The 53,359-nt window shown below is 60.8% G+C and carries 63 protein-coding genes, 3 tRNA genes, 1 other RNA gene and 1 pseudogene (1 of these 68 cut by a window edge); 23 read left to right on the plus strand and 45 right to left on the minus strand.

All coding sequences use genetic code 11. The features are described 5' to 3' along the window. Positions 1-252: 252 nt before the first annotated feature. Together C7K55_RS00010 and C7K55_RS00015 are read right to left on the minus strand one after the other, a co-directional pair. Positions 253-447 carry a hypothetical protein gene (locus C7K55_RS00010; protein WP_106501383.1) on the minus strand — a complete coding sequence of 65 codons (195 nt, stop codon included), beginning with the start codon at positions 445-447 and terminating at the stop codon, positions 253-255. Positions 448-643: 196 nt separating this feature from the next. Further along, positions 644-991: a hypothetical protein gene (locus tag C7K55_RS00015; RefSeq protein WP_106501384.1), complete on the minus strand. Its 348-nt coding sequence runs from the start codon at positions 989-991 to the stop codon at positions 644-646. 387 nt (positions 992-1,378) lie between these two features. On the opposite strand from C7K55_RS00015, the gene C7K55_RS00020 reads away from it, so the two are divergent. Continuing rightward, positions 1,379-1,630, plus strand: coding sequence for a helix-turn-helix domain-containing protein (locus tag C7K55_RS00020; protein WP_106501385.1), 252 nt, complete (start codon positions 1,379-1,381; stop codon positions 1,628-1,630). Positions 1,631-1,639: 9 nt separating this feature from the next. On the opposite strand, the gene C7K55_RS00025 is transcribed toward C7K55_RS00020, so the two are convergent. The 7 genes from C7K55_RS00025 to C7K55_RS00035 all read right to left on the minus strand — a co-directional run bounded on the left by C7K55_RS00025 (position 1,640) and on the right by C7K55_RS00035 (position 7,643). Continuing rightward, positions 1,640-2,710 (minus strand): type I restriction endonuclease, encoded by a 1,071-nt coding sequence (locus tag C7K55_RS00025; RefSeq protein WP_106501386.1) that lies wholly within the window; start codon positions 2,708-2,710, stop codon positions 1,640-1,642. A gap of 239 nt (positions 2,711-2,949) precedes the next feature. Further along, positions 2,950-3,468, minus strand: a complete 519-nt coding sequence (locus C7K55_RS13195; protein WP_127431945.1) for a hypothetical protein — start codon at positions 3,466-3,468, stop codon at positions 2,950-2,952. A gap of 179 nt (positions 3,469-3,647) precedes the next feature. After that, positions 3,648-4,085 (minus strand): hypothetical protein, encoded by a 438-nt coding sequence (locus C7K55_RS13200; protein ID WP_127431946.1) that lies wholly within the window; start codon positions 4,083-4,085, stop codon positions 3,648-3,650. A 42-nt stretch (positions 4,086-4,127) separates the two neighbouring features. Next, positions 4,128-4,817, minus strand: a complete 690-nt coding sequence (locus C7K55_RS13205) for a hypothetical protein (protein WP_127431947.1) — start codon at positions 4,815-4,817, stop codon at positions 4,128-4,130. Positions 4,818-5,945: 1,128 nt separating this feature from the next. Beyond that, the gene (locus tag C7K55_RS13840; RefSeq protein WP_206603447.1) at positions 5,946-6,179 is read right to left on the minus strand and encodes a hypothetical protein; all 234 of its coding nucleotides are present in this window, start codon (positions 6,177-6,179) and stop codon (positions 5,946-5,948) included. A 915-nt stretch (positions 6,180-7,094) separates the two neighbouring features. Continuing rightward, positions 7,095-7,229: a hypothetical protein gene (locus C7K55_RS14110; RefSeq protein WP_277621536.1), complete on the minus strand. Its 135-nt coding sequence runs from the start codon at positions 7,227-7,229 to the stop codon at positions 7,095-7,097. 30 nt (positions 7,230-7,259) lie between these two features. Beyond that, positions 7,260-7,643 carry a hypothetical protein gene (locus C7K55_RS00035; RefSeq protein WP_127431948.1) on the minus strand — a complete coding sequence of 128 codons (384 nt, stop codon included), beginning with the start codon at positions 7,641-7,643 and terminating at the stop codon, positions 7,260-7,262. Positions 7,644-8,089: 446 nt separating this feature from the next. On the opposite strand from C7K55_RS00035, the gene C7K55_RS13845 reads away from it, so the two are divergent. Then, positions 8,090-8,278, plus strand: a complete 189-nt coding sequence (locus tag C7K55_RS13845; RefSeq protein ID WP_106501389.1) for a hypothetical protein — start codon at positions 8,090-8,092, stop codon at positions 8,276-8,278. Positions 8,279-8,368: 90 nt separating this feature from the next. Beyond that, on the plus strand, positions 8,369-8,563 hold the full coding sequence (locus C7K55_RS14115) for a ribbon-helix-helix domain-containing protein (protein ID WP_106501390.1): 195 nt from the start codon (positions 8,369-8,371) through the stop codon (positions 8,561-8,563). 37 nt (positions 8,564-8,600) lie between these two features. Here C7K55_RS14115 and C7K55_RS00050 read toward each other — a convergent pair whose 3' ends face one another. From C7K55_RS00050 to C7K55_RS00065, 4 genes are all read right to left on the minus strand, one after another. Beyond that, positions 8,601-8,906 carry a lysozyme inhibitor LprI family protein gene (locus C7K55_RS00050; protein WP_106501391.1) on the minus strand — a complete coding sequence of 102 codons (306 nt, stop codon included), beginning with the start codon at positions 8,904-8,906 and terminating at the stop codon, positions 8,601-8,603. A gap of 1,673 nt (positions 8,907-10,579) precedes the next feature. Beyond that, positions 10,580-10,981, minus strand: a complete 402-nt coding sequence (locus C7K55_RS13210; RefSeq protein ID WP_206603448.1) for a hypothetical protein — start codon at positions 10,979-10,981, stop codon at positions 10,580-10,582. A 265-nt stretch (positions 10,982-11,246) separates the two neighbouring features. Further along, positions 11,247-12,323 carry a DMT family transporter gene (locus C7K55_RS00060; protein ID WP_106501393.1) on the minus strand — a complete coding sequence of 359 codons (1,077 nt, stop codon included), beginning with the start codon at positions 12,321-12,323 and terminating at the stop codon, positions 11,247-11,249. Between the two features lie 465 nt (positions 12,324-12,788). Next, positions 12,789-13,250 (minus strand): hypothetical protein, encoded by a 462-nt coding sequence (locus C7K55_RS00065; RefSeq protein WP_106501394.1) that lies wholly within the window; start codon positions 13,248-13,250, stop codon positions 12,789-12,791. Between the two features lie 561 nt (positions 13,251-13,811). Here C7K55_RS00065 and C7K55_RS13645 point away from each other — a divergent pair. Next, positions 13,812-14,033: a hypothetical protein gene (locus C7K55_RS13645; RefSeq protein WP_106501395.1), complete on the plus strand. Its 222-nt coding sequence runs from the start codon at positions 13,812-13,814 to the stop codon at positions 14,031-14,033. Between the two features lie 80 nt (positions 14,034-14,113). Here C7K55_RS13645 and C7K55_RS13480 read toward each other — a convergent pair whose 3' ends face one another. Together C7K55_RS13480 and C7K55_RS00075 are read right to left on the minus strand one after the other, a co-directional pair. Continuing rightward, positions 14,114-14,269, minus strand: a complete 156-nt coding sequence (locus tag C7K55_RS13480; RefSeq protein ID WP_161956093.1) for a hypothetical protein — start codon at positions 14,267-14,269, stop codon at positions 14,114-14,116. 329 nt (positions 14,270-14,598) lie between these two features. Continuing rightward, positions 14,599-14,898 carry a hypothetical protein gene (locus tag C7K55_RS00075; RefSeq protein WP_106501396.1) on the minus strand — a complete coding sequence of 100 codons (300 nt, stop codon included), beginning with the start codon at positions 14,896-14,898 and terminating at the stop codon, positions 14,599-14,601. Between the two features lie 121 nt (positions 14,899-15,019). Between C7K55_RS00075 and C7K55_RS00080 the strand changes: the two genes are divergently transcribed. Both C7K55_RS00080 and C7K55_RS00085 read left to right on the plus strand, forming a co-directional pair. Then, positions 15,020-15,166: a DUF2256 domain-containing protein gene (locus C7K55_RS00080; RefSeq protein WP_106501674.1), complete on the plus strand. Its 147-nt coding sequence runs from the start codon at positions 15,020-15,022 to the stop codon at positions 15,164-15,166. Positions 15,167-15,169: 3 nt separating this feature from the next. Beyond that, positions 15,170-15,496 carry a YciI family protein gene (locus C7K55_RS00085; protein ID WP_106501397.1) on the plus strand — a complete coding sequence of 109 codons (327 nt, stop codon included), beginning with the start codon at positions 15,170-15,172 and terminating at the stop codon, positions 15,494-15,496. On the opposite strand, the gene C7K55_RS00090 is transcribed toward C7K55_RS00085, so the two are convergent. The 6 genes from C7K55_RS00090 to C7K55_RS00115 all read right to left on the minus strand — a co-directional run bounded on the left by C7K55_RS00090 (position 15,467) and on the right by C7K55_RS00115 (position 20,453). Then, a complete protein-coding gene (locus C7K55_RS00090) occupies positions 15,467-15,709 on the minus strand; it encodes a hypothetical protein (RefSeq protein WP_106501675.1) in 243 nt (80 codons plus the stop codon). The genes C7K55_RS00085 and C7K55_RS00090 overlap by 30 nt on opposite strands. 49 nt (positions 15,710-15,758) lie before the next feature. Beyond that, complete coding sequence (locus C7K55_RS00095) at positions 15,759-16,850, minus strand: CobD/CbiB family cobalamin biosynthesis protein (RefSeq protein ID WP_396094809.1); 1,092 nt, start codon at positions 16,848-16,850, stop codon at positions 15,759-15,761. After that, positions 16,850-17,866, minus strand: a complete 1,017-nt coding sequence (ilvC, locus tag C7K55_RS00100) for a ketol-acid reductoisomerase (protein ID WP_254969498.1) — start codon at positions 17,864-17,866, stop codon at positions 16,850-16,852. The genes C7K55_RS00095 and ilvC overlap by 1 nt, the downstream gene beginning before the upstream one ends. 29 nt (positions 17,867-17,895) lie before the next feature. Next, complete coding sequence (locus C7K55_RS00105; RefSeq protein ID WP_106501400.1) at positions 17,896-18,498, minus strand: ATP-dependent Clp protease proteolytic subunit; 603 nt, start codon at positions 18,496-18,498, stop codon at positions 17,896-17,898. An 83-nt stretch (positions 18,499-18,581) separates the two neighbouring features. Then, positions 18,582-19,268 (minus strand): ATP-dependent Clp protease proteolytic subunit, encoded by a 687-nt coding sequence (locus tag C7K55_RS00110; RefSeq protein ID WP_106501401.1) that lies wholly within the window; start codon positions 19,266-19,268, stop codon positions 18,582-18,584. A gap of 30 nt (positions 19,269-19,298) precedes the next feature. Continuing rightward, positions 19,299-20,453, minus strand: coding sequence for a PIN/TRAM domain-containing protein (locus C7K55_RS00115; RefSeq protein ID WP_106501402.1), 1,155 nt, complete (start codon positions 20,451-20,453; stop codon positions 19,299-19,301). A 153-nt stretch (positions 20,454-20,606) separates the two neighbouring features. On the opposite strand from C7K55_RS00115, the pseudogene hemW reads away from it, so the two are divergent. Then, a pseudogene (gene hemW, locus C7K55_RS00120) lies at positions 20,607-21,803 on the plus strand (radical SAM family heme chaperone HemW); the annotation flags it as partial. Here hemW and panB read toward each other — a convergent pair. Next, entirely contained in the window at positions 21,760-22,599 is an 840-nt protein-coding gene (gene panB / locus C7K55_RS00125) for a 3-methyl-2-oxobutanoate hydroxymethyltransferase (protein ID WP_106501676.1), read from the minus strand. The pseudogene hemW and the gene panB sit on opposite strands and share 44 nt — an antisense overlap. A gap of 45 nt (positions 22,600-22,644) precedes the next feature. On the opposite strand from panB, the gene ffs reads away from it, so the two are divergent. Then, positions 22,645-22,741, plus strand: an RNA gene (gene ffs, locus C7K55_RS00130) — signal recognition particle sRNA small type. Between the two features lie 18 nt (positions 22,742-22,759). On the opposite strand, the gene ftsZ is transcribed toward ffs, so the two are convergent. The 5 genes from ftsZ to miaB form a co-directional block, all read right to left on the minus strand. Beyond that, the gene (ftsZ, locus tag C7K55_RS00135) at positions 22,760-23,941 is read right to left on the minus strand and encodes a cell division protein FtsZ (protein WP_241518055.1); all 1,182 of its coding nucleotides are present in this window, start codon (positions 23,939-23,941) and stop codon (positions 22,760-22,762) included. A gap of 77 nt (positions 23,942-24,018) precedes the next feature. After that, positions 24,019-24,837 (minus strand): cell division protein FtsQ/DivIB, encoded by an 819-nt coding sequence (locus C7K55_RS00140; RefSeq protein ID WP_106501678.1) that lies wholly within the window; start codon positions 24,835-24,837, stop codon positions 24,019-24,021. A 22-nt stretch (positions 24,838-24,859) separates the two neighbouring features. Beyond that, the gene (locus C7K55_RS00145) at positions 24,860-25,270 is read right to left on the minus strand and encodes a hypothetical protein (protein ID WP_106501403.1); all 411 of its coding nucleotides are present in this window, start codon (positions 25,268-25,270) and stop codon (positions 24,860-24,862) included. Continuing rightward, positions 25,267-26,364 carry a D-alanine--D-alanine ligase family protein gene (locus tag C7K55_RS00150; protein WP_106501404.1) on the minus strand — a complete coding sequence of 366 codons (1,098 nt, stop codon included), beginning with the start codon at positions 26,362-26,364 and terminating at the stop codon, positions 25,267-25,269. Before C7K55_RS00150 ends, C7K55_RS00145 begins: the two co-directional genes overlap by 4 nt. A 33-nt stretch (positions 26,365-26,397) precedes the next feature. Further along, complete coding sequence (gene miaB, locus C7K55_RS00155) at positions 26,398-27,771, minus strand: tRNA (N6-isopentenyl adenosine(37)-C2)-methylthiotransferase MiaB (RefSeq protein ID WP_106501405.1); 1,374 nt, start codon at positions 27,769-27,771, stop codon at positions 26,398-26,400. A 151-nt stretch (positions 27,772-27,922) separates the two neighbouring features. Here miaB and C7K55_RS00160 point away from each other — a divergent pair, with 151 nt between their 5' ends. Both C7K55_RS00160 and C7K55_RS00165 read left to right on the plus strand, forming a co-directional pair. Further along, a complete protein-coding gene (locus C7K55_RS00160) occupies positions 27,923-29,020 on the plus strand; it encodes a dipeptide epimerase (RefSeq protein ID WP_106501406.1) in 1,098 nt (365 codons plus the stop codon). Next, on the plus strand, positions 29,014-30,075 hold the full coding sequence (locus tag C7K55_RS00165) for a DUF1611 domain-containing protein (protein ID WP_106501407.1): 1,062 nt from the start codon (positions 29,014-29,016) through the stop codon (positions 30,073-30,075). Before C7K55_RS00160 ends, C7K55_RS00165 begins: the two co-directional genes overlap by 7 nt. 48 nt (positions 30,076-30,123) lie before the next feature. Here C7K55_RS00165 and C7K55_RS00170 read toward each other — a convergent pair. Continuing rightward, positions 30,124-30,196: transfer RNA gene (locus C7K55_RS00170), tRNA-His, on the minus strand. Positions 30,197-30,269: 73 nt separating this feature from the next. Next, positions 30,270-30,482: a hypothetical protein gene (locus C7K55_RS00175; protein WP_106501408.1), complete on the minus strand. Its 213-nt coding sequence runs from the start codon at positions 30,480-30,482 to the stop codon at positions 30,270-30,272. Between the two features lie 107 nt (positions 30,483-30,589). Here C7K55_RS00175 and C7K55_RS00180 point away from each other — a divergent pair, with 107 nt between their 5' ends. The 3 genes from C7K55_RS00180 to C7K55_RS00190 are packed head-to-tail and all read left to right on the plus strand — an operon-like array spanning position 30,590 to position 33,667. Continuing rightward, positions 30,590-31,015, plus strand: a complete 426-nt coding sequence (locus tag C7K55_RS00180; RefSeq protein ID WP_206603449.1) for a DUF4359 domain-containing protein — start codon at positions 30,590-30,592, stop codon at positions 31,013-31,015. After that, on the plus strand, positions 31,015-32,295 hold the full coding sequence (locus tag C7K55_RS00185) for an amidohydrolase family protein (RefSeq protein ID WP_106501410.1): 1,281 nt from the start codon (positions 31,015-31,017) through the stop codon (positions 32,293-32,295). The genes C7K55_RS00180 and C7K55_RS00185 overlap by 1 nt, the downstream gene beginning before the upstream one ends. After that, on the plus strand, positions 32,288-33,667 hold the full coding sequence (locus tag C7K55_RS00190; protein WP_106501411.1) for an FAD-binding oxidoreductase: 1,380 nt from the start codon (positions 32,288-32,290) through the stop codon (positions 33,665-33,667). The genes C7K55_RS00185 and C7K55_RS00190 overlap by 8 nt, the downstream gene beginning before the upstream one ends. Here the strand turns inward: C7K55_RS00190 and C7K55_RS00195 are convergent. From C7K55_RS00195 to murA, 5 genes are all read right to left on the minus strand, one after another. Continuing rightward, positions 33,651-34,109 (minus strand): pentapeptide repeat-containing protein, encoded by a 459-nt coding sequence (locus tag C7K55_RS00195; protein ID WP_241518100.1) that lies wholly within the window; start codon positions 34,107-34,109, stop codon positions 33,651-33,653. The two genes, C7K55_RS00190 and C7K55_RS00195, sit on opposite strands and share 17 nt — an antisense overlap. A gap of 242 nt (positions 34,110-34,351) precedes the next feature. Beyond that, the gene (locus C7K55_RS00200; protein WP_241518056.1) at positions 34,352-35,638 is read right to left on the minus strand and encodes a bifunctional folylpolyglutamate synthase/dihydrofolate synthase; all 1,287 of its coding nucleotides are present in this window, start codon (positions 35,636-35,638) and stop codon (positions 34,352-34,354) included. Then, positions 35,628-36,842 (minus strand): aspartate aminotransferase family protein, encoded by a 1,215-nt coding sequence (locus C7K55_RS00205; RefSeq protein WP_254969483.1) that lies wholly within the window; start codon positions 36,840-36,842, stop codon positions 35,628-35,630. The genes C7K55_RS00200 and C7K55_RS00205 overlap by 11 nt, the downstream gene beginning before the upstream one ends. Positions 36,843-36,865: 23 nt before the next feature. Continuing rightward, positions 36,866-36,947, minus strand: a tRNA-Leu gene (locus C7K55_RS00210). Positions 36,948-36,959: 12 nt separating this feature from the next. After that, positions 36,960-38,276: a UDP-N-acetylglucosamine 1-carboxyvinyltransferase gene (gene murA, locus C7K55_RS00215; RefSeq protein ID WP_106501414.1), complete on the minus strand. Its 1,317-nt coding sequence runs from the start codon at positions 38,274-38,276 to the stop codon at positions 36,960-36,962. Positions 38,277-38,429: 153 nt separating this feature from the next. Here murA and C7K55_RS00220 point away from each other — a divergent pair. The 5 genes from C7K55_RS00220 (at position 38,430) to trpC (ending at position 42,033) form a co-directional block, all read left to right on the plus strand. Further along, a tRNA-Leu gene (locus C7K55_RS00220) sits at positions 38,430-38,513 on the plus strand. 8 nt (positions 38,514-38,521) lie between these two features. Further along, complete coding sequence (locus tag C7K55_RS00225; RefSeq protein WP_106501415.1) at positions 38,522-38,770, plus strand: hypothetical protein; 249 nt, start codon at positions 38,522-38,524, stop codon at positions 38,768-38,770. Position 38,771: 1 nt separating this feature from the next. After that, positions 38,772-39,611 carry a TrmH family RNA methyltransferase gene (locus C7K55_RS00230; protein ID WP_241518057.1) on the plus strand — a complete coding sequence of 280 codons (840 nt, stop codon included), beginning with the start codon at positions 38,772-38,774 and terminating at the stop codon, positions 39,609-39,611. Between the two features lie 38 nt (positions 39,612-39,649). Continuing rightward, positions 39,650-41,140 (plus strand): dihydrolipoyl dehydrogenase, encoded by a 1,491-nt coding sequence (locus C7K55_RS00235; RefSeq protein WP_241518058.1) that lies wholly within the window; start codon positions 39,650-39,652, stop codon positions 41,138-41,140. 5 nt (positions 41,141-41,145) lie between these two features. Continuing rightward, on the plus strand, positions 41,146-42,033 hold the full coding sequence (trpC, locus tag C7K55_RS00240; protein WP_106501417.1) for an indole-3-glycerol phosphate synthase TrpC: 888 nt from the start codon (positions 41,146-41,148) through the stop codon (positions 42,031-42,033). A 217-nt stretch (positions 42,034-42,250) separates the two neighbouring features. Here the strand turns inward: trpC and rpsD are convergent, their stop codons facing one another. Then, positions 42,251-42,859 carry a 30S ribosomal protein S4 gene (gene rpsD / locus C7K55_RS00245; RefSeq protein WP_106501418.1) on the minus strand — a complete coding sequence of 203 codons (609 nt, stop codon included), beginning with the start codon at positions 42,857-42,859 and terminating at the stop codon, positions 42,251-42,253. A 197-nt stretch (positions 42,860-43,056) separates the two neighbouring features. Between rpsD and yidD the strand changes: the two genes are divergently transcribed. The 4 genes from yidD to aqpZ all read left to right on the plus strand — a co-directional run bounded on the left by yidD (position 43,057) and on the right by aqpZ (position 45,998). Further along, complete coding sequence (gene yidD / locus C7K55_RS00250) at positions 43,057-43,320, plus strand: membrane protein insertion efficiency factor YidD (RefSeq protein ID WP_106501681.1); 264 nt, start codon at positions 43,057-43,059, stop codon at positions 43,318-43,320. Further along, positions 43,320-43,634 (plus strand): glutaredoxin family protein, encoded by a 315-nt coding sequence (locus tag C7K55_RS00255; protein ID WP_106501419.1) that lies wholly within the window; start codon positions 43,320-43,322, stop codon positions 43,632-43,634. Before yidD ends, C7K55_RS00255 begins: the two co-directional genes overlap by 1 nt. 27 nt (positions 43,635-43,661) lie before the next feature. Further along, on the plus strand, positions 43,662-45,155 hold the full coding sequence (locus tag C7K55_RS00260; RefSeq protein WP_106501420.1) for a UDP-N-acetylmuramoyl-L-alanyl-D-glutamate--2,6-diaminopimelate ligase: 1,494 nt from the start codon (positions 43,662-43,664) through the stop codon (positions 45,153-45,155). Positions 45,156-45,257: 102 nt separating this feature from the next. Next, positions 45,258-45,998 (plus strand): aquaporin Z, encoded by a 741-nt coding sequence (gene aqpZ, locus C7K55_RS00265; RefSeq protein WP_193486053.1) that lies wholly within the window; start codon positions 45,258-45,260, stop codon positions 45,996-45,998. Between the two features lie 74 nt (positions 45,999-46,072). On the opposite strand, the gene C7K55_RS00270 is transcribed toward aqpZ, so the two are convergent. Further along, the gene (locus tag C7K55_RS00270) at positions 46,073-47,236 is read right to left on the minus strand and encodes an aminotransferase class V-fold PLP-dependent enzyme (protein ID WP_106501683.1); all 1,164 of its coding nucleotides are present in this window, start codon (positions 47,234-47,236) and stop codon (positions 46,073-46,075) included. 122 nt (positions 47,237-47,358) lie between these two features. Here C7K55_RS00270 and C7K55_RS00275 point away from each other — a divergent pair, with 122 nt between their 5' ends. Next, complete coding sequence (locus C7K55_RS00275; RefSeq protein WP_241518059.1) at positions 47,359-48,138, plus strand: mechanosensitive ion channel family protein; 780 nt, start codon at positions 47,359-47,361, stop codon at positions 48,136-48,138. On the opposite strand, the gene C7K55_RS13650 is transcribed toward C7K55_RS00275, so the two are convergent. The 9 genes from C7K55_RS13650 to aroH form a co-directional block, all read right to left on the minus strand. After that, positions 48,135-48,308: a hypothetical protein gene (locus C7K55_RS13650; RefSeq protein WP_193486054.1), complete on the minus strand. Its 174-nt coding sequence runs from the start codon at positions 48,306-48,308 to the stop codon at positions 48,135-48,137. The two genes, C7K55_RS00275 and C7K55_RS13650, sit on opposite strands and share 4 nt — an antisense overlap. 119 nt (positions 48,309-48,427) lie before the next feature. Then, positions 48,428-49,903, minus strand: a complete 1,476-nt coding sequence (locus tag C7K55_RS00280; protein WP_106501421.1) for an AAA family ATPase — start codon at positions 49,901-49,903, stop codon at positions 48,428-48,430. Between the two features lie 10 nt (positions 49,904-49,913). Then, the gene (locus C7K55_RS00285; protein ID WP_241518060.1) at positions 49,914-50,453 is read right to left on the minus strand and encodes a YceD family protein; all 540 of its coding nucleotides are present in this window, start codon (positions 50,451-50,453) and stop codon (positions 49,914-49,916) included. A 3-nt stretch (positions 50,454-50,456) separates the two neighbouring features. Further along, positions 50,457-51,584: a membrane protein insertase YidC gene (yidC, locus tag C7K55_RS00290; RefSeq protein WP_106501422.1), complete on the minus strand. Its 1,128-nt coding sequence runs from the start codon at positions 51,582-51,584 to the stop codon at positions 50,457-50,459. A gap of 53 nt (positions 51,585-51,637) precedes the next feature. Continuing rightward, positions 51,638-52,045 carry a PH domain-containing protein gene (locus C7K55_RS00295; RefSeq protein WP_106501423.1) on the minus strand — a complete coding sequence of 136 codons (408 nt, stop codon included), beginning with the start codon at positions 52,043-52,045 and terminating at the stop codon, positions 51,638-51,640. Beyond that, the gene (rnpA, locus tag C7K55_RS00300) at positions 52,042-52,425 is read right to left on the minus strand and encodes a ribonuclease P protein component (RefSeq protein ID WP_106501424.1); all 384 of its coding nucleotides are present in this window, start codon (positions 52,423-52,425) and stop codon (positions 52,042-52,044) included. The genes C7K55_RS00295 and rnpA overlap by 4 nt, the downstream gene beginning before the upstream one ends. A gap of 5 nt (positions 52,426-52,430) precedes the next feature. After that, the gene (gene rpmH / locus C7K55_RS00305) at positions 52,431-52,568 is read right to left on the minus strand and encodes a 50S ribosomal protein L34 (protein ID WP_006170261.1); all 138 of its coding nucleotides are present in this window, start codon (positions 52,566-52,568) and stop codon (positions 52,431-52,433) included. 96 nt (positions 52,569-52,664) lie between these two features. Beyond that, positions 52,665-53,258, minus strand: a complete 594-nt coding sequence (locus C7K55_RS00310; protein WP_106501425.1) for a DUF2808 domain-containing protein — start codon at positions 53,256-53,258, stop codon at positions 52,665-52,667. 88 nt (positions 53,259-53,346) lie between these two features. After that, a protein-coding gene (aroH, locus tag C7K55_RS00315; protein ID WP_106501426.1) for a chorismate mutase crosses the window boundary here: on the minus strand, positions 53,347-53,359 show its end. The gene runs 365 nt beyond the window's last position; the window shows 13 of its 378 coding nt (coding positions 366-378); the start codon falls outside the window, past its right edge; the stop codon is at positions 53,347-53,349.

The raw sequence follows: 53,359 nt of genomic DNA on the forward strand, positions 1-53,359 counted from the left end.
GCTGCTTGATATTTCATTCGTCAGGTGCTCGAACATTTTGGTGTAGTTTAGCATTGGCAATGGTGCTCAGGAGTTTAGTGTTTTTGGTGTGGCGTTGCTGCTCTAGGGTCTTGATTGTGCCTGTTACCTCCACCCGCCGCTGAATCAGTTGGTCGGCATTGAGGTCAGCAAGGTGGGGGAATGGGTCTGGTGCCTCTGGCGGCAGGGTCTTGAGAACCCGCTGAAGGTCAGACCGTGAGATCGGTGGTGTCATCAGTCATTTTTGATTGCACCCTCATTCACCAAGCGGTTGTAGTGACACTGAATGGCGTCCTCCACGATGGAAGCGAGGGTGATGGATTGATTGGTGCGTTGGCGGTGATGCTGGATTTCAGAGACCAGTTTCATCGTCTCCTCACTGAGGCGGATTCCAAATTGTTTTGGAGCATCGGGATGGTCGTATGCCATTTCTGCTGGGGCGTATGGGTGAAGTGTGGCAGGGGATTCCGCCAGCACCAGCAGGGATAAGGAAGAGCATCGGATGGAACCTCTGTGGGTTTCAGGAATGGGTTGAGAGGGGCGAACTGCTATGAGTTTCTTGCCCCTCAACGCTGAAATTATAGCACTATACCAGCAAGATGTGGTGCTTAGTGCTTGAAAGTCGTTAAATCGCAACCAGTTCAGGCACCTCCTGCGATGCCGCCACCTCCAGAGCAACCGCATCAAGCATCTGATCGGTAACTGAGCGGTGGGTAGTGGGGGTCAGGTCACCAAAGCGGGCAGTGAGTGCCTGGGAGAACAGATTCGTGAACTCGGTGCTGATCGTGGTGGAAAGCAGGTCAGCAGCAAATGCCCAGTGCTGAATCATTGAGGCAGCACTGAGGTTTCCGCCCGCAGCAGCATCAGCAGAATCCTGTTCCCACTGGCAGCAGCGGTCACGAAGAGCAGCAACCATCACGCCCTGGGCAGCATTGAGGGTCGCAAGGTCAATGTTGGAGAAATCGGTCGGCATGGGTCTGATCCTCTTTGGGATTCTGGAGTGGGTTGAGATGGCGGGTTTCTAATGAACCTCTTGCCTTCACCGCAGTAATCATAGCATATGGAACTGAGTATGATGCGTAGTGCGCTTTTGGATTGCGGAATGTTCCGTTGAGTTCTGCTGTGTGTATCGCTACGGCATCGTTTCCAATTTGCTTTAGAAATGGGGTCGTAAGCGGAGTCGGTATGGTCGCAACTGGTTTCCCATCACTTCTTGCCTTAGTCGCCCTGGTGGGGTTTGTCGTGGTTCAAGCAGTGCTTAGGTTTGGTGCCTAATACTCTGCTCTCTGTGTCAGGCACGGGAGCATAGGCAGAAAGTACTGCTTTGCCCTGTTAAGGCACTTGAGGTATTGTGCCTCTTATGGCAAAGCAAGTTCGTCTGACCCTCGCCAAGGCACTTGCCAAGGCAAATCTGCGTAGGGCAGAGGCGGGTGAGAAGGCAATCACGATGAATGGTCTGGCAGTGGCGGCAGGAGTAGCGGCAACGACCATCACCCGACTGGCACGGAACGATCAGAAGGCGGCATCAGCACTGTCATTGGATTTGGCATCCAAGATTGTGACGGTGCTGGATTGTGGGATTGAGGATCTGTTGGAGGTTGTTGAGGCGTAATCCCCTTCCTTACCCAAGTCTCTTTCTGAGAGATGCACGAATTCTGTCACTGCATGAATACAGGTCTGATGCCGAACCAAGTTCTACAAATTTGGGTTCTGTATCGTCAAATATCTCAACCTTTTTATTTGCGCCATTGAAGTAAAGGCGAACTACTGATTTCCAGGTGTTGCCGTCAACCAGAATATTAAAGTAAGTCTTAGTATCCTTCTCTAGAAGTCTTGAGGGGTCTATGTCTGAGGCGCAAATTGCTCTAACAATGTAGAGACCTTCGGTTTCTTCTGCCGTTGTTTCAACGCCGTTGCTGTTAACGCTTTGTTCGCTTGGAGATTCTATGGGGGCAGCATCCTCAGTTTGTTGCCCGACCTCAATCGCTGACTTTAGTCTGTCATTTACCCGATCATTAATGTAAGCAAGTAATGCCTCCTGCACGATTGGTTTAAATTGCTCCTGAATGCTTGATGTCACTCGCTTACCGCTGTGAACCCTGCCCGCCATTTCCTTGATAAACCATTCACTTGGATCCTGCAGTTCCTTTTTGATTTCCTCCTTTACCCCGCCTAGATATTTGAGTCTTTCTGCTGAATCAAGCAAACCTGCAAGGTCATACATTGACTTTGTAAGTTTCTTGATCTCCTTGACTGGCGCATTTGAGAGATCAAGAAGATCAATCTCTGCAAATGGAGTTGGATCCATCACATTTGTATTGTCCAAATCAGAGTAAAACTGATATATCCTGCCATTGGTGAGGATGCCTACCCTTGCCTCTGTTACATGGAAGTATCTGGCAAGTTGCCCTTTTTCAGTGTCTTTAAGGTTGGTTTTATATGGTTTTGCTTCAATGAGAATCTTGGGTTTTCCGTTTTCAAGTATGGCGTAATCTACCCGCTCTCCTTGCTTGATTTCTGGGAAGTCGGCGGAGTATTCGGGCATCACTTCTGACGGATTAAATATGTCATATCCCAGTGCCTGAATAAACGGCGTTATAAGCGCCATTTTGGTCGCCTCTTCGTTCTGGAGATTATCTGCACTTTCCTTTGCTCGCTTGGCAAGTGTTTGGAGATGGTCAATCAAATCCATGTCTTTTAGAAGCGGTGGTTACAGGATAGCGGTTAATGCCTGATTGTCTTACTCTTGCATCTATTGATATGTACTGCCGTCACCAGGAAGCACCTCCAAGAGCAGGTCACTCAGATCCAACTCTTCGTCTTCGTCTGCTTCGGGTGTGGTGAAGGTCGCTGAGGTCACGGGGACTGGTCGCTTGTGCCCATTCTCGCTGCAAGAGCAGCGTTTTGCCTGCTTTGCCATAAGTATATTTACTACTCGTCCCGATCATCCATATTTGTTGCCTCTTCAAATACACCCTCTCGATTCCAGTAGTTGTCAACATCTCCACCGATTTCTCCCGTTATCGACGATGAATTTTCATTTAGGGCATCCAGCGAAATAATAGGTTGTGGTTCGTAATTATTCATTACTGACCCTATGTCTCCTTGCTCGTGCGCCCAGATTTGATAACCTTCCCAGTCTTCGGTCTTTATCGCATTTTCCAAATATCGCAAATGCTCGGAATTGTCATATTCAGTTATTCTCTCTTGAAACGGCGCTACTAATGAACCATTTTTCCACTTGCAAAATTCTTTGTATCTTTGGTGAAAATGTGATGTTAATATTCCACTAGTCACTTCCTTTTCGTTTCTGGGGAAAAATCCACTTTGGCGAATACGCCTCCATTCGACTCTTGCTTGCTGTTTTGATAACACTTTCTGAGCAATGACATCATTCTTGTCGATGCAGATGTAGTGGCAAATTAATTGCTCGTCATCAACGGCGAACATGTGCCAACATAGGGATTTGGAGGTAAGAAGGAATAAATTTTTCATCTTGAGATGTACCGAATTGCGTAGAATACCGTTAACCTAAAATTTTGCATTCCTGTTGTTTGCTCCTTCTGTATGCTCTTACAGATATCGATTGTGATTGGAATTGCCTGCCTTGCCTCTCTTTAATCATGAAATCAACTTGATAAATTCCAGAACACACCATTCTCGTCGCAATGACTGTAAAGATTTTGATATTTGTCTACCAACCTCGCTTTAGAACTATATTCTTTCGCTATTTTCCTGGTTTGACTAATCGCTTCAGGATGACTAAAGAAGTCCTGCATGCCAGCGGATTCGACGCATTGCCACTCGCCGTTATCCGCCTCCACTTCAATAAACAGTTCCATGACATCCTGAATGCCTGTTGTATCACGGAATGAGTAATGCGAATTTAAATTTCCCGACTCCTCTCTGATCCGTTTAATTTGATCTTCTCTATACTGCCTTGCGTCATCTTCTCTTATCTGTTTCTCTCTTTTCATTCCATGCGCTCTTTTGGCGCCTGCCCAAACACCACCGACTACCGCTATTGCGGTAAGTACAATCTTGGCAACTGACTTTGCTTGAGACATTTGAATGTATAGATTTTTTTGATTTTACTTGAAATAGTCGAATCACCTTGGAACGATGATCACGCCCGTATTTTGTTGTAATTTTATATTGCCCAATCCTTGCTGAATGCTATTCCCTGCAGACTCCAATCCCTCTCTCTGAAGTTCACCCTGTACTGCTAGTCCTGTGCCAATCGCCCTTCCATGCTCAATAACTGCATTGCTTGCATTTGCTGATTCCTTCTCTCGGGTTCTGACTTCTGCCGCCGTGTTAGGAGATAGGCAAATTCCTTCGTGGAATATCTGACCTTGTTCGCATCTTGGATCGCCCCTGTCATGCATGATTCCAGTCGATAACTTGAGGTTTGTCATGAAGCGCAAGGCGACATCTTCTTTTGCGAATATTATTTTCCCAACACTTTCACTACCGTCGTTCTTTATGTAAACTATATCAAATGAGTACTTCCTCCCGATGCACCAAAACCCGTATGCGTTGCAAACGCCATTGTTCGCATTGTAGAAAAAAGTTTTGATTCTCCTGTAGAGCACCTCGTCTTTCTCGTTTATTAGTATCGACTGTGTGTCAAACTTGACTTTGCAGTCATTTCCTCTCTCTCCACACCACGCTTCAAATATCTTTGTTTCATTGTTTTTGTTGCCGACATCAGCAGTCCCAAAGTCCGCTTTTGCCTGTGTGGTCAGCGCCGTAAGAGTTATTGCTATTCCGATGCCAAGACCCCGCAGTAGTTTCATGCCTGCTTTCCTATACATGCCATGAGAGCAACATTACTGCCTGCTATGCCAGACGGCAATGCTTAGTCTATAGGTTTCGAGTTTTTGCTTGTTAGGTGCTCCATGCGCTAGGTGCTTTCTCTCCTGCCGCAAGGTGCAGCGTTCTACCAGTTATGCAGTGGGTGCATAGAACCACCAAGATTTACGATGGACGCTTGCCCGACCGTCATATATGGCGTCACCTGCTCCTCGCTGCATCAACTGCCAGAACTTCAGCGTTTGCAATGGAACTGCTGGTGTCTGCAGGGTCTGGCAAGTCCTGTTGCTTGCTCAGTTGGCGTCCATTAACCGTTGTGAGCATTGGACGGCACCTGCGGTCAGATAGGAGCGCAACCATTGCGCCTCTGCTTATTGGGATGCCAATGCTTAGGAGGATGCTTGTGGGATCTGCAGTTCTTGCCCTCGCAGGTTTTTCAGTGTGTTCGGGTTGACGTGTGTCGTCTGTTGCTTTCTGCCACCTCTTATTGATTATAGGGAAATTCTAAGGATCCGTATTGAGAACACTTTTCAGAATTGATTCCAATACTTTACCTCTCGTGTCCATTCCCCACTCCAAACGTAATTCTTCTAGCATTGCCAGTTCTTTCATGCTAAGTCGAATTGTGCAAGTAACTTGCCTGTGTTCTGCATCCTGTGTCATGTTAAATCCCGCTGAATGAGTTCTTGCGGGTATCGCATGTCGGGCAATGCGTGCGCTTCTCCGGATTCATTTGTTCCGGATGAATTAACCATTTTATTCGAGTGTGCGGCAATTGTAATTTAATTCCATTGCCTGTTGGATGATAGTCGAACGATTTGCTTTTACCATCCTCCTAGCAAGCAACCGGGAGGAGGCGTCTGTGCGTACTGGCACATCCCATCTGCGTTGCAGCATATGTATACGTATCCCTGCATTCGAGCGTTCATGTCCTGTGTCATCTGGCACCGGCAACCATATGCCTGGGATTGCGCGGGAAAGATGATTGCAAGGGAAGAAACAATAACAACCCCAAGTGTCGAAGCGATACGGTCTCCCATGGTTCAACTCTGCGGATATGCATGTCTAGTGTAAATCCTGCCCTGACCAACCAGTGCTTCTATCAACCGCTCTCATTTATTAGTATAGGTGTATTCGTCTGTCCGATGCCTGCTTCTTCCCAGGCGCTCCATCGCGCCGCCTGCTGATCCTTCTCCCAGATACCCTCCAGCATCTGCCGCAGGCGTTCGGTTCTGCAGGGCATGCCGCCGATTCATGCGGAAGATCCCCTTCAGACGCCAGCACTTGATGCTTGCAGCAAGGGCAAAGACCAACCAGGGCACCAGCATCCAGAGGGGGTTGCTCATCACGCTGCTGCCTGTGCCCTCTGGCAACGCTTGGTCTGCTTGTGCTGTCTGAATGTCCATTGGTTGCCCCTTACGACCATTCCGCAGTGCTCACAGGGCGTCGTAGGCACTTCTTTGATCCAGGTGGAAGGTCGCTCGCCCACCAGTTCTCTGCGTGACGGGTCAATGCCCCTTCCGCTCTGGTAGCGGGTGAGTGCTGGAGGGGTGGTTACGAATCCCGTTTCCAAGCAACGGAACAGCAGATACTGCCCCCGAAGGTTTTGGAGTTTGATGGGTTTGATGGTCGTGGGGATGCCTGGCACCGTTCAGGTATTTCACTAAAACTTACCCAGGTTAGGTTCTTTCGTCTGATCCTTTTTCAATTATTGTCCCCATATGGGGACTGGATAACCTCGCCTTAACTAGCGAATTCCGCTTACCTTGGATTTGGTCGCAATTGCAACGGTATGCGGATCACGCACTCGGATGGTGAGCATCTACTCGTTCTGAGTGACGCAGAAGCGGCGGCGCTTGTTGAGGCGTCTGCTCTGATTGTGCTTGCTTCTCAGTCCATTGCTGGCGCAGCACTACCTCCAAGGATGGCAACGGTGCTTGGGCAACTCTTTGATGGTCTCAATGTTCCTACTGCCGTCTCTGCACCTCAGCAGGACAACTGAGTTCACTGAACGCCAGGACTATGCGGGTTACATCAGTTGGAACCGATCACCTTTTGTGTCTCAGCGAGGATGAGGTTGGTCTGCTGGTGGATCTGTGCCACGCAGGTGCCTTCTCGGAGCACATCGCCTCTTCTGCTGAACGACGGGAGCGTGTGGATGCCTTTATGTGGCAGGTGCAGCAGTCGCTGTTGCCAGCAGTCCAGAAGCGTTACGGCAGAAAGGCGTTGAAGAGGTCTAGGACGGCGTAGGGGCAAGAGACCTACTTCTTGACGCCTTCCTGAGGTGTTGCACCTGGTTGCCCATTCATCTGTCCGCAGCAGCAGCACTGGGCATAAGCAGCAGTCCCCATCAGCAGGGTTCCAGTGGTCAGAGCAAGAAGCAGCAGGCGCTTCATTTGGGTCTTGTGCGAAGTCGTAAACGCACTCTATGGACGCTTTCTGCTGTTGGTGACTGCCTTGGCGATCAGGGACTCAATGGACTCCTTGACCTCACCACCCAAGCGTGAGTAGTATAGGTGTATCTGCCCGCCCTGTGCCTGCTGTTGAAGACCCTTGTTGGCATCCCTGACTTCGGAGTCGTATTCCCAACTGGTTCGTGACCGCTGCTTGAGAACCCAACCGCCAGGGGCACGAACACCAAAGCGGAGTTCGGCATCGCCAAAGGTGCTCAGTAGTACAGCGTCTATGGAGTGGCGCTCCTGCTCCAGGGTCTTGATGATGCATAATGCTGCATAGTGCATCACCAACGCAACCAGCGTCGCACCAAGTGAGGCATTCCTTTTGACCCCAATTTCAACAAGAAGATGCACGAATTGCGGAGAAGTCAAACTCCTAACCGCCGAGCATTTCCAGGCAATTCGTTTTTTTGTAAGGAAATTTTCATTTTATTGCAATTCCTGTGATCCAGAATCAAAAACAATAAAGAGACGCCCTAAGGGCACTTGAAGGTTGATTTGATTCAAGGCGCCAAGGCGGGTCTTTCAAGTGCTCTTTGGGGGAGGAGGCACCTCTGATCTACCCGACTCTCCAAGGTCTTATTCTTCAAGGGGAGCACCGCCTCAGAGGTTTTCGCAGTCGGTGCTAAGACGTGAGGTTCTATTGCGGATTATTCAGAAGTGGCGTAATTTAGGATATAATGAGTGTGTTAAAGGTTCTTGCTTAGAGTGTACAGAGTAGGCAATCGTCCCGCAAATCTCCATGCCATTCTTTCTTCCATTAGTCAACTGCCAAGAATCCACGACTTCGGTGACAGCAAATGGTTGCCCACAACAACAATAGTGACCGCTACCAATTAAACCCAGATAGTTTTCCACGTCGCATAGACCTTGAGGTCTCAGAAGAGGTGCTTGCCTACCTGCAACGGATTAGCGACAGGACTGGTAGGTCCATCGACCAAATCGCTGCCGCCATCATTGCCCAGAATGCCGAACAACATGATTCTTAACTGTTTGACCTTTAGTTATAAATGTCCACGGTTACTGGTATCTCGTGCTAAAGTAATAATGGCGTTTTGCTGAGGTTAGGGGAGCGGCATATGAATGTCTCTTCAGAGGTTGATGAAGATCCGAGCAAGGAGACTATTTCCCTCTCTCACAAGCGGATTACAGTTACAATTTCCGTTGCAACAGCGAGGAAACTAATGATGAGAAGTCGTGCGGAAGGGAGATCTTTGAGTAATCTTGCTTCGTATATTCTGGAGCAAGCATTGGCAAGTGATTCTCAAGACTGAAAACAGTGCTCTGCACTCTTAGTCAACGAAGAAGAGATCAGTGCGCCTGTAGCAGTGCCCGATTGAGGTTGTCGTCGCACCCCACCACTAACTGCGGGTAGATGCTGCCTTCTTTGTAGGCGGCATAGGCGTGAGCACAGACCGCTCGGGTTGTCTCCTGCCACTGCTTAAAAAGTGCCTTGGGCACCTTTTGCTTCAACTGGTCTGTGGATTGCTCCCAGGACTGACCAGCGCAATAGCGCATCTCCACGGTGTTCTCTCCAGGGCACTGGATCTTGGGTTCCTGGGCGTGAATAGCAGCGGGGAGCAGGAACACGCCTGTGACGACCAGCAGGTGCTTCATCGGAATCTTCTGGCGCTGCTTGAAGGGTATGGACGCTTTCCGCTGTTGGCGACTGCCTTGGCGGTAAGGGACTCAATGGACTCCTTGACCCCACCACCTCAGGGCGAGTAGTACAGGTGTATCTGCTTTTGTGCGATGCCTGCTGCCCGCCCTGTGCCACCTGCCGTCTCCTCTGAGGAATGGGAGTTCCTTGAGTGGAATGTCCTCAAACCATCCCGCTCCTCAAGCGTCTGTATCACCTGTCAGCACTTTCGCTACGAGGTCGGCAGGCACTGCGTCACCCTGCTGACCTGTCCGATTCATCAGGGTCTGATCCCCCAAGGTGAGCACCTGACCAGGCGGTGTTCCCAGTGGGTGCCAAGGCAGGAGGTGGCGGTTGGGTGGTGTTCTGAAGGTGGGTAGTGCTTTGAGTGTGTCCGCCTGAAGACCTGCGGCAATCACCCCATGGCGTGAGTGTAAATGCCTAATAGCGTTAGGGAGTCGTGATGAGCGACGGGAAGCATGTCCCTGGCGGAGTCGAACACGCCAGGGATTTTTTTGTGAACAAACCTTGCCCATGCTCGCGCTCAATACCAGTGCCTGACTGAAATATCCCTCTATGGCGGTGTTCGACCCGTCCATAGGTCGAGGAAGTGGGCGGAGATTTCGTCCCCGTTGCTCACGCCCCACTCCTCTCTCTCTTCGCCCGAACACCGATGAAGAGCGTCATTGCTACTGGTCTGACGGGCGTTCTGGCATCCCTTGCTCTGATGACCAGTTCTGCCCTTGCTCAGCAGATGTTCCCTGCTGGCGGAAGTGGTGGGACCTCCTGCCCAGGCGGTTCCAGTTACAAGGGCAGCGGGTATTGCCTTGCCACCAAACCAGGGCAGCAGTTCTTCCCTGCTGGTGGCAGTGGCGGCACCTCCTGCCCAGTAGGTTCCAGTTATGCGGGGTCTGGTTACTGCAAGACGCGCTGACCCTTCCGATTCATCAGGGTCTGATTCTCCAAGGCGAGCACCTGACTAAGCGGTGCTCTCAGTGGGTGGTATCGCAGGAGGTCAAGCGTGGGTGGTGTCCTGAGGGTGGGTGAGTGATGTTGGGGTAGGTTAGATGCCCAGATTTGTTCTGGCGCAAGCGATTTGCGTCTTCCGTCGAGTTCACGGAAGGAAATAGATGGTGGGGTAAATGTTGGGGTAATTCGTACCCCAACACCTGAAAAAGGTCTGAGAGAGTCCGTATAAGACCGAACTCGACGGACACCCTCTCCGCTTCTCAAGAGTTTTCAAAGGGTCTGGTTCGTCCAGACCCTTTGTTGTATCTGGATTTTTGGGGAGTAGGTGGTCCAGGTGAATCCACCTAAAACCAAAAATATCTGCACATTTTGCGGTTCAATCCTTTTGATCTGCTGTCAGCGCCTCTCTGTGATGGGTTCCCACTCCGCCTTCATTCCGATGTCTGGTGCGCCCGATTCCTTGTTGGTCTTCTCCACCCACTGCGCCCTGACGATCCTGTGACCTTTGAGGGCTTGGCGCATTCCTGGTGGCGCCTGGGCAGCGGCGCAGGAGTTGCCTCCATTGCTGCAGGCACTGGATCCCGACTGGTTTGCCTTAATCCCGCAACCACCCATCACCAGCAACCCAAGGCACAGTGCAAAAATTTTTGCTCGGCGTAATTCGGAACCCACTCGTATGTCTTCAGTCAAGGAAGAAATAAGTCAAATGAATACCTTTCCCGACATATTCGTGCTTGACTCCACCCTCGTAGAAAGTCCCTCTGTAGAAGGCGGGTATAGTTTTAGCGTTTCCAGGCGGCGTGATGATTTTTACATTACAGGTTTGCACCTTTTCTGAGATCTTTTTGCAGGACTCAAGATTTCTTGTTATTTCGTAGACCGAGTGATCTGCGAAAGTAATCATATCAAAGGATTGCTTTTCAGTTGTGGCACCTGCAATAGGAGTGATCGCGCAGTAGTCACGCTTGCCATTTCTTTCGCAATTGGGGGAAAGCTGTGCATTGGCGTTTGGGAGTACCGTTGCTGCATAACCGCCCAGAACTGCGATGGCGGCAACAGTTCCAAAGTGACTCTTCAAGTTCATGACCTGTGTTTGCTGAGTGATAGCGGAGTCTTCGCTGGAGGAATACCGCATTTTGCAAAACTAAACCTGTCTCCTTTTGTCCTTGGTTGTTCGCCAGCGTCCTCTCTCAATCATCACGCCGCCTGCTGATTCTTCTGCCAGACCCGCTCCGGCGCCAATTGCAAAGACCGACAGTGGTCACGAATCCCGTTTCCAAGCAAGGGAACAGCAGGGTCTGCCCACGGAGGTTTTGGAGTTTTGTCGGGTTGACGGTCACACCACTCCCTTAGTGCTGGTGACGGTGGTGCCCATCGCTGACATGCGGATGGGCATGGGCAATAGGTTCGTGCCGATGCGGATGAGAGTGCCAGTAGGCACCATCTGTTCGCACCCCGTTCGCTTCGTCATTGGGATGCTGGTGGGCATGGTGCTGGTCCTGGTCGCCAGGGTTATGGAGGTGTTTGTGTTCATGCCACACCTCGTCATGGCGATGCCAATGTGCATGGTCTTCATTGAGCAGCAGTACAACTCCAACCACCATCAAGACGCCAGAGGCAATCATGTTGGCGCTGAGTGCTTCTTTGAGGGCAAGGACAGCAAACCCTGCTCCAACAAATGGTGCCGTCGCAAAAATCACTGATTCCCTGGCAGCGCCCAACTCCCGCAGCGCCAGCAGATCCAACCAGATCGAAAGTCCATATCCGATTCCGCCAATCGCCAGGAGCACCACGACCTCCATGGGGGTTGGGAACCTTGCCCCTGTTAGTCCTGCCAGCAGCAGCATCGGCACTGATGCTCCAACCGATTTCAGTAAAGCGATCTGCATCGGGTCTCTGATGCTCAGGCGCTGACTGATGTTGTTGTCTATGCCCCATCCAAGACACGCCAGGGCGATAAATACCGCTCCATGAAGGGTCGTTCCTGAAGCGGTGCCGCTCCCGATGACCAATGCCCCAGCAATGATTAGTGCCGCTGCCGCAGTGCCTTTGCCGCTCAGGTGTTCCCTGCCAATCAGGACAGCAATCCCCATCGTGAACACCGCTTCCAGGTTCAGCAGCAAGGACGCAGAACCCGCTGACAGGAGTGCCAACCCGCTGACCAGGCAGATGGGAGCAGCAATGCCGCCAAGCAGGGTCAGCAACGCCAGCATCCCCAGGTCCTGGCGCTTGACCGAACTCTCTTGAGTGCTTTGCCCCCGCACTGCCCTTGCCGTCAGCAGTGCCAGTGCAGATCCCCCATAGAGCAGTCCCGCCAGGGCAAGCGGCGATCCTGCTGAGGTCAAGGTGCTGACCAGCGGGGCGCTCAGACCAAAGATCACTGCAGCAAGCAGACCTTTGAGCAGTCCTTGGCGCCGGTGGTCCATCTATCAATCCTAAATCCAGTCTCCGTATTGGATCAAGGCGATTGCCGCCTGCGTATCTGCTCTTGTGCGATGCCTGCTGCCGTTCCTGTGCCACCTGCCCCATTCATCAGGGTCTGATTCCTCAGGGGGGAATCTCAGGTTACAACAGCACCGAAGTCGGAATCGGAACCTTCTGTTGAGTTACACGAATCTTTGCCCCATGGCATCCCACTCAGGTTCAGTGAATCTCGTCTGGTTTTGTGAGATGTTTTGTTAGATCTCAAGATGAGATTGCTGTCTTTTTTCTCCTAATCCATTCCAGGGCAACCCATGTTGTTTTCAAATCGAATCCCACCCTCTCCGCTTATGCAGAGACCAGTTTCATTGTTTCCTCACTGACACGGATGCCGAACTGCTTTGGAGCACCGGGATGGTCGTTTTAACAATCGTTGCTTGCCTGATAGAGCCAAGCAGGCTATGGCTCTATCAGGCAAATCGTGACACCTGCCATTCGGCATTGCCTTTGCTTTGCGTAAGATGAATGATGTTTTCAAAATCTTTCTCGTCCCGCCATTTGAGTTCAGCATTAATGCTAATATTGTCAGGCGTAATATTATTATTTAGGCTTAAGTGTTCTGCTGCAAATTCCAATATTTTTAATGCCTGGGGTAGCTGGGAGAGCCATCGGTGATGCTTGTTTTCGTATTTTATCTCAATTGCAATATGCTCAATCGCAGCATTTAGCGCAGTTGGGTCGTCAATTAATTCCTCTTTGCTTTGAGTGCCATCGCCGCAAATATTGATATAGAAGTATATGCTTCCTTTGATTGCAGGTGCTTTTAGGATGCTATCGCTACCAATTTTGGTAAGTAGTTCCCTATGCTCTTCAACCGTCTCCTCGCCAAGGCGACTGCCTAACTGCTTTGGAGAGCCTGGCTGTTCGTTCATAACCGCTGGATCGTGTGGTTGTAGTGTGGCAGGGCATGGAGGGTTGCCAGGTCAAGGGAGGAGAAGCCTGCGGAATGTTCAACTGGTTTCCGCTGTATATATCGCTACGGCGCTCTTATGAATTTGCTTTAGAAAGGATGAATTCAGCGGAGTCGGTATGGATTTCTCTGGTTCGCCCTCGCTTCTTGTCTTTGTCGCCCTAGTGGGGCTTTTAGTTGTCGAAGTGGTTCTCAAGTTTGGCGCCTGACGTATTATTTTTTGGTTTAAATCAACCACAGTGGTGTTCAGTCCAGGAGGCGCCGATATTCCATGCAGCGAGTGTAAACGCCTAAAAGCGTAAGTGAGTCGTGATGAGCGACGGGAAGCATGTCCCTGGCGGAGTCGAAAGCGCTAGGGATTTTGTGAGCGAACCCTGCTTCTTTGGCATTTTTGGCAGGTTTTCGAGTGCCAGTTGTGGAATTGAGTTGGTGATCGCAGCAGTAGCCGGTCTGTGGGTTTACAGGGGATTTCCTTTTCCTGCTTCCTGCGGCATCCTTGGGTTGAATTCCATCACTACTTAAGATGAGGGACGACGATTTCTCTTTGGTCGACGACGATGCCAATGATGTGGAGCTGCCTGTCTTTGATATGGGCGCCGAGCACTGGCAGGAGGAAATTGATTTTCTAGAACAACGTCTTCGTGGCGAGCAGGGCGATATTGATAAGGACGATAAGGAGACCTGTAAGGAGGCACTGGCAATCGCCAAGGAGAACCTTGCGAATTGCTTAAGGCGTCAAAAGTAATATCCTTGTAATTTTAGACGTTGCATGTTGCCCAACCACTTGTTCAGGGGCCAATAGCTAATCGGAATTGATTTTGCGAGTCAAGCACGGACGTTCACTTTGCTGTAAAGCGAACAAAACTCTTCTTTGCCTGAATCCATGGCATGGGCCATTGAGTTGAGCACATACTCAAGATCTTCGGTTGCTAGCTCGCCGAGCGAATTCCAGTTTAAGGCAAACAGAATTGAAGAGTCCATGGCAGGGTGTTGAGGCCACCCTGATGCAAGGACGACTGATTTAATGTCTGCAAACCATAACCCCATAAGCCGTCAAAATGGGATTTCAGCACATCCCATGGTCTTAAGAAATTAAGTAGCAGACGAAATATCGCTGCGCTGCAGTGGATTTGGAGAGTTTGAATACTATGCGACTTGGAGCAAATATATTTTTCTACTTTTTCTTAGCATTAGCGGTGTGAGTATTAGAGGTTGATATTTGCGTATAGCAAAATTTATGCTGATCCTAAGATGCTTTTCTCGATGAAGTTATCGACTTGCCGATTCTGGTTCTGGTCCGAAACCTGACTTTAGTAGTTGTCGCCGTACTTGACTTCGGCTGATGCATTCATAAGTTCTACAGTCGTTTGGAAGCCCTGCGCCACGGTTACCTCGTGTTGGATGCCGATGTCCCTTAATGCAGTTACGTCGTATTCAGGAGCGGTGATCCAGCTGAATCCTTTGCCAAATGTGTTGTCAGGGTTGACCACATACCAATGGCAAGCGGTGTCTGGAACTGCCACCGAGCATTTGGTCCAGTCGTTGTCCCATTGGGGGACTTGAACAAATGAAAGGGCCGCAAATAAGAAACCAAAAATGCTTAACAACATGGCCGTCTTATGAAATCTTCACAATCCTACTACGGTTAGGTCGCTTTTTGTCGTTTCCCTGATCTGGATTTGGGTTCGGTTGCCTAAATTTCCATCCCTGATCTGCGTCGAGCCCCTGGAGATGCCCCACCACGAGAACCGTCCCACCAAAATCTGCCCCGTTTGTGAGCGGCCCTTTCAGTGGCGGCGCAAGTGGAGGGATGTTTGGGATGAGGTGCGCTACTGCTCAGAAAGGTGCCGCCGGCAACGCACCGCCAAAGAGGTTTAAAAGATGCGCCTCACCTTTGTGAAGTTGGAGCTGGGTCTGGTTTCTAAGCCCCAATTCGACGCCGTGATTCCAGCCCATCTGGCCTGGCTGGCAGAACTAGAACGCAAGGGCCATGAGCCCCGCAGTGGTTATTGGGCCGATCGGGTCGGCCGCAGTGGCGATGGGGCTGGCGGCATGTTGCTGTTTACGGCAGCCAGTTGGGAAGAAGCGGAGGCCCTTGTTCGAACAGATCCGCTGATCGTTCAGGGATGCGTCAGTTGGACGCTGCATCAATGGGCGCTGGTGTTTCCGCCAGCAGGCCTAGCTGTGAAACAGCAACACCAGACCTGAATTGAGCTGGTGAAACTCCCGCTCTTCGCGACTTAGATCGAGCCCTACCTGCAGACCTTCCTTGAGGGCATCTTCATAGGGAGGAGCTGTTGGCGCTGCCCCGGCTTGCCACAGGGCTGCAATCCCTACAGGTGTGGCGTGCCAGCTAAAGCAAGGGGTTAGCCCGATGTTCGGCTCCTTGAGGGCATCTTCGAGCAGCTCGCGAATTGCCATGTTCTCCATGATCTGCTTGCAGCTTCGTCAGGGGCAGGGGCAGGGGCAATCAGCTGAGAGTTTTCGTGATGAACGCCACTGCAGCGGCAGCAGTGAGCCATATCAGCTCAAGCCGCCGATTTAGTTGCAGCATTTGCAGTACCGCCGCCTGATCCGGCGCTGGCAGCCCAGCGGCAAGCAGGGGCTTGCGATGCATTTGGCCGCCATAGCTATTGCTGCCCCCCAGCTGCACCCCGGCGACGTGGGCGTAGGCGGCTTGGGATAGCCCCGCATTTGGTGAGGGGTCGGCGGCGCCATCGCGCCGGGCCGCTGCCAGTACCCCAAGGCTGCGGCCTGGCTGGCCAGCCGCCAGCGGCAGGCTCACCGCCACCAACCGGCAGGGCAGCCAAACCAGTAGGTCATCGAGGCGGGCTCCCGCCGTGCCCAGCCAGCGCAGGCGCCCGCGGCGGTAGCCCAGCATTGAATCCAGGGTGCTCGCTGCTTTGAAGCCCCAGGCCAGGGCCAGGGGGCCGGGCCATGAGGGGTTGAGGCTCCAGAGCCCAGCCCCCAGCAGCATCCAAAACAGTGGCGCAAACAGACCGTCCACGCCGTTCTCGCTGGCCGTTTCGGCCAGGGCCCGCAGGATTTCCGGGGCGTCGAGATCGGCCGTGTCGCGGCCCACTATCCAGGCAAGGGCCCGGCGGGCTGGCTGAAGGGCTGCCTGGGTTGGGTTGTCGCCAGAGTGGTCTGTCTGGTTTTGTTCTATCTGGTTTTGTTCTGTCTGTTTCTGTACAGCTTGTACGGAATTAGGCAGAGCTTTCAGTACCCCACCCACCGCTTGCTCGAGGCTGCGGCCGGCAAGAGCGCTGGCCAGGGCCACCACCAGCAGCGGCGTAGGAGCCAGCCGCTCCATTCCCCAGCCCGCCAAGACGCTGCAGCCCACTAGCACCAGCGTGATCAAGCCGCCCGCCAGCCGCAGCTTCCAGGCTCTGTTGCCCGCCCAGGCTTCAGCGCCGCGGCGCAGCACGGTGATCCACCAGCCCATGACCACCACCGGATGGGGACACCAGCGCGGGTCCCCCATTAGGCGATCGAGGGCGCAGGCGAGGACAACCAGCAGCAGGGGGTTGCTGAACAGTTGATTGCTGAGCAGGGGCTGGATCAGGCCGTTTTCAGCCAGCTGAACATTGAGCGCAGGCCCTTGCCCACCTGCTCAATCGGATGGGCCGCATCGCGCTCGCGGATTTTGGTCATCTCCGGCTTGCCGGCGTCACACTCGGCCACGAAGTTGCGGGCGAAGGTGCCGTCTTGGATGTCGGTGAGGATGCGCTTCATCTCCGCTTTGGTGTCGGCGGTGACCAGGCGCGGGCCGCTCACGTAGTCGCCGTACTCGGCGGTATTGGAGATCGAATCGCGCATGGCCGTGAGGCCGCCTTTAACCATCAGATCGACGATCAGCTTCACCTCGTGCAGGCACTCGAAGTAGGCCAGCTCGGGCTGATAGCCAGCCTCCACCAGGGTTTCGAAGCCGGCCTTGACCAGCTCGGAGAGGCCGCCGCACAGCACGGCCTGCTCGCCGAAGAGGTCGGTTTCGGTCTCTTCTTTGAAGTTGGTTTCGAGGATGCCAGCTCTGGTGCCGCCGATGCCCTTGGCGTAGGCCATGGCCAGCTCACGGGCGTGGCCGCTGGCGTCCTGCTCGATGGCGAATAGGGCCGGCACTCCCATGCCGTTCTGGTATTCCCAGCGCACGGTGTGGCCGGGGCCTTTGGGGGCGATCATCACCACGTCCACATCCGCGGGCGGCTTGATCAGCTCGAAGCGGATGTTGAAGCCGTGGGCGAAGCTCAGCACCTTGCCGGCGCTGAGGTGAGGTGCAATTTCCTTGTCGTAAACAGCCTTCTGGAATTCATCGGGCAGCAGCACCATGATCCAGTCGGCCTTGGCGCAGGCGTCGGCGACGCTCAGTACTTCCAGGCCATCGGCCTTGGCTTTTTCTGCCGAGCGGCTGCCTTCGTAGAGCCCAACGACCACGTTGACGCCGCTGTCCTTGAGGTTCAGCGCGTGGGCATGGCCCTGGCTGCCGTAGCCAATGATGGCCACCGTCTTGCCATCAAGCAGGGAAAGGTCGGCGTCGGTGTCGTAATAGAGCTTGGCCATCGAGGCGTCGGTTCTGGACAGGGCAGAGGCTGAGCTTACGCAGGCGCCCTTCAGGCCTCGCTTGGGTGGGCGATCACCCGATCGATCAGGCCGTACTCCTTGGCCTCGGCGGCGCTGAGGAAGTAATCGCGGTCGGTGTCCTTCTCGATCTTCTCGAAGGGTTGGCCAGTCATGTCGGCCATGGAATGGTTGAGCATGTCCTTGATGCGCAGGATCTCCTTCGCCTCAATTTCGATGTCACTGGCTTGGCGCTGGCTGGTGCCGCCCAGAGGCTGGTGAATCATGATCCGGCTGTGGGGCAGGGCCAGCCGCTTGCCCTTGGTGCCAGCGCCCAGCAGGAAGGCGCCCATCGAGGCGGCCAGACCCACGCAGATCGTCACCACGTCGCTCTTGACGTACTGCATGGTGTCGTAGATCGCTAGGCCCGCGGTCACCGAGCCTCCGGGCGAGTTGATGTACAGGTAGATCGGCTTGGAATTGTCTTCCGAATCCAGATAGAGCATCTGGGCCACCAGCGCGTTGGCCACTGCGTCGGTGACCTCCGAGCCCAAGAAGAGAATTCGCTCCACGCCCAGCCGCGTGTAGATGTCAACCCAGCGCTCGTACTGGCTGCCGGGGAGGCGGTAGGGAACGCTGGGGGTGCCGATGGGCATGGGTTTGGTTGGGGTGGTCGGTGGAACGCGGGGTGCCTGGGGGGGGGGGGCTGGCTGCCTGACGGTGGCTGCCAGAAGGTGGCTCAGCCCAGGCCGGCTGCCGTGGCCGGCGGAGCGGTTGGAAGGTCTTTCAGGCTCGTGAGTACCCGATCGATCAGTCCGTACTCCTTGGCTTCCTCAGCGGTGAAGTAAGTCATGCGGTCGGAATCGCGCGACAGCTGCTCCACCGACTTGCCGGTGTTGAGAGAAAGCATCTCCAGCAGGGTGCGCTTGTTGTGCAGCACTTCCTGGGCCCGGATCTGGATGTCGGTTGCCTGGCCGCGGGCGCCGCTGCGGGGCTGGTGCAGCACGATTGAGGCGTGGGGTAGGGCGGCCCGATGGCCCTTGGTGCCAGCGCTGAGGATCATGGCTGCGGTGCCCATTGCTTGGCCGATGCAGATGGTGTGCACCGGCGGCTTCACGTAGCGGAGCGTGTCGGCGATGGCGAAGGCTTCGGTTTCAAAGCCAACGGCGTCGCCGGTGTACCAGCTGGTGCCGGTGGAGTTGATGTAGAAGAAAATTGGTTTCTCCGGATTGTCAAACTCCAGGTAGAGCAGCTGGGCAATGATCAACTCGGTGACGTCAATGCCCATCTGGCGCTTGGCGTCGTCGTCGCTGAACAGGGGCAAGCCCAGATAAACGATTCGCTCCTTCAGCAGCAGGCTGGGCAGATCGGGCGGCGGCGTGCGCATGGCCGCGGAATCGCCGTAGTAGGGGGCTGAAACCGACATCCGCGGTTGATGGAAGCAGGTTTGCGGAGCCTAGCGGGGGCCGTCCGCCTGCGGATTGGCCTTGCTGCGCTCTTGCCGTGGTTTGCGCTTGGCGGTGGCCTCCCCATTGGCCTCGGCTGGGGCTCCTTCGCCCCGGGCGAAAACGATCCGGCCAGTGGGGTTTTGCAGGGCTCCGGTGACCACCACCGGCAGCCGCTCGCCAATGCGGCCCCGGGCGCCTTCCACCACCACCATGGTGCCGTCGTCGAGGTAGCCCACGCCCTGATCGGCCTCCTTGCCATCGCGGGCGATCTTGAGCTGTAGCTCGTCGCCAGGCTGCACCTCGGGCCGCAGGGCGATCACCAGCTCGCTGAGGTTGAGCACCTTGAGATCCTTCACCTCAGCCACCTTGGCCAGGTTGTAGTCGGCGGTGAGCAAGGTGCCGCCGGTGTCGGCGGTGAGCAGCAGCAGCTTGTCGTCGACGCCGTTGCCTTCGTAGCGGGTGCTGTTGACCACCAGCCGCCGGCCGTACTGCTCGCGCAGCTCGCTCAGCAGCTTGAGGCCGCGGCGGCCCCGGCCGCGCTTCTCGGCGTTGCCCGAGTCGGCCAGGGCCTGCAGCTCATCGATCACGCTCTGGGCCACGATCACCTGGCCCTCCAGCAGCCCTGAGGCGAGCAGGCCGCGGATGCGGCCATCAATGATCACGCTGGTGTCGAGGATTTTGGCGCTGGCCGGTTGCAATACCCCATCGGCCACCAACATCGCCTCCGTGCTGCTGGGGTTGAACAGGCGCAGCAGGGTGCGGCCATGCACCTCGGCCAGGTTGTAGCCCGATACGCCGAAAAAGACGTTGCTGAGCACCGCCGCCAGCGGTTTGACGAAGATCACCTCCCAGGGCAGGGGCAGCAGCAGGATCGGCGCCAGCAGCAAGTTGGCCACCAGCAGGCCGAGGATCAGGCCCACGGCGCGGCTTACCAGCAGGTCGGTGGGCATGGTGCGCACCTGCTGCATCAGTTTGCGCCGCAGCTGCTGGAAGAAAACTCCAGCGATCACTCCAAAGAAGGCACCGAAGCCGCCCAGCACGGTGCGCAGCCCTTCTGGTTTGTCCACCTGCAGCAGCAGCTGCTCGGGCAGCAGGTCTACCCCCAGCCACCCGGCGGCGGCGCCAGAGATCACAAACAGGATCAGGATGAGGGAGTCCACCATTCCCGTCGTGCGTGGCTACCCAACTGATCTGGGATGCAGCATGCCTGATTTCGGTGCCTTTGGCCTGAAGGGGTTTCCGCACCTGTCGTTGTGACTGCTCAATTTCCCCATCCAGTTTCAGTCCCAGCCCCAGCTCCAGGCCTGGCAGCCGCCCTGCTCTGGCCGCCGCGCAGTGCCTATTTGCACATCCCCTTTTGTCACCGGCGTTGCTTTTATTGCGACTTTCCGGTGGTGCCCCTGGGCGACCTTGCCGGCGGGGAAGCGCCGGCGCCGGGGTCGGCCTCGATTGCGGCCTACCTCAGCCTGCTGCTGCAGGAGATTGCCGCCTCGCCCCCCGGCCCCCCGCTTGCCACGGTGTATTTCGGTGGCGGTACGCCCTCCCTGCTGACGCCCCCCCAGCTGGAGTCCCTGCTGGCGGCACTGAGCTGCCGGTTTGGCCTGGCTCCTGGAGCTGAGATCAGCCTGGAGCTTGATCCAGCCAGTTTTGACCAGGATCGCCTGGCTGGCTATCTGCAGGCCGGGGTAAACCGGGTGAGCTTGGGCGGCCAGAGCTTTGACGATGCCGTGCTCGCCGGGCTGGGTCGCCGCCACCGCGGCGCGGACCTGCTGGAGGCCGCCGGCTGGCTGGCCCAAGCCCTGGGCGGCGGGGCCCTCAGCAGCTGGAGCCTGGATCTGATCCAGGGCCTGCCGGGTCAGGACCTGGGCCACTGGCGCCGCCAACTGCGGCAAGCCATTGCCCTGGCACCGCCCCACCTTTCCGTCTACGACCTCACCCTGGAGCCCGGCACCGTGTTTGCCCAGCGCCACGATCGCGGCCAGCTGCAGCTCCCCGATGCCGACCTAGGCGCCGACTTGATGGAGCTCACCTGGGCCGAGCTCAGCGCCGCTGGCTACGGCCACTACGAGATCTCCAACTTCGCCCTCCCAGGCCATGCCTCCCGCCACAACCGCGTCTATTGGAGCGGCGCCGGCTGGTGGGGCTTTGGGATGGGAGCCACCGCGGCGCCCTGGGGCGAGCGCCTGGCCCGGCCGCGCACCCGCGAGGCCTACGCCGACTGGTTGGCCCAGCCGGGCTCGTCGCCCGCTAGCGCTGGTCAGGCTTGCCCAGGAATGCCGCTAGATGAGCGCTTGCTGGTGGGGTTGCGCCGCCGCGAGGGGGTTTCCATGCCCGCGCTGCTGGCCCAGGCGGGTCTGGGGCCAGCGGCGCTTGTGGCCTTGCGCAGCCACTTGGATCCCTGGATAGGTGAGGGGCTGCTGCGGATTGAGGGGCCCCGCTGGCGACTCAGCGATCCAGCTGGCCTGGCCCTCAGCAATGGGGTGCTGAGGGAGCTACTGGCTTGGTGGCAGGAGCAGGAGCAGTTGCTTGGGCAGGGTGACGCTGGCTGGCGATCCAGCCTTGCAGCGCTGCCACCCCCAGGGCACGACCCTGCAACAGCGGCGGGCTGAACGGGGGCTGGCGGCTGGTGAGCCCCAGCAGGTCTGCCGTGACCCGAACCTGGCCATCACAGCCCTCGCCGGCGCCGATGCCTATCACCGGTAGATCCAATTCCTGTTGCAGCAAGGCGCCCAAATCGGCGGGCACGTGTTCAAGCACTAGGGCGAAGCAACCCGCTGCCTGCAGGGCCAGGCCTTGGCGCCGCAGTCGCTCGCGGCTGACCTCATCGTTGCCCTGGCGGCGGTAGCCCAGCCGATGAACCGACTGGGGGATCAGGCCGATGTGGCCCATCACCGGTATTCCGCTGCGCACCAACCGGTCGATCAAGGTCAGGGTCTCAGGCTCGGCGCCTTCAAGTTTCACAGCGGCGGCGGGGGTCTCCTTGAGCACCCGGCCGGCGGCAGCTACTGCGTCATCTGGGTTGCACTGATAGCTGAGGAAGGGCAGATCGCAAATAAGCAGGGGCATCTGCCCAGGGCCGCAGCTGCTGGCCAGGCCGCGGGCCGTGGCCCGGGTGTGGTGCAGCATCTCCTCGAGGGTCACCGGCAGCGTGGTGGCGTGGCCCAGCACGGTCATCGCCAGGGAATCCCCCACCAGCACCGCATCAGCGCCCGCCTCGGCCACCAGAGCGCCAGAGAGGGCATCCCAGGCCGTAAGCATCGTGATCGGCAGGCCAGCCTGCTTGCGGCTCGCCAGATCAGCGGGGCGCAGGGGCACGGGCTTCGGTGCGGGTGATGCCATTGCTAACATCTAGTCGACTCGGACCCATGCGGCTCTGACGCCCAAATCTGGTCAGGACCGGAAGGGAGCAGCCACACGGGATGCTCAGGGCAGGCGTGGAATCCGGGTCACCCCAATCACAAACCGCTGACTAGCTTTCCTGGCTCTGGCGGTTGAGCAGGAATGGCGGGATTTTGGCGCCCCGTTCCTCCTGGGTGCTGTTGAACAGGGGAGTTCCGGCAAAGCTGACCACGGTGCGCTCGGTGCGGTAGGGGGCGCCGCTCTCGAAGCCGGTGGCGATCACGGTCACGTGGATTTCGCCCTCGAGGCGTTCATCCACCACGGCACCCACAATGATGTTGGCGTCAGGATCGACAACCTCGTAGATCACTTCAGAGGCGGTGGTCATGTCCTCGAGGGTCATGTCTTTGCCGCCGCTGATATTGATCACACAACCCTTGGCACCGTCGATGCGGGCCGATTCCAGCAGGGGGCTGCTCATCGCCGCCTGAGCCGCCTCAAGAGCGCGGGAGCGGCCGGAGCCCACCCCGATGCCAAGCAGTGCGGTGCCGGCGCCAGCCATCACCGAGCGCACGTCGGCGAAGTCGACGTTCACCAAGCCAGGCCGGGTGATGATGTCGCTGATGCCCTTAACACCCATCCGCAACACGTCATCGGCGGCGCGGAAGGCCTCTTGCAGGGGGGCGCCGGCAATGGCATCGCGCAGGCGATCGTTGGGGATCACGATCAAGGTGTCCACGCTCTCGGCCAGCCGGGCAATGCCCTCTTCTGCCTGACGCAGCCGCTTGCGACCTTCAAAACCGAAGGGCTTGGTGACGATGCCTACGGTGAGGGCGCCAACTTCCTTGGCGACCTCGGCAAGGATTGGTGCTGCGCCGGTGCCGGTGCCACCACCCATGCCAGCGGCGATGAAAACAAGGTCGGCACCCTGCAGTGATTCCTGCAGTTCGGCCCGGGACTCTTCCGCAGCCTTTTGGCCGATTACCGGATTACCGCCGGCACCTAGGCCGCGAGTCAGTTTTTGTCCGAGCTGGATGCGCTTCTGCGATGCCGACTGCAGCAGCGCCTGGGCGTCGGTGTTCAGCACCCGGTAGCCCACACCCTGGAGGTCGGAGGCAATCATGCGGTTCACCGCATTGCTGCCGCCACCGCCGACCCCGATCACTTCGATGCGTGCCGACTGGCTCGGCACAATCTCGCCTGAAACGCCGCCAAAGGACGGATCGTTTGAGGCCTGGACACCGTTTGACTGGGAAGAGCTTTGGGTCATAGCGGCATCGGGGGTGACGGTGCGAACAATCGGCGACTGCATTATGTCGGCGTTTCCTTGCCTGGATCAGGAGAGTGTCTCACCTTTGCGGGTTTCCTGGCATGTCTCTGCTGGATTCCTTACGGCTCCCTGCTGGCGGCAGCCTGGCCAGGGGTGGAGGGTAGGCCCAGCTCGGGTTGTTCTGGATCGCTGAGATCGATGGATTGCAGCTGGCGGCCCTTCACCTTCGCCGGCAGTTCCTGTTGCAGGTGACGGAGCACTTCAAGGCGCCGCCCCAATTGGGCATCAGCCGGCCCGAGGCGCACCTTGCCGAGCCGCTTGCTCTGCAGCCACAGGCTGCTGTCTGGTTCAAAGCGGATCTGGGTGATATCTCCACCAATCCGCCCCCGTTGTTCGAGTACCAGGGCGAGGGCCGGGCGGTAGCGGGCCTGCCAACCCAGCACCAGTAAGCCGGAACTGGCTTTGGCTGCGGCCCCCTGGCCCTGGCCAATGCTCATCCAGTGGCCGAATCGATCGACATAGCCCTGCTCGCTTCCCTTGGCGGTGCGTCGCTGGGCCCTGGCTACCGCCTGGCGGTCGACCAGTTCAACCCGCAGCCGCGGCGGTGCCATCAGCCGACTCACCCGCACCTGTTCCACCGGCAGGGCACCGGCCAGCACATCGGCGATGCGTTTGGGGTGCAAGCCCAGCAGGGGTTGGGGAAAAGTCAGGCGGACGGCTTGTACCACCTGGTCGGTTCCCACCTGCTGGCTGCCCACCACCTCCACCTGGTCGGGGCCGGTTAGTACCCAGCCCTGACGCAGCAGGCCGTAGCCCAGGCCGCCGGCGAGGGCTAGCAGCACAAGGAAACGCCAAAGATTGCGCAGGCGCTCTCGGCGCCGCTGCTGGCGCAGTTGGCGCCGCCGCTCCGATCCAGGTTGGAGAGGGGTGGCACTCACCGCAACAGGCTCCACTCCTGGCTCACAACTCGCAGCGCGAGCGCGACATCAGCTCATCGATCCAGCGCCGGGCCCGCTCTGAATCGGCGAAGGGCAGGTCTTTTTGTTCGCCACCACCCACTAAGCGCAGTCGGCAAGCCCCCTGGCTCTCTTCGGTGAGGGGCGCCTCGCCCGAACCCAGCGAAAGCAGCTCAACCAATTCGAGCTGCTTAATCACAAAAAAGTCATCTTGTTTGAGTTGACCGGCTTCGAAGGAGCACCAACTCAGCAGGCCATCCACCAGCCGGGCGCCGCCGCAGCTGTCGAGTTTGGCCAGCTCGGAGCCCTCGGCCCATTCGCGAAACAAGCGCTGCCGCCGCCGCTCGAGCCAGCCCAGGGCGGTGAGCAGTACGAACACTAAAAGCAGTGGCAACCAAAGCAGGCCGTGACTCATGTCGAAGGGCCTCCACTAGATACCTGCAAATGCCATTCTCGGGCCCCTTCGATCAATTCGCGCACCAAGGTGGGCAGGGCCACACCCGTGGCGGCCCAGAGCATCGGGTACATGCTCTGGCTGGTAAAGCCCGGCAGGGTGTTGATCTCGTTGAGCCACAGTTCGCCACTGGCTTCGCAGAAGAAGAAGTCAACCCGCGAAAGCCCCATGGCACCAACGGCCTCACAGGCCTCTATCGCCATGCCCCGGCAGCGTTCAGCCACCGCCTCTGGCACCAGCGCCGGGATCACGGTGTGGCTTTTGCCCTCGCTGTATTTGGTTTCGTAGTCGTACCAATCGGCTTCAAAGCAGATTTCGCCCAGCACCGAGGCCTGCAGGGGCTGGTGGCCGCCGCCCCGCACCGCGCATTCCAGCTCGCGGGCCGTCACCCCCTGCTCCACCACCAGCCGCGGATCAAGGGCGGCGGCAAGCTTCAGACCGGCCTGCAGGCTGGCCCGATCAGTGGCCTTGCTGATGCCCACCGAAGAGCCGAGGTTGGCTGGTTTCACGAAGCAGGGGTAGCCGAGCTGGCTCTCCAGCTGGTCGAGCAGGGGGTCGTCGTTTTGGGCCGCTGCGCTCGCTGACACGCAGGCATAGGGCACCTGGGGCAGGCCGGCGGCGGCGAAGGCGGCCTTCATCGCCTGCTTATCCATGCCCACCGCCGAGCCCAGCACACCCGAACCCACATAGGGAACCTGCATCAGGGTGAACAGGCCCTGGATCGTGCCGTCTTCGCCGTTGGGGCCGTGCAGCACCGGCAGCCACACATCGATCTCTAGGGCGCCGGCAGGTAAGCCCCGGAATCCAGGCGGCGGCAGCGGTTGGGGCAGTTGCTCGAGCCGGGCCGGGCTGCCCTGGCGCAACACAGCATCGGCCAACTCAGCTCCCCACCAGCGCCCTTCGGGATCGATGTAGAAGCAATGCAGCGCGTAGCTCGACGCGTTTTCGGCATCCCGCATGGCCGCCGCCACCGTGGCGGCGGAACGGATTGAGACGGCATGTTCGCCGGAGGCCCCCCCAAAGATCAGACCAACGGCGATGGGGGTGGGAGTCATGCCGGCCGGTATGGGACCCAGGGGGCCCAAAACTCAGGCCAGTTTGCCGCTCAAGGAGAAGGCGCGCACCTCTTCGATTTGCACCGTTACTAGGTCGCCCGGTTTGATCGGGCTGCCATGGGCGTTTTGAGCGGGGAAAAAGGTGAGCCGGTTGGTGCGGGTGCGGCCCATCACCTGATTGGAGTTTTTGGGATTGCTGCTTTCCACCAGGATCTGCTCACAGCGGCCGGCGTAGCGGTTGCTGCGCTGCTGGGCGGTGCGCTCCACCAGGGCGTTGAGCTCCTGCAGGCGTTCCACCTTCACCGCCTCACTGAGCTGGTTTGGCCAGTCGGCTGCTGGGGTGTTGGGCCGCGGCGAGTAGGCGGCGGTATTCACCAGGTCGAAGCCGATCTCCTCAATCAGGGCCAGGGTGCGGCGGTATTGGGCGTCGCTTTCGCCGGGGAAAGCCACGATCGCATCGGCACTGATCGAGGCATCGGGCATGCGCTCACGGATGCGCTCAACGATGCGGCGGTAGCGATCCACCGTGTAGCCGCGGGCCATGGCTTTGAGCACGTCATCGTCCCCGCTCTGGAAGGGCACATGGAAGTGCTCGCACACCTTGGGTAGGTCGGCGCAGGCATCGATCAGCCGCTCGGTGAAGTAGCGCGGGTGGCTGGTGGCAAAGCGGATCCGCTCAATTCCGGCCACGTCGTGGACGTGATGGAGCAGGTCGGTGAGGGTGTGGGCGCGGCGGCCTTCGGGGGTGATGCCGGGCAGGTCGCGGCCGTAAGCGTCGATGTTTTGGCCCAGCAGGGTGATCTCCTTGAAGCCGCGTGCCGCCAGGCCCTGCATTTCCAGCTTGATCGCTTCGGGCAGCCGCGACTGCTCCTGGCCGCGCACCGAGGGCACCACGCAGTAGGTGCAGCGCTCATTGCAGCCGTAGATCACATTCACCCAGCCGCATACCTGGCTGTCGCGGCGAGCGGTGGTTATGTCTTCAAGGATGTGCTGCTCACCGGTGGCTAGCACCTGCTGACCCTGCTCCACCTGGGCCAGCAAGGTGTCCAGCCGGTTGGCGTGCTGGGGGCCCATCACCAGATCCAGCTCGGGCACTCGCCGCAGCAAAGATTCGCCCTCCTGCTGGGCTACGCAGCCCGCTACCACCAGGGTGAGGTTGGGGTTGATTCGCTTGCGTTGGGCCTGGCGGCCTAAGTAGCTGTAAACCTTCTGCTCGGCGCTATCGCGGATTGTGCAGGTGTTGTAAAGCACCAAATCGGCGCTGTGCTCGTCCGTGCCGGCCCGGTAGCCCATGGCTTCCAGGATCCCGGCCATGCGCTCGGAATCCGCCTTGTTCATCTGGCAGCCAAAGGTGGTGATCCAGTAGCTGCCGCGGGGGACGTTGGTGCTGAGGTTGGTGGCCGTCATGCAACTAGTTTCGGCCATCGGGTTCGGCTATCAGAGTTGGCGGCTGGCGGGAAAAGGGATCTGGTCTGGTGTCCTGGAATCTGTACACGCTGTACGGATTCCAGGACGTGTGCCAGACCCGTGTCAGCTTGAGAGCAGCGCCTCAGCCCTAATGCAGCTTCGCCTGCAACGCTTTCAGCTCACCAAGGCCGTGCCCCTGGCCATCAGCCGCGGCACGACGGCTACGGCGGAGCACCTGCTGGTGAGCCTTGAGCACGACGGGCTCACGGGCATAGGCGAGACCGGCGGCTTTGAAACCGGCCACCGCCATTACGACATCGATGCTGTTGCGGCGGAGCTGGAGGCGGTTGCCCCCCAGCTGGCCGCCCTGGCGCCTGAGCCCCTGCAGGCCCTGGAGCCCCTGCTCGCCGCCCTGAGCCCCCCGGCCCGTTGCGGCTTGGATCTGGCCCTGCACGACTGGTGGGGCAAAAGGTTGAACCAGCCCCTGCACCGGCTCTGGGGCCTGGATCCAGGCGCCTGTGTCGCCACCAGCGTCACCCTTGGCTTAGGTACGCCCGAGGCTGTCCTGGCGCGGCTCGAGCGCTGGTGGCTGCAGTTGCCTGCCACCCGCATCAAGCTCAAGCTGGGCAGCCCCGCTGGCATCGCCCACGACCTGCCCCTGCTGGAGGGGGTGGCTACCGCCCTTGAGCAGCGGCGCCAGCAGACAGGTAGCGCCTGCGAGCTGCAGGTGGATGCCAACGGCGGCTGGGATCTGGCCACAGCCCGGGCCATGCTCGAGCCCCTGGAGCGGGCCGGCGTGGTGCTGCTGGAGCAGCCCCTGGCGCCCCTGCTGGATCCGGAGGCTGACAGCGCTGGTTTTGCGGCCTTGCATGGCGAATCTCCTCTGCCCCTGGTGGCCGATGAGAGCTGCTGGCGGCTGGCCGATCTGCTGCGGCTGGCCCCCCACGTAGATGGCATCAACATCAAGTTGCTCAAGAGCGGTGGCCTCAGCGAGGCCCTGCTGCTGGCCCAGACGGCTCGCCGCTTGGGTTTAGGGGTGATGGTGGGGTGCTACTCGGATGGCGCCCTGCTCAATGGCGCGGCAGCCCAGCTGCTGCCCCTAGTGACCTGGCCCGATCTCGATAGCCATCTCAACCTGGTGGACGACCCCTTCACCGGATTAACCCTGGAGGGAGACGTGCTGATTCCGCCAGCGGGCCCCGGCCTTGGCATCAATCTGGGTATCTCCATGGGGCAGGCGTCATGTTGAGCCCAAGCGCTCCGGTCGTGCTGCTGCTCCACGGCGGCCTCGACGACCTCAGCGGCAAGACCGGTTTGGCAATGTTGCGCTATCGCAGTGGGCCAATCGTGGCGGTGATCGATCCGGCTTTCGCTGGCTCCGACCTGCAGCAGGTGAGCGGCATTGAGCGGGCTGTGCCGGTGGTGGCTGATATGGCGGCGGCCCTGGCCTACGGGCCCGAGGTGGCGGTGGTGGGGCTGGCCCCCTCCGGTGGCCGCCTGCCACAAGCGATGCGGGCCGATCTGCTGGCGGCGCTGGAGGCGGGGCTGAACCTGGCCAGTGGCCTGCACAGCCGCCTTGGCGATGATCCCGAGCTGGCTGCCGCCTGCAGCCGAGCCGGCCAGTGGATCTGGGATCTCCGCCAGGAGCCGGCTGGCTTGGAGGTGGCAGCAGCGAGAGCCGCTGCCCTGCCCTGCCGCCGGGTGCTGGCCGTGGGTTCGGATATGGCCGTGGGCAAGATGAGCGCCTGCTTGGAGTTGCAGGCTGAGGCCAGGCGCTGCGGCCTTGACGCCCGCTTTGTGGGCACGGGTCAGGCGGGCATCCTGATCAGCGGCCAGGGCGTGGCCCTCGATGCCGTGCGGATTGATTACGCCGCCGGTGCCGTGGAGGCGGCCGTGCTGGCCGCCGCCGTTGGGGCCGGGCCGCAGGCGTTGCTGCTGGTGGAGGGCCAGGGGTCGCTTTGCCATCCGGGCTCCAGCGCCACCTTGCCCCTGCTGCGCGGCAGCCAGCCCACCGAACTGCTGCTGGTGCACCGCGCTGGCCAGAGCCACGTGCGCACCCGGCCAGGGGAGGTGCCGGTGGCGATCCCGCCCCTGGCCGAGTTGATCGCGGCGCTGGAGGCCCTGGCGGCCTTGGGGCGTCCCGATGGCCTGCGGCCGCGGGTACGGGCCGTGGCGCTCAACACCGCCCGATTGGACGCCGCCGCAGCTCAGCTTGCTGTTGACGCCACCGCGGCCGAGCTCGGCTTGCCTTGCGCCGATCCGGTGCGGCATGGGGCTGGGGTTTTGCTGCAGGCGCTGCAGTAGTCACAAAAAAGCCGCCCCAAAAGTGGTGGGGACGGCTAGGAAATCAAGGGCGAGCGAGGGGATTCGAACCCCCGGATGGCGGCACCACAAGCCGCTGCCTTAACCGCTTGGCGACGCCCGCCTCGCCCTTGGAATGTAGCAAGTCGTGGCCTGTCAAGGCTTCTCACCCCTTGCGGCGGCCTGCTTCAGCCCAGCTACCGCGGCCTCAGCCACAGGATTGGAATTGCCACCAGGCAGAGAATCCCCGCGCCTGTTTGCAGTTCGGGCAGCACGCCGGCCACTGGCACCAGCAGCGGCGAGCGCAGCCAGGGCCCGACTATGTCGCGCAGAAATGCTGCTGAGTTGGCGTCGAGCAGGGCTGCTGCCAGGGCAGCCAGAAAGGCCGTGCCAATGAGCTTCTGGTCCATGCCCTTGCCCCTGGGCTCGCATTAGACAGGACGTTGAGGGTTGGGGCAAGGCGCCTGCCGTGGTGAGCAAAGGGTGCCAACCTTGATTGCCTGCAACTTTGCACCGTTTGGTCTGCCGTTCGGACACCCCGGCCCGCTTTGCATGGGCGCCTGGCTTGATCGTGCTCGGCCTAGCCGCTGGCGGGCTTGCCCTCACCAATCCATCCCCTGCCGATTTCCGCGCCTACGCCAGTGATCGCCTAGTGGAAGAGATCAGCAAGGAGCTCTGCGGCGATGGCGGCTTGCCGGTGCTGTTGCGGATGGCGATCAACAACTGCCTGGGGCTTGTTCAGGCCCAGCGAGCGGCCTTGGCGGCCGTGGTGCTCAGCCACACCCGCCGCCGCAACTACGGCCTGTTGAGTGTTTTCGAAAGTGAGCTGGGCGGCCAATCGCTGCTGCGCTGGCAGGTGCCGCGCTTTCGCTCCACCGTCGTGGGCGTAGCCGGTCAATTTGTGTTGATCAGCGCTGCCAGCGACCGTTCCGAGAGCCCCTAGTGGAGCTGCGCCTGCCCCGGGGGCTGCTGGATCCGCGCCTGGGCGGAGCAGGGTTTCGCGCCGATGCGGATGGGCTGGTGTCCCTGAGCATCGCTTTCGAGGCGGGACGGATCACGGCCATTTCGCCCCTGCCCGCCCAGGCGGCGGCGGCCAGCCTGCCCCTGGCCTTCACTCCCCTAATTGAGCCCCATGCCCACTTAGATAAGGCTTTCAGCGCCGCTGCCTTTCCCAACCGGGAGGGCACGATGGCGGCGGCCTTTGCTGCTAACCAACGCGAATACGCTCAGCGCAGCGTTGAGCAGGTGGCTGAGCGGGCTGAGCGGGCCTTGGAGCGGGCCTGGCGCAACGGCGTGCGGGCGATCCGCAGCCATATCGATAGCGTGGGGGCTGGGGCCGAGCCCAGCTGGGAAGCCCTGTTGGCGGCCCGTGAGCGCTGGCGCGAGCGGCTGGAGCTGCAGCTGGTGGCCCTGGCACCAATGGCCCATTGGCTCACGGCGGAGGGGCAGTCCCTGGCCCGGCGGGTGGCCGCTGGCCAGGGGCTGCTGGGTGGGGTGATCGGGCCGCCCTATGGCCAGGGTGCCGCTAGCCGCAGCGCCGACCGCGAGGCCCTGCTGGCCCTGCTTGACCTGGCCGAGCGCCATGGTTGCGGGGTGGATCTGCACGTTGATGAGGCCGATTCCTGCCCTGGCGAGGGGGTGGCGATGGTGGCCCAGTTGGTGTTGGAGCAGCGCCGCGCCGTGGCGATCACCTGCAGCCACGCCAGCAGCATGGCCCTGTTGCCGCAACGCAACTGCGACCGGCTGGCGGATCGGCTGGCCGCCGCCAACATCGCCGTGGTAGCCCTGCCTAACACCAATTTTTGGCTGCTGGGGCGCCGGCCCGGGCGCACTCCCTGGCGGCGGCCCCTGGCGCCGATCCGCAGCCTGCAGCAGGCGGGCGTGAGGCTGGCTATCGGCGGCGACAACGTGCAAGACCCCTGGTATCCAGGTGGTGATTTCGATCCCATTGAGCTGCTGCGCTGGTCGGCGCCGCTCTGCCAATTGATGCCCTGGCAGCGGCTGGGCCTGGCCCCCTTCAGCACCGCCGCCGCAGCGGTGCTGGAGCTGGCCTGGGATGGGGTGGTGCGGCTTGGGGCCCCAGCCGATTTAGTGCTGCTTGGTGCTGGTAGCTGGGGGGAGCTGCTGGCCCGGCCGCCCCAGCGGCGGGTATTGCGTCAAGGCGTCTGGCTGCCGCCGCCCGAAGCTGAGAAGCCTTCACCCCTTTTGCCACCCCATGGCTGAGCGTTGCCCTGAGGACCAGATCACTGCCCTGGCAGCTGAGCTGCGCCGGTTGGATTCGGCCCTGCCGCTGCTCGGGGCCGAGTCGCCGCTGGAGCTGGAGCGGCTCTCCCGCGACTACTACGACTACTCGCCGGTGCTGGTGCCCCTGCTGCAGGGCTGCCGCGCCCAGCTGGTGGCCGGAGCCACCACGGTGGAGCAGGTGCTGCTGGTGGCAGGAGCCTGTGCTCGACAGGGCGTGCCCTTGACGGTGCGGGGTGCCGGCACGGGCAACTATGGCCAGTGCGTGCCGCTGCAAGGCGGCCTGGTGCTGGATCTCAGCGGCCTCAATCAGCTGCGCCAGCTGGATGAAGCCACCGGGGTGCTCGAGGTGGAGGCAGGCGCCTTGATGGGGGCGATCGAGAAGCAGTTGGCCCCCCGGGGCCGGGCCCTGCGGCTGGTGCCCAGCACGGTGCGCAGCGCCAGCATCGGTGGGTTTATCGCCGGTGGCTCCGGCGGCATCGGCTCCCTGCGCTGGGGTTTTCTGCGCGATCCTGGCAACCTGCTGGGCCTGGAGGTGGTAACCCTCGAGCCCGAGCCGCGGCTGCTGCAGCTCGATGCTGCGGCCAGCGCCCCGCTCAACCACGCCTACGGCACCAATGGCATCATCACTGCCCTGCGGCTGCCCACCAGCGAGGCTGTGGTTTGGCAGCAGCTGGTCGTGGGTTTCGAGCAGTGGGGGCAGGCCCTGGCGGCGGCCCAGGCCCTTACAAGCACGGCCTTTGAGCTCAATGCCATCACCGTGCTGGAGGCTCCGCTGGTTAGCCAGCTCCCCTGGCCGGCGGGCTGTCCGGCGCCCGAGCCTGGTGAGCAGCGCCTGATGTTGCTAGCCGCCCCCGCAGCCCTGGAGGTGTTGCCGAGCTGGCTGGCGGCCCGGGGCGGAGCGCTGCGCTGGCAGGCCCCCCAGGGCCAGAGCCGTGGGCTGCCGCTGCGGGAGCTCAGCTGGAACCACACCACCCTGCATTGGCGCGCCCAGCATCCTGATTGGACCTACCTGCAGATGCTGCTGCCCCAGCCGGAGGCCCCCTGTCTGGAGCGCCTGCGGGAGCAATGGGGCGACGACCTGCTTTGGCACCTGGAGGCCGTGAGGCAGCAGGGTGCGGCCCGGCTGGCGGCCCTGCCGCTGCTGCGCTGGCGCGGCGAGGAGGCCCTGCAGCAGCTGCTAGACGATTGCCGCCGCTGCGGTGCCGTGTTGTTTAACCCCCACGTGATCAGCGTCGAAGATGGCGGCTTGGGTGTGATCGATGCCGACCAGGTGGCAGCAAAGGCCGCCTACGACCCGGCCGGCCTGCTCAACCCCGGCAAATTGCGCGGCTGGCTTAACAGCCCAGGCTGAGGCGGGTGTCGGCGCCTGTGATCGGGTTGGTGCCTTCGGCATCGCGGCAGAGGGAGCGCTGGTCTACCCGGTCGATCAGGGCGTCGCTGAAGTCGGCATCGGTGACGTTGGCGCCGCGGAAGCTGCTGCCTGAAGCGATCGCCCCGGTGAGAATGGCTCCGCTGAGATCGGCTCCGGAGAGGTCCACCTTGTCCATCAGGGTGCCGCTGAGATCGGCGCCGGCGAAATTGGCATTGGGGAAGGCCGCCTGGGTGAGGATCGCCCCGTGCAGATCGGCGCCGCTGAAGTTGGCGTGCCGTCCGGTGGCCCCAGCGAAGGAGGTATTGGCTAGATCCTGACCGCTGAAATCCTGCTCGTTCTGGTTGGTGAGCGTGTAGTCCACGCCGGAGAAGTCGGCCGCTGCAGGCAATGGAGAAAGCAGTGGAGACAGCACCAGCAGCAGCCCCAGAGCTAGGGAAAGGACTACTGATTTCCCTATTGATCTCGCGCTTGATTTTGCTCCTGATTTCGCTACTGATTTGGCTACTGACTGGGCCACTGAGAGGAGCTCGAAGAAGGGAGCCATGGGGATGGGCCGCGGGACCTCACTTTGGCCTGGATGGTGTGGAGTGGCAGAAGGGGAGGAGGAGGCGCGTGTTTTATGACTTGACTTAGCCTTAGCTAAGCTAACAAGCAAAAACCTGATTAAGCAAAGTCAGAAGTCCCTTCAGAAGTCCCTGGGCTTGCAACTGGGGTCTGCTCTGATGTGGCTGCCTGGCCGAGTAGGTAGAGAGAGCCAGCAGCTACCACGCGCTGCAAACCACTTCCCGCTTGGGCCAGGCCGGCCTCGAGGCTGGGGGCGCTGTGCAGCTGGCTAGCGAGTCTGGGACAGGCGGCTGTAAGGGCTTCAAGGCTCCAGCAGGCGTGCCCCGGCACCGGCACGATCCAGGCCCGGTCGCCTGGGGCCAGCAGGGCCGCGGCTATCTCCGGCCCCTGCTTGTTGGCCAGCATGCCAAGCAGCCAGTAGCGCGGGCCGGAGGCCAGGCCGTGGCGCTCGGGATGGGCGTCGAGTTCGGCGCGTAGGGCGAGGGCGGCCGGCAGGTTGTGGGCGCCATCGAGCAGTAGGGGTAAGCCGTGCCAGCTCAGTTGTTGCAGTCGGCCTGGCCAGCGGGCTGCTGCGAAACCGCGGCGTATGGCTGGGTCGTTGACCGGCCAGCCCCGTTCCTTTAATGCCCGCAGCAGGCCCAGGGCGACGGCGCCATTGGCGGCCTGCACGGCTCCTGAAAGCCCCAGGGTCCACTGGTTGAGATCCAGCGGCTCCACCCAGCGCAGTTCGGCTCCCACTGCGGCGGCGCTATCGCTCAGCACCGCCGCCACCTCCGGGCTCTGGGGAGCGCTAATTGCCACGGCCCCCGGCTGGAGCACGCCGGCTTTTTCGGCGGCAATCGTGGCTGGATCCGGCCCGAGGAACTCAGCGTGGTCGAGCCCCACCGAGGCAAAGCCGATCACGGGCCGGTGGGGATGGCAGGTGGTGGCGTCGAGCCGGCCCCCCAGTCCCACCTCCAGCACCACCAGCTCCAGATCAGCTGCCGCGAAGGCCAGGAAGGCGGCGGCGGTGACCAGCTCAAACGGTGTTAGCTGGTGGCGTTGGGCGATCGGCGTGGCGGTTTCCAGGTGGCGGCGCAGGCATGGCGCGGCGATCGGGTCATGGCAAAGCCGGATGCGCTCGGTCCAGCTCACCAGGTGCGGCGAGGTGTAGAGGCCGGCGCGGATGCCGGCGGCCAGCAGGGCCTGGTGCACCAGGGTGCAGATCGAGCCCTTGCCGTTGGTGCCCGCCACCTGCACGGCGGCAAAGCGGCGCTCGGGGTTGCCAAGCTCGGCGAGGGCGGCCTGGAGGCGATCGAGTCCCAGGTCGACGCCGCGGCGGCTGAAGGGCTCGATCAGGTCGGCGAAATTGTCGAGCTCAGTGCCCACGGCTGTTTCATCGGCCACGGCTGAGTAGGGCGCGCTCGAGGCGGTCGACGGCCAGGCGCAGGTGGCGGGGCTGGATCACCAGCGGGGGCACGAAGCGCACCACCCGTGGGCCGGCGGGCACCAGCAGCAGCCCCTGCCCCATGGCCGCCTTGACGATGTCCGGAGCGCTTGGGGCCTCTTCGCGCAGCACCAGGCCTTGCAGCAGACCCCAGCCCCGCACCCCCTCCAGCAGGGTGGGATGACGGCTCACCAGCTGGGCCAGTAGCTCTTGCAGCAGTGCGCCCATCCGCTGCACGTGGCTGAGCAGGTCGCGCCGCTCTAGTTCGGCTAGCACGGTGAGGCCGGCGCGGCAGGCGAAGGGGTTGCCGCCGAAGGTGCTGGCGTGTTCGCCGGGGCGGAAGTGATCCACTGAGGCTTTCACCGCCAGGGCACCGATGGGGATGCCGCCGCCGAGGCCCTTGGCCAGGGTGATCGCATCGGGCTCGACGCCCAGCTGCTCGTAGCCCCAGAGCTGGCCGCTGCGGCCAACGCCGATCTGCACTTCATCGAAGATCAGCAGAATGTTGTGGGCGTCGCAGAGCTCCCGCACCCGCCTAAAAAAGGCCCTGTTGCCGGGATGCACGCCGCCTTCGCCCTGAATTGGTTCGAGCAGCACGGCGGCCACCCGCGGACCCTCCACTTCGCAGGTGGCGAGCAGAGCTTCAAAGGCGGCAGTGTCGTTGTAAGGGAAGTAGCGGAAGCCCTGCACCATCGGCTCAAAGCCCTGGTGGTACTTGGGCTGACCCGTGGCCGTAACCGCAGCCAGGGTGCGGCCGTGGAAGCTGGCTTGGGCGGTGAGGATTAGGGGCGCCTTGCCGTCGCCAGTGGCGATTCCCCTCACCGTGTGGCCGTGCTTACGGGCCAGTTTGATGGCGGCCTCATTCGCCTCAGCGCCGGAGTTGCAGAAGAAAACCCGATCCAGGCAGCTGCTGGCGGTGATCGCAGCGGCGAGTTCCTCCTGCTCGGGGATTCGATACAGATTGGATACGTGCTGCAGCTTGCCCAGCTGGCGGCTTAGGGCCCGCTTCAGCCGCCCGTCACTATGACCGAGGGTGCAGACGGCAATGCCGGCTACACAGTCGAGATAGCGCTTGCCATTGCTATCCCAAACCCAGACTCCCCGGCCTCGGGTGAGGCTGATCGGGAAGCGGGCGTAGGTGTCCATCACGGCTGAGGCAGACATGCCTGAGTGGGTGATGGGCGAGATGGGAGCGGTGGGACTCGAACCCACAAACCCGAAGGCGCTCGATTTTGAGTCGAGTCCGTCTACCAATTCCGGCACGCTCCCGCAGTTGAGAGCTTAAGCCGCCGAGCTGACACGCTCAATGCTGGCACCGGCGGCATTGAGCTTGCCCTCAAGATTGGCGTAGCCACGGTCTAGGTATTCGAGGCCGCGCACGCTGGTGATGCCGTCGGCGGCTAGGCCAGCCAGCACCATGGCCGCGGAGGCGCGCAGGTCGCTGCCTTGCACTGGAGCACCGCTGAGGCGTGCCACCCCTTCCACAAAGGCGGTGTTGGCCTGCATGCGGATGTCGGCACCCATGCGTTGCAGTTCGCCCACGTGCTGCAAGCGATTTTCAAAGATGTTTTCGGTGATCACGCTGGTGCCCCGGGCCGTGGCCAGCAGGCTCATGAAGGGGGCTTGCAGGTCGGTGGGGAAGCCGGGGAATGGCTGGGTGCGCAGGTCAACTGCATTGATCTGATCGGCCTTGATGGTGAGCCCGACGCCGTCGTGCTCCAAGGTGCAACCCGCCTCCTCGAGCTTGGTTAGTACGGCGCCAAGGTGATCTGGGATCACTGGGGTTACCCGCAAATGGGAGCGGGTGATGGCGGCTGCCAGTAGAAACGTGCCCGCTTCGATGCGATCTGGGATCACGGCGTAGTCGGCGCCATGCAGGCGATCCACACCCACGATCGTGATCGTGGAGGTGCCGGCGCCGCGCACCTTGGCGCCCATGGCGATCAGCAGGCCTGCCAGATCAACCACCTCTGGCTCAAGGGCGGCGTTGTCGATCACCGTATCGCCATCGGCGAGCGCGGCCGCCATCATTAGTGTCTCGGTGGCGCCAACGCTGGGGCAGTCCATGTGGATGCGGCCGCCCGTGAGGCGATGGCCGCTGCCTGGCACCACGGCGGTGACGACCCCATGCTCAATGGTGACCTGGGCACCCAGGGCCTTGAGACCTTTGACATGCTCGACAACTGGCCGGGTACCGATCTGGCAGCCGCCTGGAAGGGGCACCTTGGCCATGCCAGTGCGGGCAAGCAGGGGGCCAATGCAGAAGAAGCTGGCCCTCAGGCTATTCACCAGCTCGTAGGGCGCTGTAGAGCTATTGATTGAATCTCCTTTTAATTCCAGCGCGTCACCATCACGGTGGACCTGGCCGCCAAGGCTGCTGAGCATTTCGCCCATGGCGGCGATGTCGGTGAGAGGAGGGACGTTTCTCAGTCGGATGGTGTCCCTGGTCAACAGACAGGCAGCCATCAGCACCAAGGCTGAGTTCTTGGCACCACTCACGTGCAGCTCACCGGAGAGGCACCGGCCGCCTCGGATTTCAAGCCGAGGATTTTGAAGAGAACGGGTCTTGCTAGGTGATTGGACAGCGATCAGACCCATGGAACGACTGCCCAGCTCATGTCGCAGCATATTGACAATAAAAGGTGAGACCGTCTAGACCACCGCCGCCGGAACTGGCTCCGACTCCTGGTGCGGGTTGCCGATGGCTTATGTTTTGCTCGTTGCACCGAGCTCAGCTCTAGCGACAGCCACGCGGATGTGGCGGAATTGGTAGACGCGCTAGTTTCAGGTACTAGTGGCAGCAATGTCGTGGGAGTTCAAGTCTCCCCATCCGCACTTTTCCCATGATCGTTCTCAAGATCTCAAACGCTTCCGAGGTGATGGCTTCGAAGCTAGGCAAATTCCTTGAGAGCCTTACCCCCGACAGCCTTGATCAATCCACGATCGAGGACATTGTCATCAAGAAATTGGTCGAAAACCTCCATGCTGAAGGCTTGAAAGGTGAGGTCGCCTCGGTGCGTGGTCTCGATTTAGACGGCAAGGAGCTCGTAGTGCACGACGGTTTGAGTGTGCGCCGTCACCAGGCTTTCTGAAGTGATCCCAAGCGATGGCTTGGGTGCTGCCGAGCCGCTCACTAGCCGCCGCAACCCGCTTGTAAAGCAGCTGCGTCTTCTGCAGGAGTCTCGCGGTCGCCGCGAGCAGGGGTTGCTGCTTCTGGAAGGCACCCACCTACTGCAGGAGGCGGTGCGCCTAGGGCTTCAGCCCAGGGACCTTTTGGCTACCGCCGCTTGGCTGGCTGACCATGGCGATCTGGTGGCAGCCCTGCCTCCAGGCTGCAGTTGGCGACTGGTGAGTGGTGAGGTGCTGGAGGCCATAGCCACTACCCAGCATCCCGACGGAGTGGTGGCCAGCCTGCTGCCTCCGACGGCAGCGGCTCCAGGCACAGCCAGCTTTGTGCTGGCTCTTGATGGGATCCAGGATCCTGGCAACCTCGGCACCTTGATGCGCACTGCCTTGGCGGCGGGGGTTGGGGCCCTGTGGCTGGCCGATGGGGCTGACCCATTTCAACCAAAGGTGTTGCGCGCCTCGGCGGGGGCGGCTTTGGCCCTGCCCCTGGTGCGAGAGAGCAGGCAGGAGTTGGCGGAGCGGTTGCAGGCGGCAACGGCCGCCGGCCTGCAGCTGGTGGTTGCGGTGCGCCCCGAGACCGGATCTGTGCCTGTTATTTCGGCACCTCTTCCCTATTGGCAGCTCGATTGGACCCGGCCCACGGTGTTGCTGCTTGGCAATGAGGGAGCTGGGGTGTCAGCGGAGCTCCAGGCCCTTGCCAGCCAGCGCGTCACCATTCCCCACAGCCCAGCGGTGGAATCCCTCAATGTGGCCGTGGCGGCAGCTCCGCTACTGCTCGAGCGTCTGCGCCAGCAGGCTGGAGCTTGACGGGGGAGAATGCCCGTCAACAACCGCAGTGCTGCCCGGTGAGCGACGCCCCCCTCCACGGATTGCGTTTTGACGGATCGCTTTTTGACGGATCGAGCTTCGATTACGACGTGATCGTGGTCGGTGCCGGCTATGGCGGCTTCGATGCGGCGAAGCACGCTGCCGACCATGGCCTGCGGGTCGCCATTGTTGAGTCTCGCGATATGGGCGGCACCTGTGTGAACAGGGGCTGTGTGCCCTCCAAGGCCCTGCTGGCGGCCAGCGGCCGGGTGCGGGAGCTGGCCGACGCCGAGCATCTGGCTGGCTTTGGCATCCACGCCGCCCCAGTGCGCTTTGAGCGCCAAAAGATCGCCGACCATGCCAACCAGCTGGTGGCAACTATCCGCAGCAATCTCACCAAAACCCTGGAGCGCGCCGGTGCCACGATCCTGCGGGGTCAGGGCCGCCTGGCCGGCCATCAGCATGTAACTGTGCGCGAGAGCGGCAGTGGCATCGAGCGCACTATCAGCGCCCGAGATGTGATTCTGGCTACTGGTTCTGAGCCTTTCGTGCCCCGCGGTATCGAGACAGATGGGCGCACCGTGTTCACCAGCGATGAGGCGGTGAACCTCGAGTGGCTGCCCCGCTGGCTGGCGATCATCGGCAGCGGTTATATCGGCTTGGAATTCGCTGATGTCTACACGGCCTTGGGCTGTGAGGTCACGATGATTGAGGCCCTCGATCGGGTGATGCCCACCTTCGATCCCGACATCGCCAAGCTTGCTGCCCGCACCTTGATCAATGGCCGCGATATCGACGCTCGTGCCGGTGTGCTGGCCCGCAAGGTTACCCCCGGCTGCCCGGTGAAGATCGAGCTGGCAGACATGGCCACTAAGGAGCTTGTGGAAACCCTGGAGGTGGATGCGGTGCTGGTGGCCACTGGGCGGGTGCCCACTAGCGCCGTGCTCAACCTGGCTGCCGTTGGTGTGGAAACCGAGCGGGGCTTCGTGCCAGTCGACGAGCGGATGCGGGTGCTGGTGGGAGGTGAGCCGGTGCCGCACCTTTGGGCCGTAGGCGATGTGACCGGCAAGATGATGCTGGCCCACACCGCCGCCGCCCAAGGCACCGTGGCCGTAGACAACATTCTTGGCCACAGCCGCCAGATCGACTACCGCTCAATTCCAGCGGCCACCTTCACCCACCCGGAGATCAGCTCGGTGGGCCTGAGCGAGGCCGATGCCAAAGCCCTGGCTGAGCAAGAGGGCTTTGAGCTGGGCCTGGTGCGCAGCTACTTCAAGGCCAATTCCAAGGCCCTGGCTGAACTCGAGGGCGAAGGTCTGATGAAATTGCTGTTCAACAAAGCCAGCGGTGAGGTGCTGGGCGCCCACATCTTTGGTTTGCATGCGGCCGACCTAATCCAGGAGATCGCTAACGCCGTGGCCCGCCGCCAGAGCGTGTTGCAACTGGCCACCGAGGTGCACACCCATCCAACCTTGAGCGAGGTGGTGGAAGTGGCCTACAAGCAAGCAGCCATGGCGGTGGCAGGCTGAGCACCATGGAGATCCGTCGCCGGCCGCCCAACCCCAAGGTGAAGGTGGCCTTTCTCGAATACGCCATCCGCCACGAGGACAGCGAGCCACGCCACATTCTTGAGCAGATCCTCTGGGAGAAGGATCGGGAGATAACGGCCGCCCGGGAGAGGGTGCCCTTGGAGAAGCTCAAACAGCAGGTTGCTGAGCTGCCGGCGACCAGGGATTTTTTGGCGGCCCTACGGGCCTCCTGCCGCAAGCCGGCGGTGATCGCCGAGGTGAAAAAGGCCAGCCCCAGCAAGGGCGTGATCCGCGAGGATTTCGATCCTGAAGCGATTGCCAAGGGCTACGCAGCCGGTGGTGCTAGCTGCCTCTCGGTGCTCACCGATAAGCAGTTTTTCCAGGGTGGCTTTGAGGTGCTGGTGCAGGTGCGCCAGGCGGTGGATCTGCCCCTGCTCTGCAAGGACTTCATCCTGAGCCCATATCAGCTATTCCAGGCCCGCGCCGCCGGGGCTGATGCGGCCCTGCTGATCGCCGCGATTCTCAGCGATCAGGATTTGGCTTACCTGCTCAAGGTGGCCAGGGCTCTGGGCCTGGCCGTGCTGGTGGAGGTGCACGACGGCGAGGAACTAGAGCGGGTGCTGGGCCTTGATGGCGTGCAACTCATCGGTATCAACAACCGCGATTTGGCCAGCTTCCATACCGATCTGGCCACCACCGAGCAGCTCACTGCCGTTTATGGCGAACGCATCCGCGCCAAGGGCTGCCTGCTGGTGAGCGAGTCGGGCCTGTTCACCCGCGACGACCTCGACCGGGTACAGGGTGCTGGCGCCGATGCGGTGCTGGTGGGCGAAGCGCTGATGCGTCAGGCCGATGTGACCGCCGCCCTGGAGACCTTGATCGGCAGCGTCTGATGATCGGCAGGGGCTGATCTTTGTGTTTGCAGTGCTTAGCTAAACCAAGGCTTAGCTAAGCACTGGTTTAGCTAAGAAGCGCGCAGGTTGGGTGCTGCCGCTACGCCAGCCGCCACCCCAGCCGCTACGCCGGTCGCTACAAAAATGAATGCAACAAAAAGCCCCCGCCACTGGGCGAGGGCTTGGGGAGTTCGGGGCCGCAGCAGCACCCAGTCGCTCACACCTTGCGGGAGTAAAACTCAACCACCAGCAGTTCGTTGATCTCAAGGGCGACCCATTCGCGCTCGCACTTGCTGATCACCTTGGCGACGAGCTTGTTCTTATCGAGCTCCAGGTGGGGCGGGATGTTGGCCAGACCCGGGAAGGCCAAGTTGCCTTCAGCCAATTGCTTGCTCTGCTTGCGCTCGCGCACGGCGACCACATCGCCGGCCTTGCACTGGTAACTGGGGATGTCCACGACGCGGCCGTTCACGGTCAGGTGGCCATGGTTCACCAGCTGACGGGCGCCGGGGACGGTGGGGCCAAAACCCAGACGGAAGCAAACATTGTCGAGACGGTTCTCGAGCAGTTTCAGCAGGTTGGTACCCGTGGAACCCTCTTGGGCCCGGGCTTTCTTGACGTAGCGAACCAGCTGACGTTCGGAGATGCCGTAGTTGAAGCGAAGCTTTTGCTTTTCTTCGAGGCGGATGGCGTATTCGGAGCGCTTGCGACGGGCTTGGCCGTGCTGACCGGGGGGATAAGACCGCTTGGCGGACTTACGGGTGAGACCGGGAAGGTCTCCCAAGCGCCGCGTGATCCTCAGGCGAGGGCCGCGGTAGCGAGACATGAAAACAAATTCAAAGGACGAAGTACCTCCCTTGGGAGGCAAGGCGCTGCGGTATCGAGCATGCTGGGATGATCCCGCTAACTCGAGCTGTGCCGCGCCAACGATCGATCCTATCGGTTGGGCCGCGCAGCCTCGATCTCCAGCCAGAGCCGGGCCTCGCCTCCCTGCAAGAGGCCGAGCTTGGGGCTTCACCCCAACTGCCAAACAAACAGTCAACCCAGCTGCTGACCCAATTGCTTACTACTGGCCTGGCGGCCCTATTGCTCGCCTTGATCAGCTTTTATCGCCAGTGGATTTCGCCCTTGCTGGGGCCCCGCTGCCGTTTCATTCCCAGTTGCAGCGCCTACGGCCTCGAGGCGATCAGCCGCCATGGGCCCTGGCGGGGCAGCTGGCTCACCCTGCGCCGGCTGCTGCGTTGTCATCCCTTCAGCGCCTGCGGTTGCGATCCGGTGCCCGATTGATGCTCTCCTCCGCTCCCTCTTGGCCCTCTTCCTCCCCCGGGCTCCCGGTTTTGCTGCTGCTAACCCGCAAGGGGTGCTGTCTCTGCGAGGGACTGGAGCAGAAGTTGCGCGCCCTCGATCCTCCACTGGCGCTGGAGTTGATCGATGTGGATGGTGATTCCGCCCTGCAGGCCCGCTTTGGGTTGGAGGTGCCGGTGCTGCAGGTGCGCTCCGGCCAGGGAGATCGGCAGCTGCCGAGGGTGCCGCCCCGGCTGGCTGGCGCCAGCTTGCAGGTTTGGTTGCAGAAGCACGGTTTTTCCGGCCAGGACGCTTAGAAAGGCGCCAGCTTTCCTGACGGTGCCATGACCCAGCTGCTCCATCAGGTCCTGCAGCAGGTGGGTTTGGAGGTGCCGTTGGGCGTGCCCAACGGGGAGTTGAGCGGCATCAGCTGTGACTCGCGCCGCATCGGGCGGGGCACTTTGTTTCTGGGGCTGCCTGGCACCCAGGTTGATGGGGGCTGCTTCTGGCCCCAGGCCTTGCAGGCCGGTGCGGTAGCTGCGGTGATCAGCGAGGCCGCGGCGGCCCTTCAGCCGCCTGGGCCAGGCGATGCTGTGCTGGTAGCGCCTGAACCGCTGACCCGCTGGGCCGGAGAGCTGGCGGCTGCCTTCTGGTCCCAGCCCAGTCGCCGGCTGGCCCTGATTGGGGTCACCGGCACTAATGGCAAAACCACCACCACCTATTTGATTGAGCATCTGGCGGTTTCGTCAGGCAGGCCTTCGGCCCTGTTTGGCACCCTGGTGAATCGCTGGCCTGGCCATAGCGTGACGGCTCAGCACACCACGGCCTTCGCCGATCTGCTCCAGGCCCAGCTGGCCCAGGCCGTTGAGGCCGGTGCCCAGATCGGTGCCATGGAAGTGAGCTCCCATGCCCTTGATCAGCAGCGGGTAGCTGGCTGCCACTTCTCCGGCGCCGTGTTTACCAACCTCACCCAGGATCACCTCGACTATCACCCTTCGATGCAGGCCTATTTCGAGGCCAAAGCGCGGTTGTTTGCGGAGCCGCTGCTGGCTGGGGGGGCGGTGGTGAATGGCGACGACCCCTGGGGCGCCCAGCTGGTGAGCCGTCTGGGTAAAGCCTGCTGGCGCAGCTCGCTGGAAGATCCCAGCGCCGAGCTGTTCATCCGCGATTTGCAGCTGGGGGCAGGCGGCGTGCGCGGGGTGCTTCAGACACCGGCGGGGGAGGGGGCATTTCACTCGCCCCTGCTGGGTCGCTTCAACCTGATGAACCTGCTGCAGGCGGTTGGTGCCCTGGTACAGCAGGGCGTCCCCCTGCCCCAGTTGCTCGAGGGGCTGGCCGATTTCCGCGGCGTGCCTGGTCGCATGGAGCGGGTGGTGGTGGGTGACGGCGGCGGCGACCCGGCCGTGCTGGTGGATTACGCCCACACTCCCGATGGCCTGGCCAATGCCCTGGCTGCCTGCCGCCCCTTTACGGCGGGGCGTCTGATCTGCGTGTTTGGCTGCGGCGGCGACCGCGACCGCAGTAAGCGCCCCCAGATGGGAGCTATTGCAGCCCAGCTGGCTGACCAGCTCTATGTGACTTCCGACAATCCCCGCACGGAAGATGCCCAGCAAATCCTGGCCGATGTGACTGCTGACATTCCTCCTGGAGGATCCATGCAGGTGCAGGCCGACCGGGCGGTAGCTATCGCCGCCGCCATCGCCGAGGCCGAACCTGGGGATTTGGTGCTGATCGCCGGTAAGGGACATGAGGACTACCAGATCCTCGGCACCACCAAGGTTCATTTCGACGACCGGGAAGAGGCTGACAAAGCCCTGCGCCGCCGCCGGGGCACTTAGAGGCTGAATGCTTCTCAATGCTCCCAGTATCTTGTTTCCGTAAGGTGCTCCCGATAAATTTAGATAGTCCTATCAATCATTTTTGTGACAGCCTCTATTCCAATGGGCAAGAAGCTTCTTGCCGAAGGCTTCGGAACTTTTTGGCTGGTATTGGGAGGTTGCGGTAGTGCCGCAATCGCCGCTAATTTCCCGTATCTCACTGGAGCCGACATTGCCCCGGGCAATCCCTTTGGGCTTGGTTTTCTAGGCGTGTCGCTGGCCTTCGGTCTCACGGTGGTAACAATGGCCTATGCAATTGGGCACATCTCTGGTTGTCATCTCAACCCGGCGGTGAGCTTCGGCCTTTGGGCCAGCGGACGCATGAAAGGTTCGGAGCTGCTGCCCTACATCGTGGCTCAGGTGATTGGCGGCGTGCTGGCCGGAGGCTTTATCAAGCTGGTCGTGGCAGGTGGCCCGGCTTTTGATTTAGTGATGGCTGGTAGTAATCCGCTGGCTACCAATGGTTGGGGCACCCATTCGCCGGGTGGCTATGGCTTCTGGGCAGCCTTGATCGTGGAGCTAGTGCTCACCTTCTTCTTCCTGTTGGTGATTATTGGTGCCACTGATCGCCTGGCTCCATCTGGCTTTGCTGGCCTTGCTATTGGACTCACCCTGGCGCTGATTCACATGATCAGCATCCCGGTGACTAATACATCAGTTAACCCTGCGCGTAGCACCGCAGTGGCTGTTTGGGCCGGAGTGGAAGCGATGGGGCAGCTCTGGTTGTTCTGGGTAGCGCCGATCGTGGGAGCCTTGCTCGCTGGTTGGGTTTATCGCAATGTGTTCAGCGACCAGGCTTCCTGATACCAATTAGATTTAGGAAAGCTTGATCTAGAGAAGGGGCGTAAGCCCCTTCTCTTTTTGGCGTTGGGATCAACTCAGAAGGCTTGCAAAGCTCCAAGTAGTTGATCAATTTCGGCTTCGGTGGTGGTGATGTGGGTGCAGGCTCGCAGGCAGTGGGGGTCGTCGAGGCTGCGCAGCCAGATGCCTTGCTCACCCAGGCGCTTCACCACCATTTCCGGATCTTCCCCGCTGATCTCAAAGCTGACCAGCCCCGCTGGTGGCGGCACCTCCAACAGCGTGCGGGCGCGCGGGTTTGCCTGCAGCCCTTGCCAGAGATAGCCGCTGCGCTGCTGAATCAGGGCCAGGCGCTCTTCGGCTGTGCCTTCCGCCTCCAACAGGTGCAGGGATTGCTCAAGCCCAGCGCAAAGGGGTATGCAGGAGGTGGCCACTTCAAAGCGCCGGCTGTCGGTGTGAAATTCGCTCTGGCCGCTGGCTTCGTGGCTGAGACTGCGCCAGCCGATCAGGGTTGGCCTGGCCTCGCGCACCACCCGTTCCGATAGGGCTACTGCTCCCAGTCCCTCCGGGCCACAACACCATTTGTGGCCGGTGCAGCCGTAGATGTCAGCGGCGGCTGCGGCGGCTTCGATGGGAATGGCCCCAAGGGATTGGGCCCCGTCCACCAGCAGCCAGGGCTGCTTGGGGTGTGAGCTGAGCTGGCCGGCTACCGCTGCAATCGGCATCACCTGGCCCGTATTCCAGAGCAGGTGTGAAAGCACAACCAAGCGGGTGGCGGGGCTGAGTTGGCGATCCAATCGCTGCAGCACCTGCTTGTTTGTGTCATCGGCAGTGCCGAGTAGATCCGCCACCGGCAAAGTTGTGAGCACAAGCCCTTGTCGGTGGGCTAGTTCGCGGCAGGCGGCTACCACCCCCGGGTGCTCGCAGTCGCTGATCAGGAGTTCGTCGCCTGCCTGCCAGGGCAGGCCCCAGAGCGGCAGTACGCAGCCACTGGTTACGTTTTCGCTGAAGGCCAACCGGTGCGCTGGCACGCCAAACCAGCCAGCCAGGTGCTGGCGCAGCTGGCTGCTGGTCTGTTCCACAAAAGGCCATACCTCGCCGGTAAACGGGCCCAGCTCCTGGATGGTGCACCAGGCGGCAGTGATGGCCTCGAGGGACGAGCTCGGCAGGGGCCCCTGGCCGCCGTAATTGAAGTAGGTCTTGTTGGCCAGGGCGGGTAGCTGGGCGCGGAAATCAGCTGGCATCAGGAGCATTTATTTGCTCGGATCCTGGCATTGCATTGACGACCGGTCGATTGATCCGTGAAAGTATGAATAGTTCAACCTATGAATTGTTGGCAATGCCAATTCCAGATCTGTCAGCGCTCGTGGTCTCCACGATTGTTCCCTTTGTTTTGAAGTTGGTAGGGGCAGTAGCCCTCTGGATCGCGGGTGGCTGGCTGATTCAGCTGGCTATGCGCATTATGCGCAAAAGTTTGCGTCATAGCAGCCTGGATGTGACAGTTGTTGGCTATCTGATCAATATCCTCGCTGCGGTTTTGCGAGTGATCTTGGTGGTAGCGATACTCGGCTTCTTTGGTATTCAGACAGCCAGCTTTGCTGCCCTACTTGCTGGTGCCGGCGTTGCAATCGGGGCGGCCTGGAGTGGCATGCTCGGCAACTTCGCGGCTGGTGTTTTTCTGCAGATTTTCCGCCCTTTCAGTGTCGGTGACTTCATTACAGCTGCTGGCATCACCGGCACAGTGGAGGAAATTGGCATGTTTGTTACTTCGCTTCTAGCGCCAGACAACGTGCGCAATATCGTGCCGAATGGCAAGTTGTTTGGCGACACCATCCAAAATTATTCGGTCCATGGTTACCGTCGCGTTGAGCTAGTGGCCCAGCTCGACAATTCCGCTGATGTAGGCCGTGCCATTGCCCTGCTTAAAGAAGCCATCAAGCAGGTTCCTAATCAGTTTGCTGGGATGGAGGCAGACGTCGAGGTGCTCGAGTTCAGTGAGCGTGGTCCCCGTTTGGCGGTGCGTCCCTACACCCACACCAGCAACTATTGGCAGGTGTATTTCGACACCAATCGCATGATCATCGACGTGCTCGGTGCCAATGGTTTCCCCGTGCCCAGGATTCCCCTGGCGATGGGCGCTAACTAGAGCACCTGGCCAACCATTACGGCGGCGATTGCAGAAAAAAGCGTGATGCCCAAGGCGGTGAGTGGGTTCTGTCCCTGAGCCACCGCCACGGAGGTTACGATCCCTGCCCCAAGACAGGCCACCGCCAGTTGGTTAAAAACTTCAGGGCGGCTGTTTGGAGTGGGGCTCACGGATGCTCGGGCGGCTTGGGCCAGAACGTAGAGGTAATTTCCTTTTGATTCCCGGCCTAAAGCCAAGCTTGTTACCTGACGTCGGAGTTCGTTACGCCTCGACATCAACGCCAGCTGCCCTAACCGCGGGAAGCGGGCCTGGCCCGGCCCCCGCTGGCCCAGGCCTGCAGCGCCTCCAGCTGCTCCCGGGCGGTGCGCGAAAGGGGCACCACCTGGCTAGCGGCAGCAATCAGGTCGGCTTCGCCGAATTCCCGCTGCTCGGCGAAGGCCAGGTGCATGGCCTCGATCACGGTCTGCTCCAGTTCGGCGCCGGAGAACCCCGCGGTGCGATCCACCAGCACTTCCAGGGTGATGCTGTGCTTTGGCCGGCGGCGACGCAGCTGCAGATCAAGAATGGAGCGGCGCTCGTCAGCGCTGGGCAGATCCAGCAGGAAAATCTCGTCGAAGCGCCCCTTGCGCAGTAGTTCACCTGGCAGCTTGTCGACGCCATTGGCGGTGGCCACCACAAACACGGCGCTGGTTTTCTCTGCCATCCAGGTGAGCACCGTGCCCAGCACGCGCTGGCTGGTGCCCCCATCACTGCGGGAATCGCCCCCAAAGCCTTTGTCGATCTCATCTATCCAGAGCACGCAGGGCGCCATCGCCTCCGCTCGCTGGATCATGTCGCGGGTGCGGGCCTCTGAAGCCCCCACCAAGCCGGCGAACAGCCGGCCCACATCCAGGCGCAGCAAGGGCATGCTCCAGCTGTGGGCTATTGCCTTGGCGGTGAGCGATTTGCCGGTGCCCTGGGGGCCCACCAGCAGCACGCCCCGGGGCAGGGGCAGGCCATAGCGCATGGCTTCTTCGCTGAAGGCCATGTGGCGCTGTTCTAGCCAGTGCTTGAGGGCTTCGAGTCCACCGATATCGGCGGGGCTGGCCTCGCTCGGGCAGTACTCCAGCAGCTCGCTCTTGGCGATCGCCTGACGTTTCTCCTCCAGCACCTCGGCTAAATCCGCCTCCCCGAGTTGGCCGCGCCGCGCCAGGGCCCGGGCTGCTAGCTGGCGCACCCGCTGCTCGCTAAGGCCGTGGCAGGCGGCGGTGAGCTGTTCGCACACGGCCGGTGCCATCGGGTAGCCACTGGCGCCAGCAATCGTGCTGAGCAGTTGACGGATCTCTTCGGCACCAGGCAGGGGTAGATCCAGCAGGGTGATGCTGTCTTCCAGTTCCCGGGGAATGGCCCAGTCGGGGGCGGTGATCACCAGGGTGCGGGGGGCCTGGCGCAGGCTCGAGGCCAGGTTGCGCAGCCGGCGGCAGACACCGGCGTCTTCGCAATAGCGGTGAAAATCGCGCAGCACCAGCAGGGCCCCCTGCTCGGGCGGCAGGGTATCGAGGCAGGCCAGGGCCGCCATCGGGTTGCGGGTGGCCTCGCCACTGCGGTTTGGGGCACCGCTCAACCCATCAATGAAGTCCCAGCGCAGCAGGGTGCGGCCGCCCAGTCGTTGGGCGGCTTGTTCAAGCAGGCCATCAACCCGTTCCTCCTCAAGGCTGCGGATCCACAGAATCGGCGTGCGGGCCCGGATCAGTAGATCGAGTTGGTCGGCCCAGCTGTCTGTCACGGAGGGAGGCTCAGGGTTTCAGGCCCTGCAGGGCGCTCCAGCGGGAATCGATGCCATCGCCGTCGCTGCTCCAGGTGGCCGGACCGGGGCAGTCCTTGCCGCAGTGGTTAACGATGGGTAGCAGCAGGTTTAGTTGCTCAAATACCCAGTGTTCTGGATCGAAATTGCCCCTGGGATCGAGCTGCTCCATCAGACCGCTGTCGTCAGCCTCGCCCTCCATTGCCATCGAGTCGGATGGGATTGGGGCGGGTTCGCCGATCCAAAGCAATTCTTGGTTGCTGGCGCGCAGGGGATGGTTGAAGTGCTGGAGGCAGCGGTCGCAGCAGAGGGTGACGATCGTTTCTGCTTTGCCTACCACCTCCAGCACGTTGCCTCGATGGTTGGCGTGCAGTTGGCCTCGCACCGGTGTGAGGCTTGCTATACCCTCGATGGTTTGGTCTATTTGCCAATGGCGCCCAGCTTCCAGGTGCCGCAGATCCGAAAGGGGAACCGGCCGAAGCCGCTCCCCGACAATCTGATCAGAGTGCTCTGGCTGGGGTGAATTGGACACGGGTCACTTCTTGCCCTTTGGTTCGAAGGGCAGGCGACCGCCACTGGCTGACACAGTCACGGGTTGCTGCGCCATTTGCTGGTCAAGGATCGCCTGCAGGTTGTCGGGCAAGGCTTCGCGGCTGAGCAGGAAGGTCTGCAGGGCCTGGAAGATGTTGGCCACCACCATGTAGAGCAGCACCCCAGCCGGCAGGGGGAAGAACAGGAACATGCCGGTGATCATCACCGGGGTGATCTTGTTCGCGGTGGATTGCTGAGGATTGGCGGGCATGCCCATGCCAGAAAGGATCTGGGAGGCAAACAGGCTTGCGCCGAAACCTGCCACCAGGATGGCGATGTCCCAGTTCACGGCGCCATCGGTCATAAAGCCCACCTGGCCGAGAGCCTTGATGAACAGGAAGCCGCTGCGGGCCGCCAGGCCGGGGATCTTGGCCTCGACTGTGGCGTCGCCGGTGCCTAGGGCAGTGATCGTGCCATCAGCTGCCACGCTTACGACGCCTTCTCCTTTGGTCACGCTCCAGGCGGGCGTGTAGGCGTCGCCATGGTCGATGCCCTGCAGCACCGAGGCAAAGCTCGAGCCGTCTTTGGTGTGGAGCTTCACCTGGGCTGAATCACCCACTCCCAGCTTGGTGCCGCCTTCGAGGCTGGCGATCACCGGCACGTGGGTGGTTTCGGTAACGAAGATCGAGTGGCTTGGGCTGTTGAAGGGTTTGGGTTCGACTGCGGCGATTTGCTCAGCAGGCAGCACCTTGAGGTTGAAGGTGTAAGGCACATCCGCGAAAGGTGAGCCCCGCAGGGTGGCGAACAGGGCAAACAGGATTGGCATCTGCACCAGCAGGGGCAGGCAGCCGGCTAGGGGGCTGCCGAACTCCTTCATCAGCCCGCCCAGCTCCTCCTGCTGCTTCTGGGGGTTGTTGGCGTATTTGGCCTTGATCTCGGCCTGCCGCTTCTGCATGGCGGGCTGGGCGATCCGCATGCGGCGGGCGTTGCGGATCGAGCCGGCGCTGAGCGGGAACAGGGCCAGCCGGATCACCACGGTGAGGGCGATGATTGCCAGGCCATAGCTGGGCACCAATCCGTAGAAGAAATCGAGGATTGGGAGCAGCAGGTTGTCGGAGATGTAGCCGATCACGGCAGAGGGGCTCTCGGGGTAGGGGGGCGCGTGGGCTCAGTGTGACTGATGGTCTAGGCGGCCATGCCCTTGGGTGTGGACCTTTTGGCTTGGCGGCGCTCCTCGATGTAGGCCTCGAGGTCCCGGAACCCAGGCACTGCGCGCATCTCGAGCTTGGAGCCGTCGTTGAGCACCAGCACCATGTCGCCCCAGAGGCCGAAGCCGCGGGGCACACTGCGCACCTCCCTGATTTGGCTGTACACAACCTGGGTGCGGTCGCGCCCCAGCCAGCCACCGTTTACCTCGATCCGGCGACTGGTGATCCGGAAACGCAGCCAAAAAGCCCGCACGATCGCTCCAATGGCGAAAGGAATGCCGATGAGGGTGAGCCCGAGCACCAAATTGAAGATCAGGTCTCCCTTGGCGGGTCCACCTTCGTAGAAAACGCTTTCCTCAATGGAGGTGGCGGGGGCAGTGCTCATCGCGTCAGGCCTGCTTGGTGAAGAAGTTGACTGCATTCTCCCAGTAAGGCCTGGGGGCATTGCTCAGCGCTACCGGGTTTGAGGCTGAGTAGGAGCCAGAGGCAGCGCTGGCCATCGCCGATTTGCTGGGCAAGTAGGTGCTCGTGCAGGAGCCGGCGCAGGCGATTGCGGCGCACGGATCGTTTGTGCACCTTGCTGCTGATCACAATCCCGCAGCGCCAGGTGCTGGCCGGACTTTTCTGCTGCTTGGCAGGTAGGAGTTGGGGCAGGGCGTCCAAAACGCGGAGCAACAAAAAAGGGCCGTGCGTTTTGCGGCCCTTCTGATACACACGGTCAAACACCCGTTGCCCCTTAAGCCGGTGGCACTGGGGCAGGGCCAAGGCTCTTAAACGGCGAGGCGGGCCCGGCCGCGGCGGCGGCGGGTGCGGATCACGCGGCGGCCTGTGTGGCTGCGCATGCGTACACGAAAACCAGATACGCGCTTGCGCTTACGACTCGTTCCTTCCAGGGTGCGCTTGGTCATGGCTGGCTCTTCGCTGCGCTTATTGCGTCGGTAATGGGCGTAAGGGCCAACCTATCAGGCGGGGTTGGCGCCGCTGGGGCTCAGTGCCTATGCCGCTCAGTTGTTAGGCGGATCGATCTGAATCAGCCAGCTGCCCAGGTAGCCGGCCATCGGCACGTCGCCGGGGGCTTGGGCCAGCGCATTGAACTGATACATGCCGATGTTGAAGGGATTGAAGATGTTCATGTACACCCCGATGGTGCCGGTGTCTGGCACGGGGGTGTCTGGGAAAATCTCTATGGCACCGCCATCGGCAGATACTTCGATCGTGGCTGGGATGGTCTCCTGGCACTTGGTGCGAGACATCATGCCGCCTTCACTCATCTTGCAGAGCTTGACACGCTTGGGATCAATCTTGGTGTCAAAATAACTTGGGACGCTAATACTTAGTTTTAGGATTGCCGTCTTGCGATCTTTTGGTCTGAGTATCAAGTAGTACTCCGAGCGCTTGAGGCGCTGGGTGTCGGTCATGAAGAAGTAGAGCTTGCGATAGTCCTTGGTGTTGTCCCAGCGGAACTCCATCAGGCTGGGCGTGCCCTGGGCCAGGCTCGGCTGGAGACTGGTGCTAAGCGCAACTGCTCCAGTGACGAGTGCGGCGCTGGCGGCCAGGGCCGGGAGGGCGAGTTGGTGGCGAAGGCGAGGGAAACCCATCAGGGCTGCACCATTAAGTGATTTGATTCTCAGCAGGGAGCTGCTGCCCCGGTGCCCGGGGTGGCCGGCCCCAAAGGTGGCGGCGGGCCTACGGCTGAGCC

It is taken from the genome of Cyanobium usitatum str. Tous (assembly GCF_003011885.1).
Classification (GTDB): domain Bacteria; phylum Cyanobacteriota; class Cyanobacteriia; order PCC-6307; family Cyanobiaceae; genus Cyanobium_A; species Cyanobium_A usitatum.

Bases quoted from the DNA above. Each gene is read 5' to 3' on its own strand.
- C7K55_RS00025 (WP_106501386.1), bottom strand. From the start codon at position 2,710: ATGGATTTGATTGACCATCTCCAAACACTTGCCAAGCGAGCAAAGGAA.
- rpmH (WP_006170261.1), bottom strand. From the start codon at position 52,568: ATGACCAAGCGCACCCTGGAAGGAACGAGTCGTAAGCGCAAGCGCGTA.
- C7K55_RS13845 (WP_106501389.1), top strand. From the start codon at position 8,090: ATGGTTGCCCACAACAACAATAGTGACCGCTACCAATTAAACCCAGAT.
- C7K55_RS00110 (WP_106501401.1), bottom strand. From the start codon at position 19,268: ATGTCGGTTTCAGCCCCCTACTACGGCGATTCCGCGGCCATGCGCACG.
- rpsD (WP_106501418.1), bottom strand. From the start codon at position 42,859: ATGTCTCGCTACCGCGGCCCTCGCCTGAGGATCACGCGGCGCTTGGGA.
- C7K55_RS13205 (WP_127431947.1), bottom strand. From the start codon at position 4,817: ATGAAACTACTGCGGGGTCTTGGCATCGGAATAGCAATAACTCTTACG.
- C7K55_RS14115 (WP_106501390.1), top strand. From the start codon at position 8,369: ATGAATGTCTCTTCAGAGGTTGATGAAGATCCGAGCAAGGAGACTATT.
- C7K55_RS00145 (WP_106501403.1), bottom strand. From the start codon at position 25,270: ATGAGTCACGGCCTGCTTTGGTTGCCACTGCTTTTAGTGTTCGTACTG.
- C7K55_RS00015 (WP_106501384.1), bottom strand. From the start codon at position 991: ATGCCGACCGATTTCTCCAACATTGACCTTGCGACCCTCAATGCTGCC.
- C7K55_RS00310 (WP_106501425.1), bottom strand. From the start codon at position 53,258: ATGGGTTTCCCTCGCCTTCGCCACCAACTCGCCCTCCCGGCCCTGGCC.
- ftsZ (WP_241518055.1), bottom strand. From the start codon at position 23,941: ATGCAGTCGCCGATTGTTCGCACCGTCACCCCCGATGCCGCTATGACC.
- C7K55_RS00295 (WP_106501423.1), bottom strand. From the start codon at position 52,045: ATGAGCACTGCCCCCGCCACCTCCATTGAGGAAAGCGTTTTCTACGAA.
- aqpZ (WP_193486053.1), top strand. From the start codon at position 45,258: ATGGGCAAGAAGCTTCTTGCCGAAGGCTTCGGAACTTTTTGGCTGGTA.
- C7K55_RS00175 (WP_106501408.1), bottom strand. From the start codon at position 30,482: ATGGACCAGAAGCTCATTGGCACGGCCTTTCTGGCTGCCCTGGCAGCA.
- C7K55_RS00080 (WP_106501674.1), top strand. From the start codon at position 15,020: ATGCCCCACCACGAGAACCGTCCCACCAAAATCTGCCCCGTTTGTGAG.
- C7K55_RS00065 (WP_106501394.1), bottom strand. From the start codon at position 13,250: ATGAACGAACAGCCAGGCTCTCCAAAGCAGTTAGGCAGTCGCCTTGGC.
- C7K55_RS00090 (WP_106501675.1), bottom strand. From the start codon at position 15,709: ATGGCAATTCGCGAGCTGCTCGAAGATGCCCTCAAGGAGCCGAACATC.
- C7K55_RS00105 (WP_106501400.1), bottom strand. From the start codon at position 18,498: ATGCCCATCGGCACCCCCAGCGTTCCCTACCGCCTCCCCGGCAGCCAG.
- C7K55_RS00150 (WP_106501404.1), bottom strand. From the start codon at position 26,364: ATGACTCCCACCCCCATCGCCGTTGGTCTGATCTTTGGGGGGGCCTCC.
- C7K55_RS00160 (WP_106501406.1), top strand. From the start codon at position 27,923: ATGCAGCTTCGCCTGCAACGCTTTCAGCTCACCAAGGCCGTGCCCCTG.
- C7K55_RS14110 (WP_277621536.1), bottom strand. From the start codon at position 7,229: ATGAAGCGCCTGCTGCTTCTTGCTCTGACCACTGGAACCCTGCTGATG.
- C7K55_RS00050 (WP_106501391.1), bottom strand. From the start codon at position 8,906: ATGAAGCACCTGCTGGTCGTCACAGGCGTGTTCCTGCTCCCCGCTGCT.
- C7K55_RS13480 (WP_161956093.1), bottom strand. From the start codon at position 14,269: ATGGACTCTTCAATTCTGTTTGCCTTAAACTGGAATTCGCTCGGCGAG.
- C7K55_RS13645 (WP_106501395.1), top strand. From the start codon at position 13,812: ATGAGGGACGACGATTTCTCTTTGGTCGACGACGATGCCAATGATGTG.
- C7K55_RS00085 (WP_106501397.1), top strand. From the start codon at position 15,170: ATGCGCCTCACCTTTGTGAAGTTGGAGCTGGGTCTGGTTTCTAAGCCC.
- C7K55_RS13840 (WP_206603447.1), bottom strand. From the start codon at position 6,179: ATGAGCAACCCCCTCTGGATGCTGGTGCCCTGGTTGGTCTTTGCCCTT.
- C7K55_RS00075 (WP_106501396.1), bottom strand. From the start codon at position 14,898: ATGTTGTTAAGCATTTTTGGTTTCTTATTTGCGGCCCTTTCATTTGTT.
- C7K55_RS00190 (WP_106501411.1), top strand. From the start codon at position 32,288: ATGGCTGAGCGTTGCCCTGAGGACCAGATCACTGCCCTGGCAGCTGAG.
- C7K55_RS13195 (WP_127431945.1), bottom strand. From the start codon at position 3,468: ATGTTCGCCGTTGATGACGAGCAATTAATTTGCCACTACATCTGCATC.
- C7K55_RS00205 (WP_254969483.1), bottom strand. From the start codon at position 36,842: ATGTCTGCCTCAGCCGTGATGGACACCTACGCCCGCTTCCCGATCAGC.
- C7K55_RS00010 (WP_106501383.1), bottom strand. From the start codon at position 447: ATGGCATACGACCATCCCGATGCTCCAAAACAATTTGGAATCCGCCTC.
- C7K55_RS00115 (WP_106501402.1), bottom strand. From the start codon at position 20,453: ATGGTGGACTCCCTCATCCTGATCCTGTTTGTGATCTCTGGCGCCGCC.
- C7K55_RS13200 (WP_127431946.1), bottom strand. From the start codon at position 4,085: ATGTCTCAAGCAAAGTCAGTTGCCAAGATTGTACTTACCGCAATAGCG.
- murA (WP_106501414.1), bottom strand. From the start codon at position 38,276: ATGGGTCTGATCGCTGTCCAATCACCTAGCAAGACCCGTTCTCTTCAA.
- C7K55_RS00165 (WP_106501407.1), top strand. From the start codon at position 29,014: ATGTTGAGCCCAAGCGCTCCGGTCGTGCTGCTGCTCCACGGCGGCCTC.
- C7K55_RS00260 (WP_106501420.1), top strand. From the start codon at position 43,662: ATGACCCAGCTGCTCCATCAGGTCCTGCAGCAGGTGGGTTTGGAGGTG.
- miaB (WP_106501405.1), bottom strand. From the start codon at position 27,771: ATGACGGCCACCAACCTCAGCACCAACGTCCCCCGCGGCAGCTACTGG.
- C7K55_RS00225 (WP_106501415.1), top strand. From the start codon at position 38,522: ATGATCGTTCTCAAGATCTCAAACGCTTCCGAGGTGATGGCTTCGAAG.
- C7K55_RS00270 (WP_106501683.1), bottom strand. From the start codon at position 47,236: ATGCCAGCTGATTTCCGCGCCCAGCTACCCGCCCTGGCCAACAAGACC.
- C7K55_RS13210 (WP_206603448.1), bottom strand. From the start codon at position 10,981: ATGAACTTGAAGAGTCACTTTGGAACTGTTGCCGCCATCGCAGTTCTG.
- C7K55_RS00020 (WP_106501385.1), top strand. From the start codon at position 1,379: ATGGCAAAGCAAGTTCGTCTGACCCTCGCCAAGGCACTTGCCAAGGCA.
- C7K55_RS00060 (WP_106501393.1), bottom strand. From the start codon at position 12,323: ATGGACCACCGGCGCCAAGGACTGCTCAAAGGTCTGCTTGCTGCAGTG.
- C7K55_RS00255 (WP_106501419.1), top strand. From the start codon at position 43,320: ATGCTCTCCTCCGCTCCCTCTTGGCCCTCTTCCTCCCCCGGGCTCCCG.
- trpC (WP_106501417.1), top strand. From the start codon at position 41,146: ATGGAGATCCGTCGCCGGCCGCCCAACCCCAAGGTGAAGGTGGCCTTT.